The following is a 57,411-nucleotide window of genomic DNA, read 5'->3' as shown; positions in this document are numbered from 1 at the left end:
AGCAAGCGGTTTTGCGCTCCTTTGTCCAAGAACAAAGGAGCCCGCCGTAAAGGCGGAAGGGGCCAGTAGCGCCGCTATACCTCTCGGACCAACCACCCGCCCCCAAGCCCAAAACCCCAACCCCACTAATTCGTGAAGAACCTTTTTTATGCCTGTCGCCAAAGGGCGCTGTGCGCACCCTCTGCCGCGGATCACAGCAGGAACAGCGTCGCCAGACCAAGGAAGATGAAGAAGCCGCCGCTGTCGGTCACCGCAGTGATCATCACGCTCGACCCCATCGCCGGATCACGCCCCAGCCGTGTCAAGGTCATTGGGATCAACACCCCCATCAACGCGGCCAGCAGCAGGTTCAAGGTCATCGCTGCGGTCATCACCAGGCCCAGCGACCAGCTGCCATACAACCAGAACGCCACGGCACCGATCACTCCCCCCCAGATCAGGCCATTGAGCAGCGAAACTGCCAGTTCCTTGCGCATCAAACGGCTGGTGTTGCCAGGCGAAACCTGGTCAAGCGCCATAGCGCGCACGATCATGGTGATGGTCTGGTTGCCGGAGTTCCCACCGATACCCGCCACGATCGGCATCAGTGCCGCCAGGGCCACCAGCTTCTCGATCGAGCCTTCGAACAAACCGATCACTCGCGAAGCGACGAAAGCCGTGATGAGGTTGATGGCCAGCCAGGCCCAGCGGTTGCGCAGCGATCGCCAGACGGAGGCGAAGATGTCTTCTTCCTCGCGCAGACCGGCCATGTTCAACACTTCGCTTTCGCTCTCCTCACGGATCAGGTCGACCATTTCATCGATGGTCAGACGACCGATCAGGCGGTCGCTCTTGTCCACCACCGGCGCGGATACCAGGTCGTAACGTTCGAAAGCCTGGGCGGCGTCGTAGGCGTCTTCATCCGGATGGAACGACACGGGGTCGGTGGCCATGACCTCTGCCACCTTCTTCTCCGGATCGTTCACCAAAAGTCGCTTGATCGGCAGGACGCCCTTCAGTATGCCCTCGTAGTCGACCACGAAAAGTTTGTCGGTGTGGTTCGGCAGCTCTTTCAAGCGGCGCAGGTAACGCAGTACCACTTCGAGACTGACATCCTCGCGGATGGTCACCATCTCGAAGTCCATCAGCGCACCGACCTGCTCCTCGTCATAGCTCAGCGCCGAGCGCACGCGCTCACGCTGCTGGGCATCGAGACTTTCCATCAGCTCATGGACGACATCGCGCGGCAATTCCGGCGCCAGGTCGGCCAGTTCGTCGGCGTCCATTTCCTTGGCCGCGGCGAGCAGTTCGTGATCGTCCATATCGGCGATCAGCGACTGGCGAACCGCATCGGACACTTCGAGGAGAATGTCGCCGTCGCGATCCGAGCGCACCAACTGCCAGACCGTCAGGCGGTCTTCCAGGGGCAAGGCTTCGAGGATATAAGCGATGTCGGCGGGGTGCAGGTCATCGAGCTTGCGCTGCAGCTCAACGAGGTTCTGGCGGTGGACGAGGTTCTCGACCAGGTCCTGATGCTGGCCTTCCTGGCGATGCGTGAGGTCTTCCACCACGCGCTGGCGCTGCAGCAACTCGACCACCTGAGCCAGGCGATCCTGCAGGCTGTCTTGGCCTTTCTTTACTTCTACTTCGGTCATAGGCGAACTCCACTCCCAGCAGCGGAGCACGCCGGGAGAATCAATCTGTCAGATCAAGCTGTATGAAACGTATTAGGGAATAACTACTGGGTAAGTCCATGGTGGTTTTCCACAAGCCCCGGCGGGGCTGACGGGCGCAATCATACACTGCCTAAGCTGTCAGATCGCTTAAAATTTTGGCCAGAACAATCGTTTGCGCGATAAAGATGTGACAACGCATTAAGCCAACAGTGCAACGATTGTCGATTACTGTAGGAGCTTAGTTGCAGATCGATGACAATTCAGCGAAACGGAAAAACAAAAAGCCCGCTCATATGAGCGGGCTTCTTGATGGTGTGGCGGACTCAGGAGGATTCGAACCTCCGACCGCTCGGTTCGTAGCCGAGTACTCTATCCAGCTGAGCTATGAGTCCGTGGTGGTAGTTTTAGACCAGATTACCACTGGTTGCTGAAGCGCCTTGCGAGCAAAGCCACTTCAAAAGTGGCGGACTCAGGAGGATTCGAACCTCCGACCGCTCGGTTCGTAGCCGAGTACTCTATCCAGCTGAGCTATGAGTCCGTGGTTGGTAGTTTTAGACCAGATTACCACTGGTTGAATGGGTTGCCTTGCTTCACAAAACCGCCCATTAAATGGCGGACTCAGGAGGATTCGAACCTCCGACCGCTCGGTTCGTAGCCGAGTACTCTATCCAGCTGAGCTATGAGTCCGTGTCTTGCCGCGCATTATAGTTCGCTGAATCGATTTGCCAAGCACTTTTTCGTTTAATTTCAACGACTTAGTCAACTTGACCGTTTACAGCGCCCTACACGAAAAATGGCGGTGAAGGGGGGATTCGAACCCCCGATACCCTTATGAGGTATACTCCCTTAGCAGGGGAGCGCCTTCGGCCACTCGGCCACCTCACCGCAACACGAGGCGAATATTAAACACAGCTCCCCTCGTTTGCAACCCTTTTTTTTAAAAAAACTTCAAAAAAATTAAAGGGTTGGCTCTTCGTCCTTCTCTTTCTTGATCCGCAGGTAGATTTCCTCGCGGTGAACGGCCACTTCCTTGGGCGCACTGACGCCGATACGCACCTGGTTGCCTTTGACGCCGAGCACCGTCACGGTGATCTCGCCGTCCCCAATGATCAGGCTCTCGGCGCACCGACGAGTCAGAATCAACATAGCTTTCTCCTCACGCAAAACATTCAGGGACCACAGTCTGTTGGTAACAGGGCCTGGTCGTGGACGACGACTCAGGCCCCAGGGCTATCACGCAGGCAGGACAGGGCCCACGCAGTAGCCAGAAACGCGAAGGGCGCGGCTAAGCCGCGCCCTCCTGGCGTCGACTCACTCGCTCTGTCGGGCAGGTGCGTCGAGTTCGAAAGCAGTGTGCAGGGCGCGCACGGCCAGCTCCAGGTACTTCTCTTCGATCACTACCGAGACCTTGATCTCGGAGGTGGAGATCATCTGAATATTGATGCTCTCCTTGGCCAGCGCTTCGAACATGCGGCTGGCAACACCCGCGTGGGAGCGCATGCCGACGCCGACGATCGAGACCTTGGCGATCTTGGTATCACCGCTCACCTCACGCGCACCGATCTCGCGGGCGGTATTTTCCAGCACGGCGTAGGCCTTCTCGTACTCGTTGCGGTGTACGGTGAAGGTGAAGTCGGTGGTGTTATCGTGCGAGACGTTCTGCACGATCATGTCCACTTCGATGTTCGACGCGCTGATCGGACCGAGGATCTTGAAAGCAACGCCCGGGGTATCCGGCACGCCACGAATGGTCAGCTTGGCCTCATCACGGTTGAAGGCGATACCGGAAATGATCGGCTGTTCCATGGATTCCTCTTCATCAATGGTAATGAGGGTACCCGGACCCTCCTTGAAGCTGTGCAGCACGCGCAGCGGAACGTTGTACTTGCCGGCGAACTCGACCGAACGGATCTGCAGCACCTTGGAGCCCAGGCTGGCCATTTCCAGCATTTCTTCGAAGGTGATCTTCTCCAGGCGGCGCGCCTGCGGCACGACGCGCGGATCGGTGGTGTAGACGCCATCGACGTCGGTGTAGATCTGGCACTCATCGGCCTTGAGCGCCGCCGCCAGGGCCACGCCGGTGGTGTCGGAGCCGCCACGGCCCAAGGTGGTGATGTTGCCGCGCTCGTCGACACCCTGGAATCCGGCCACCACGACCACGCGACCGGCCTTGAGATCGGCGCGGATCTTCTGGTCGTCGATCTGCAGGATACGCGCCTTGTTGTGGGCGCTGTCGGTGAGGATGCGCACCTGGTTACCGGTGTACGACACCGCAGGCACGCCACGCTTCATCAGGGCCATCGCCAGCAGGGCAATGGTGACCTGCTCACCGGTCGAGACGATCACGTCCAGCTCGCGAGGAACCGGCTGATCGGTAATCTGCTTGGCCAGGTCGATCAGGCGATTGGTTTCACCGCTCATGGCCGACAGCACAACCACCAGGTCGTCGCCCGCTTCACGGTGTTTCTTGACCTTTTCGGCTACCTGCTCGATCCGCTCGATGGAACCGACAGAGGTGCCGCCAAATTTCTGTACGATCAACGCCATTTCAATGGTGCCTCAGCCCATACAGGGCCCCAAAAAAACCATCCAACATGAAGGGGCCGGCGACTAGACCGCCGACCCCTTCATCTCAAAGTCCCTGCTCTGCGAATGGCACGGCCAGCGCCAGGGCATTGTCCAGCGCAGCGACGTCGACGCCACCACCCTGGGCCATGTCCGGACGGCCACCGCCCTTGCCACCCACCGCCGCAGCGGCTTGTTTCATCAGGTCGCCAGCCTTGAGTTGACTGGAGAGGTCCTTGGTCACGCCGGCCACCAGCACGACCTTGCCCTCATGCTCACTGCCCAGCAGGATCACTGCGTGGCCGAGCTTGTTCTTCAGCTGATCGACCAGGGCCAGCAGGGCCTTGCCATCCTGCCCATCCAGGCGAGCGGCAAGTACCTTGGCACCCTTGACCTCAACGGCCGCGTTGGAGAGATCGTCCCCGGCGGCGCTAGCGGCCTTGGCCTGCAGCTGTTCCAGCTGCTTTTCCAGCTGGCGGTTGCGCTCGAGCACAGCCGACAGCTTGTCGATCAGGTTGTCACGGTTGCCCTTGACCAGTTGCGCGGCTTCCTTGACCTGCTCTTCGGCAGCGTTCAGGTAGGCCAGCGCAGCCGCGCCAGTCACCGCTTCGATACGACGCACGCCCGAGGCCACGCCGCCTTCGCTGATGATCTTGAACAGGCTGATATCGCCGGTGCGCTTGGCGTGGATACCGCCGCACAGCTCGACGGAGAAGTCACCGCCCATGCTCAGTACACGTACGGTGTCGCCGTACTTCTCGCCGAACAGGGCCATGGCGCCCTTGGCCTTGGCGGTCTCGATATCGGTCAGCTCGGTTTCGACCGGCGTGTTCTTGCGCACTTCCCGGTTGACGATTTCTTCCAGCGCCTTGATCTGCGCGGGGGTCACTGCCTCGAAGTGGCTGAAGTCGAAACGCAGGCGCTGGCTGTCGACCAGCGAGCCCTTCTGTTGCACGTGCTCGCCCAGGACCTGGCGCAGCGCTTCATGCAGCAGGTGGGTGGCGGAGTGGTTCAGCGAGGTGGCGTGCTGGACGTCGGCATCGACCTTGGCCTCGACCGGCGCACCGATCAGCAGCGCGCCACTGGCGACCACACCGTGATGCAGGAAAGCACCGCCGGTCTTGGTCGTGTCGCGTACGTCGAAGCGTACGGCACCGGCCTGCAGGAAACCGCTGTCGCCGACCTGGCCGCCGGACTCGGCGTAGAATGGGGTGCGATCGAGGACCACGACGCCCTCCTCGCCTTCGCCCAACTGGTCGACCGCTTGGCCGTCTTTGTACAGGGCGATGACCTTGCCCTGCCCTTCGGTAGCTTCGTAGCCGAGGAACTCAGTGGCGGTATCGACCTTGACCAGGCTGTTGTAGTCCATGCCGAAGGCACTGGCGGAACGGGCGCGCTCGCGCTGGGCGTCCATTTCGCGCTCGAAGCCGGCTTCGTCGATGGTCAGCTCGCGCTCACGGGCGATGTCGGCGGTCAGGTCCATAGGGAAGCCGTAGGTGTCGTAGAGCTTGAACACCACATCGCCCGGCACCACGTTGCCCTTGAGCTGGGCCAGGTCCTGCTCGAGGATGCGCAGACCCTGCTCCAGGGTCTTGGCGAACTGCTCTTCTTCGGCCTTGAGCACGCGCTCGATATGCGCCTGCTGGCTCTTGAGCTCGGGGAAGGCTTCACCCATTTCAGCCACCAGTGCCGCGACGATCTGGTAGAAGAAGCTGCCCTTGGCGCCCAGCTTGTTGCCGTGACGGCACGCCCGGCGAATGATGCGGCGCAGCACGTAACCGCGGCCTTCGTTGGACGGCAGTACGCCGTCGGCGATCAGGAAGCCGCAGGAGCGGATGTGGTCGGCGACGACTTTCAGCGAGGCCTGCTCATCGTTGCTGCAACCGATGGCCTTGGCGGCGGCGGCCAGCAGGTTCTGGAACAGGTCGATCTCGTAGTTCGAGTGCACGTGCTGCATCACCGCACTGATGCGCTCCAGGCCCATGCCGGTATCCACCGACGGCGCCGGCAGCGGGTGCAGGACGCCATCGGCGGTGCGGTTGAACTGCATGAAGACGTTGTTCCAGATCTCGATGTAGCGATCGCCGTCTTCCTCCGGCGAGCCGGGCGGGCCACCCCAGATGTCCGGACCGTGGTCGTAGAAGATTTCGGTGCAGGGGCCGCACGGGCCGGTGTCGCCCATGGTCCAGAAGTTGTCGGAGGCGTATGGGGCGCCTTTGTTGTCGCCGATGCGCACCATGCGCTCGGCCGGGACACCGACTTCCTTGGTCCAGATGTCGTAGGCTTCGTCGTCGCTGGCGTAGACCGTGACCCACAGCTTGTCCTTGGGCAGGTTCAGCCATTTTTCGGAGGTCAGGAACGTCCAGGCGAAGGTGATCGCATCGCGCTTGAAATAGTCGCCGAAGCTGAAGTTGCCCAGCATCTCGAAGAAGGTATGGTGGCGCGCCGTGTAGCCGACGTTTTCCAGGTCGTTATGCTTGCCGCCGGCGCGGACGCACTTCTGGCTGCTGACCGCACGGGTGTAGGCGCGCTTTTCCTGACCGAGGAAGCAGTCCTTGAACTGGTTCATGCCGGCGTTGGTAAACAGCAGGGTCGGGTCATTGCCCGGAATCAGGGAGCTGGAGGCGACTCGGGTGTGTCCCTGCTCTTCGAAGAAGCGAAGGAAGGCTTCACGGATTTCTGCGCTTTTCATAGGTTCTTCCACGGAAACGGCGGCCCAGAGGGCAAACGCGTCGACGAAACGACGGCAAAGGGCCGCATTATATCGGTCCTGCAGTCTCGGTGCAGTGTGTTTATGCGATAGAAAGCGTCGATTGCACGGTTTTTCGGGGCGTTGCAATCGAAAACGACATGACCGGATGCTATCGCCTGCGTTTCGCCACTGGCAAGCCAATTACCGCCCAAGGAAAGGGAAAATGGAACAGGCGGTGAATTAAAAGGTTTTCACCTGGGATCGGATCCGAAATTACCCCGCCTTGCTTGCGCGACACCACCCTCACCCCAGGCGCTGCCCCGAATCCGGCACGATCAGGATGCCCGCACGCAAGCCATTCTTGACCTTGGGGTTGGGAAAGATGATCCGTGCCCCCTCCTCCTCGACCACCCAGCGCATTTCCGCCAGATCCTCGGCCAACAGATAGCCTTTGCTCAACTCGGAAAAGTTCTCGATATCCGCCGGCAGGTGCAGGTGGAAGCTGTCGCTGTGCTTGATGATCTCCCGAGCGACGCTGAACAGCTTCAGGCCATCCAGGGAGTCGGCAGTCTCGGGCTCGGTGCCCTCGATGATATGGATCAGCCGCTCTTCGAGCCTGTCCAGGTTGACCTGTTCGTTCTGCCCGAACGGACGTGCCTTGCCCAGCTCCAGCGTGAAGGCTTCGGCGTCGAGTTGCTCGTAGGTGAAGGCACTGAAGGTGATGGACGACTTGCTTTGCAGCAGCACCGCCTCCATGCCTGCAGCGGCCAGGCGGGCCAGCTCGCGGCGGGAATGCTTGCGACCTTCCTTATAGGGATACAAGGCGAATTGCTCGATCTTCGACCCGCGAATGGCCGTGTGCAGGTCATAGTGCAGCCGGGTGCGCTCAGGTTTACTGAAGAACACCCGGGCGAACTGCTCCAACTCGGCGGCGCGCAAGGCCTCGAAGCCACTGGACAGCTCGTGCCGACCATTGAACAGGCGGTTGATGTCCTGTTCGATGAAACGCTCTCCCTTGCGAATCGCTGCCGGGTTGCCGAACAGGAACAACACCCGCGCACGCGGTTTGATCTTGCCATTGGCAACGCCATGCAACAGCCGCTCGAGCAACTCGATCGGCGCGGTTTCGTTGCCGTGGATGCCGGCAGACAGCAGCAGGTCCAGGCCGCAATCCTCGGCTTCGGCCGGGCGAACTTCGAGCGCGCCCTCGCCTAGCCAGCGCAAACGCACGCCCTTGGGTGTCACTTGGGTCTTCTCGGCCGGTTCGTGATCGGTGAGGGTCAGCTCAAGCAGTTTGCCAAGGGCGAGCATAGGCGCTTCCTTAGTGGTGGTGGCCGCAATCCGGACCGTGGACGTGATCGTCGTCTTCGCCGACTTCGGCCGGTTCCATCTCCAGCTGCAGGCTGACCAGGTTGGTGGCCATCGGACGCAGCAAAAGGTTGGCGTATTCGCTGTCGCCTTCCTCGACATCCACACCGATCAGCAGCTGGCCGCGACCATCCTGCTGGATCCACACTTCCTTGCCTTGCCACACCACGGCGAACCGGGTGCAGGAGGTTTCCAGCTGGGTACCATCGTGGTCTTCGAGGATCAGGCGCAGGGCATCGGACATTACATTCACTCTCTTCAAGGTTGGCGTTGGAACGGATAGACCGAACCCAACTGCAGAATCTGGGTCAGCTCATCCAGTGCCGTGCGGCACTCGATCAGCAATTGCGGGTCGGCAAGGTCCGCTTCGCCGAGGCGGTCGCGGTAGTGCTTGTCGACCCACTGCACGAGCGTCTCGTACAGTGGAGCGGTCATGATAACGCCTGGATTGACCGCCGCCAGCTCGCTTTCCTTCAAGGCTACCCGTAACCGCAGGCAGGCAGGGCCACCGCCGTTCTGCATGCTCTGCTTGAGATCGAAGACTTTGACCTCGCCCACCGGACCACCCTGGCGGGTCAACTGCTCGAGGTAGGTCCAGACCCGTTCGTTGTGCCGACACTCCTCCGGGACCACCAGCAACATCGAGCCATCGTCGCGGCTGAGCAACTGGCTGTTGAACAGGTAGGAGCGCACCGCATCCTCCACCGCTACAGACGCACGAGGCACCTGGATGGCCTGGAAACGACCACCCTTGCTGGCCAGTTTAGCCTGCAGTTGGCCAAGCATCGCCTCGCTGTCGAGGAACGCGTCCTCGTGATAGAACAACACTTCGCGATTACCCACCGCGATCACGTCATTGTGAAACACGCCCTGGTCGATCACGGCCGGGTTCTGTTGAGCGTAGACCACCCCGTCTTCGCTCAGGCCGTGCAGTCTGGCCACGGCCTGAGAGGCCTCGAGGGTCTGGCGCGCCGGGTATTTCTGCGGAGCCGGATAGCGGCTGTCGAAGGCGCTGCGCCCATAGACGAAGAACTCGACGCCCGCTTCACCGTAGTCGCGACAGAAACGCGTGTGGTTGGCCGCACCCTCGTCGCCGAATTGCGCCACCGCTGGCAATGCCGGATGGTGAGCGAAGTGCTGTTCATCGGCGAACATCGCCGCCAGCACACGGCTGGTAGTGGGGTGCTCGATGCTGCGATGGAACTTGCAGTTGAGATTGGCAGCGGTGAAATGCACGCGCCCGTCCGCCGTGTCGGCACTGGGACTGACGGTCGCGGCGTTGGCCACCCACATGCTCGACGCCGAACAGCTCGCGACCAGCAGGGGCATGGCCTCACGGGCGGCACGCTGAATCACTTCGCCGTCACTGCCGGAAAAGCCAAGGCGGCGCAGCGCGGCCACGTCGGGGCGTTCCTGCGGCGCTATCACCCCCTGCTTGAAGCCCAGGTCGACCAGGGCCTTCATCTTCGCCAAACCCTGACGCGCGGCCTCTCGGGGGTTGGACGCCTGCTGGCTGTTGCTCTGCGAAGCCACGTTGCCGTAGGACAAGCCGCCGTAATTGTGGGTAGGCCCCACCAGGCCATCAAAATTCACTTCGTAGGATTTCATCGACTAGGCTCCGCAGCCTGTTGTTATAGGGTGATACCCGGCGTCAGGGTCGCCGGCAGGGCAAGGCTGGCCGTCTCCAGCGAAGCCACAGGGTAGGCGCAGTAGTCCGCAGCGTAATAGGCGCTGGCGCGGTGGTTGCCACTGGCGCCCACACCGCCGAACGGTGCGGTGCTGGCGGCACCGGTCAGCTGCTTGTTCCAATTGACGATGCCGGCGCGGCTGCGCAACCAGAAGTACTGGTAACGAGCACGCGAATCGGATAACAGCCCGGCGGCCAGTCCGTATTGGGTGTTGTTGGCCTCATCGATGGCAGCGTCGAAGTCGCTGTAGCGAATCACCTGCAGCAAGGGCCCGAAAAATTCCTCGTCAGGCCGCTCGGCGACGCCACTGACGTCGACGATGCCTGGTGTCAGCAAGGCGGCATCGGCATATGGCTGGGTCATTTCCAGCAGCCCCACTGCGCCCTTGCCCAACAGCTCGGCCTGAGCGGCGAGCAATGCCCGGGCGGCGTCCAGAGAGATCACCGACCCCATGAACGGCGCCGGCTGCTGATCGAAGGCGCCCACGGTAATGCTGCGGCTTACTTCGACCAACCGGGCCAGCAGCGCATCGCCCCAGTCACCCTGCGGCACCAACAGGCGGCGCGCGCAGGTGCAGCGCTGGCCAGCAGAAATGAAGGCCGACTGAATGATGGTGTATACCGCCGCGTCCACGTCCTTGACCTGATCGACCAGCAATGGATTGTTACCGCCCATTTCCAGCGCCAGGATCTTGTCCGGGCGCCCCCCGAACTGCTGGTGCAGCAGGTTACCGGTACGGCTGGAACCGGTGAAGAACAGACCATCGATACCCGGATTGGCAGCCAGGGCCATGCCAGTCTCACGGGCGCCTTGCACCAGGTTGAGCACGCCGGCCGGCAACCCGGCGGCGACCCAGCAGTTGACGGTCAGTTCAGCGACCTTGGGCGTCAGCTCGCTGGGCTTGAACACTACGCAGTTGCCGGCCAACAATGCCGGAACGATGTGCCCGTTGGGCAGGTGCCCTGGGAAGTTGTAGGGGCCGAACACTGCCACCACACCGTGCGGCTTGTGCCGCAACACGGCGCTGGCATCGCCCAGCGGACCGCTCTTCTCACCCGTACGCTCACGGTAGCTCTGCACCGAGATCGCCACCTTGTTGGCCATGCTGGTGACTTCGGTCGCAGCCTCCCACAGGGGCTTGCCGGTCTCCTCGCCAATGCAGTGGGCCAACGCTTCGGCATGCACCTTGAGTTGTTCGGCGAAGGCCTCAAGTACGGCGATACGTGCCTCCAGGTTCAGTTGCGCCCAGCCCGGAAATGCCTGGCGCGCAGCCTTCACGGCAGACTCGACCTGGGCTGCGTCAGCGCCCTGCCCCTGCCAGACCAGTGCCTGGCTGACCGGGTTGAATGACTGCAAGGGGGCGCCCTGCCCGACCTGCCATTGACCTGCGATGTAATGGGTAGACATTTACTGACCCTCCCGGCTCGCCGAAAGCGGCACGGCTCGCACGTTGTCGCCAGCGCCCATGCGCAGGCGCTTGGCGGTCGCCGGATCGACCACCAGGGTGCCGGCAGCCAGGCGTGCCGGGGCTGCGGTAATGCGACAGTCGTCGCGCTTGCGGTTGTGGATGATGTAAGGCGTGGCATCGTCGCCCGGTGTACCCACGGCCAACACCAGCGTCTGGCTGTCACGCACCGCGCGAACCTTGGCGGTCTCGCACTCGATGGCGGGGCCGGCATCGAAGATGTCGACATAGCCCTGGTAGCTGAAGCCCTCCTGCTTGAGCATCGCCAGCGCCGGCTCGGTGTCGCTGTGCACGCGGCCGATCACGCTGCGCGCGGCGTCGGACAGGAAGCAGGTGTACAGCGGGAACTTGGGCATCAGCTCGGCGATGAACGATTTGTTGCCCACCCCGGTCAGGTAGTCGGCCTGGCTGAACTCCATCTTGAAGAAGTGCCTGCCCAGGCTCTCCCAGAACGGCGAGCGCCCATGCTCATCGGACATGCCACGCATCTCGGCGATGATCTTGTTACCGAACAACTCCGGAAACTCGGCGATGAACAGCATGCGTGCACGGGACAGCAAGCGACCATTGAGACCACTGCGGTGGTCACTGCGCAGGAACAACGAGCACAGCTCCGAGTTGCCGGTCAGGTCGTTGGCCAGGAACAGCGTGGGGATTTCACGATAGATGTTCAGCTCCTGGGAAGCGCTGACGGTGAGGCCGACCCGGTAGTTGTACCAAGGCTCGCGCAGACCCACGGCGCCGGCGATGGCACTGATGCCGACCACCAGGCCCTCGTCGTTCTCCAGCACGAACAGGTAGTCGGTATCGCCGCGCTCGGCTTCGCCGCGAAAGCTCTTCTCCGCCCAGCCGACCCGATGCCCGAGGCGCTCTTCGTTGGCTGGCAAGGTGGTAAGCCCGGTGGTACCGGTGCTGCGGGCCAATTCGATCAGCGCGGGTAAATCGCTGCTGCGTACAGGACGAACGATCATGCTATCTCCTTGTGCGCGGGCTTGGGCCTGCGCAAAAACTCTCTATCGCAGAATGCCGACTGGCCTCAGACCGCAACCAGGCGCACGCTGGCGCCTTCGCCCACACCCAGAGCCTCAGCCGCTGCGCTGTCGAGGCTGACCGGCTTGCCCGGCACCCAGTCGAGCTCCACCAACACTGCGCGGTAGTCCTGCAGCAAACCGTTGCACACCAGGTACGGTCGTCCGCCCTTGACCGGCACGTCTTCGATCTTGACCGGCGCGAGGCGGCTCTGGGCGATCGAACGAATGCCCGAGGTCCGCGCATGCAGGGTCGGCCCGCCGTCGAAGATGTCGATGTAGTGTTCGGTCTCGAAGCCATCGCGCATGAGGATGTCGAAGGTGATCTGCGCACGAGGATGGACCTGCCCCATGGCCTCCTGGGCTGCATCCGGCAGCAGAGGCACATAGATCGGGTAATGCGGCATCAGCTCGGCGAGGAAGGTGCGGCTTTTCACCCCACACAAGCGTTCGGCATCGGCGTAGTTGAGGTCGAAGAAGTTGCGGCCGATGGCGTCCCAGAACGGCGATTCGCCCTGCTCGTCGCTGTAGCCGACGATCTCGGTGACCACCGAATCTGCGAAACGCTCCGGGTGCGAAGCCATGAACAACAGCCGTCCACGGGAGTTGAGCTCGGCCCAGCCGCTGCTCACCAGCTCCGGCAACACATAGAAGCTGGTCAGCAGGCTGTTGCCGGTGAGGTCGTGGCACAACGAGAGCACATGGATCTTGTTGTGGATCTTCAGTTCACGCGAGGCATGCACGAACGTCTCGTTGCGAAAACTGTAGAACGGCTCGGAGTAGCCGGCCGAGGCGACGATGGCCGAGCAGCCGGCCAGCTTGCCGGTCACACTGTCCTCGAGCACGAAGAAGTAGGTCTCCTCGCCGTTGAAACTGACCTCGGCGGCGAAGGATGTCTCGGATGCGGCAATCTTGTCGCCCAGACGGGCGGCATCGTCCGGCAGCGAGGTGACACCAATGGGGCTGTCGGCAGCCATGCGCTGCACGTCGTTCAGATCAGCCATTTGCGCGGGGCGCATCACCAGCATGGTGTCACTCCTTTCGGGTCGGCGTGCCGAAAGCCTCGGCACGGAAAAACGGCGGATGCGGCAGCAACCTGCCAACTCGCACCCGCATTGAAAATCGGTAGCGCCGGCACCCTGGGTGCCGGCGAACGGGCATCAGCCCTTGACCAGCTTGGCCACGGCGCGCTCGAAGCGCTCCAGGCCATCATCGATATCACTGTCCTCGACCACCAGGCTCGGCGCGAAGCGCACCACGTCCGGGCCGGCTTGCAGCACCATCACACCTTCCTGCTCGGCAGCGTTGAGCACGTCTTTGGCCTTGCCCTGCCAGGCGTCCGCCAGCACGCAGCCGATCAACAGTCCAACCCCACGCACCTGGCTGAACAGGCCGTACTGTTGGCCGATGTGCTCCAGGCGAACTTTGAAACGCTCGTGCTTGGCTTTGATACCGGCCAGGGTCTCAGGGGTGTTGATCACGTCCAGCACCGCACAGGCCACGGCGCACCCCAGTGGGTTGCCGCCATAGGTGGTGCCGTGGGTACCGGGGGCGAAATGCTTGGCCAGATCGTTGGTGGTGAGCATGGCACCGATCGGGAAACCGCCACCCAAGCTCTTGGCGCTGGTGAGGATGTCGGGGGTCACACCGTAGTGCTGATAGGCATACAGCGAACCGGTACGGCCGACACCGGTCTGGACTTCATCGAAGATCAGCAGGGCATTGTGCTCGTCGCACAGCTTGCGAGCGCCTTCCAGATAGGCCTTGTCGGCCGGGACCACGCCGCTCTCGCCCTGGATCGGCTCGATCACCACTGCACAGGTCTTGTCGGAAATCTGCGCCTTCAACGCTTCCAGATCGTTGTATGGCACATGGCTGATGCCCGTGATCTTGGGGCCAAAGCCATCGGAATACTTGGGCTGGCCGCCAACGCTGACGGTGAACAAGGTACGACCGTGGAAGCTGTTCACGGTGGCGATGATTTCATGCTTGTCCGGACCGAAGCGGTCGTGGGCAACGCGACGGGCCAGCTTGAAGGCGGCCTCGTTGGACTCGGCGCCGGAGTTGCAGAAGAAGGCACGGTCGGCAAAGGTCGCGTCCACCAGCTTGTGCGCCAGGCGCAGGGCCGGCTCGTTGGTGAAGACGTTGGACACGTGCCAGAGGGTGTTGGCCTGCTCGGTCAGGGCCTTGACCAGCGCCGGGTGGCAATGGCCCAAGGCATTCACCGCGATGCCGCCGGCGAAGTCGATCAACTCGCGGCCCGACTGGTCCCAGACTCGCGAACCCTCGCCTCGCACAGGAATGAAGGCCGCCGGAGAATAGTTGGGAACCATGACCTGGTCGAAATCGGCACGTTGCACCGGGGCTTGCTCAACGGACATCTGAGTCTCCTGAAGAGGAACGCTGGCCTGGAAGTGGCGAGCGATGGGGGGATTGTAAGGACTGATCCGCGCCTGTCCTTGCGGCCAAGCGACAACTTGTTACAGCGCAAAACCCCAGTTTCACCGGGGCTTTCGGCAATGCGACAAACTTTGTCGCAATCGCGCAGTGTACGGGAGAGAGGGGGCTGGGTGAACGGGTGTTCACATGGAAAATGGAGGGGGATGTAGAGGGTATAGGATGTAGGGTGTAGGGCGCTGGTTTTGTGGTGTTGCAGATATCGAGCGCCGCCCAATCAAAGCGCCCCCCGCACTCAACCCTTTTCAGCAGGCGCCGAACTCAACTCGAACGGGCTGTTGCTACGCCGTTGATTGCGATCTTCACGCGGCGTGGCGCCGAAGAAATTGCGATAGGCACTGGAAAAATGCGGCCCCGAGGAAAACCCGCACGACAACCCGATCTGAATGATCGACTTGCTGGTCTGCATCAGCATCTGCCGCGCTTTGTTCAAGCGCAGTTCCAGGTAATACTGGCTTGGCACCCGATTGAGGTACTGCTTGAAGATCCGCTCGAGCTGGCGCCGCGAGACACACACATGCTGAGCAATCTCGTCGGTGGTCAAGGGCTCCTCGATGTTGGCCTCCATCAACAGCACGGCCTGAGTCAGCTTGGGATGGCTTGAGCCAAGGCGGTTCTGCAACGGAATCCGCTGACGCTCGCCGCCTTCGCGGATCCGCTCCACCACCATCTCCTCCGACACCGCCCCGGCCAGTTCGGCACCATGATCACGGGCCAGCACCGCCAGCAACAGGTCGCTCACCGCCATGCCACCGCAAGCTGTCAATCGGTCGCGATCCCAGTCGAACAAATGACTGGTGGCGATCACCCTGGGGAAGCGCTCGGCGAAATCATCCTGCCAGCGCCAATGCACTGCGGCGCGATAGCCATCGAGCAGACCGAGCAAGGCCAGCGGATACACCCCGGCCGACAGACCGCCGATCATGCAGCCACTGCGCGCCACCTGCTTGAGCGCAGAGGACAGCGCCGAGCCCACGGACAGGATCGGCTCGTCCGCCAGCAGGAACAGCTTGTGGCATCCCTCCAGGCGGCCATTCCAAGGCTCGCCCGGCAGCCGCCAGGCGCCCTGTTCGACTGGCTCGGCCTGCAGGAACACCCGTTCGTAGATCACGTCCGGATGCACCTGCTGGGCCACCTGCAGGGTTTCGTCGGCCAACGCCAAGGTCAGAGGCTTGGTGCCAGGCCAGATGAGAAAACCGATTCGCTGGGTGGTCATAGGTAAGGTCCGGAACCTGAGGTCGTTCGAGTCTGTGCCGCCGGGAGCGCGCCGCGCGCAGTGCGCAGCATGCCCTATTATGGTGCAAAGCGTCAGCCTTTACTTCAGGCTGCCCGAAAGGAACTGCCGCAGGCGCTCCGATTGCGGGTTGACCAGCACCTCGCGCGGACAGCCGCGCTCTTCCACCAGCCCTTGGTGCAGAAACACCAATTGATTGGAGACTTCGCGGGCGAAGCCCATTTCATGGGTCACCACCACCATGGTACGGCCTTCCTGGGCCAGCGCCTGCATGACCTTGAGCACATCACCCACCAGCTCAGGATCGAGCGCCGAGGTCGGCTCGTCGAACAGCATCACCTCCGGCTCCATGGCCAGGGCGCGGGCGATCGCCACCCGCTGCTGCTCGCCGCCGGACATGTGGCCTGGGAAGGCGTCCTTGCGATGGGCCACGCCGACCTTGGCCAGGTAGTGCTCGGCCTTTTCCAGCGCCTCCTTCTTGTTCACGCCCAGCACGTGCACAGGCGCCTCGATCACGTTCTCCAGCGCCGTCATGTGCGACCACAGGTTGAAATGCTGGAACACCATCGACAGACGCGAACGCATACGCTGCAGCTGTCGAGGGTCGGCCGCCTTGAGCGCGCCATCCTTGCCGGGCACCAGCTTGAGCGTTTCGTTATTGAGCAGGATCTTGCCGGCGTGCGGCTGCTCGAGCAGGTTGATGCAACGCAGGAACGTCGATTTGCCCGAACCACTGGAGCCGATGATGCTGATCACATCGCCTGCCTTGGCTGCCAGGGACACACCCTTGAGCACCTCATGGCTACCATAGCGCTTGTGCAGGTCTTGGACTTCGAGTTTGTACATGCTGTCGGTTCTCACAGAGCGTTCAGTGCTTGCGCGGCGCCAGGTAGCCGAGCCAGCGGCGTTCGGCCATCTTGAAAAGGCGCACGAGGATGAAGGTCAGGCACAGGTAGAATACGCCCGCCGTGATGTAGGCCTCGAAAGGCAGGTAGTACTGGGCATTGACCGTGCGCGCCGCACCGGTGATGTCGATCAGCGTGACGATCGATGCCAGGCTGGTGGTCTGCAGCATCATGATCACTTCGTTGCTGTACTGCGGCAGCGCCCGGCGCAGGGCCGAGGGCAGCAGGATGCGCCGGTACATCTTCATGCGCGACATGCCCATGGCCTTGGCCGCTTCGATCTCGCCATGGGGCGTGGCCTTGAGGCTGCCGGCGATGATTTCCGCGGTGTAGGCGCTGGTGTTGACAGCGAAGGCCAGGCAAGCGCAGAACGTGGCACTCGACAGCAGCGGCCAGAACACGCTGCTGCGCACCGCCTCGAACTGGGCCAGACCGTAGTAGATCAGGAACAGCTGCACCAGCATCGGCGTGCCGCGGATCACGTAGGTGTAGAGCCATGCGCCGAGGTTCACCAGCGGCTGCTTGGACACCCGCATCAGGCCCAGCGGAATGGCCGCCAAGAGGCCGAAGAACAGCGACAGCGCCAGCAGCTTGAGGGTGGTCAGCAACCCGCCGAGATACAGCGGCATGGCCTCCCAGACCACGTTGTAGTCGAAGATCATAGCTCAGCCACCTTGACGCCTACCGAATAGCGACGTTCGAGATACTTCAGCGCCAGCAACGAAACACTGGTGATCACCAGGTACAGTGCAGCCACCGCCAGGAAGAACGTGAAGGGTTCGCGGGTGGCATCGGCCGCCTGCTTGGCCTTGAACATCATGTCCTGCAGGCCCACCACCGAAATCAGTGCCGTGGCCTTGGTCAGTACCAGCCAGTTGTTGGTGAAGCCCGGAATGGCCAGGCGGATCATTTGTGGCACCTGGATACGGAAAAACACCTGGCGCGCACTCATGCCGTAGGCCACGCCGGCCTCGGCCTGCCCTTTGGGGATACCAAGGAACGCACCGCGGAAGGTTTCCGACAGGTAGGCGCCGAAGATGAACCCCAGGGTACCGATACCCGCCGCCAATGGGTTGAGGTCGATGTAGTCCTCATAACCGAGCAGCGGTGCCAGTCTATTGATGATGTCCTGCCCGCCGTAGAAGATCAGCAGAATCAGGACCAAGTCCGGGATACCACGGATCACCGTGGCGTACAGATCGCCCAGCCAAGCCAGCCAGCGCACCGGCGACAAGCGCAGCGCCACGCCGATGAGGCCGAGCACGATGGCCAGGGCCATCGACGACAGGGCGAGCTGTAGCGTCAGCCACGCCCCGTCGAGGATGACTGCCCCGTAGCCTTTCAACATGTTGAGGTCCTCGACCTAGACAATGAAAAATGGTGCAAACCTCAGCCTCCCTGCTGTTTGCACCATTGCACAGGTGGAGCCAGACGTATTACTTGGAGTCTGGACCGTAGATGTCGAAGTTGAAGTACTTCTGCTCGATTTCTTTGTACTTGCCGTTGGCACGGATCGCGTCGATGGCGGCATTGATACGATCGGCGTTGGCCTTGTCGCCCTTGCGCACGGCAATGCCGACGCCATCACCGAAGTACTTGACGTCGGTGAACGATGGCCCGACGAAGGCGAAGCCTTTGCCGGCGTCGGTTTTCAGGAAACCGTCCTCGAGCAGGGTGGCATCGGCCACGGTGCCGTCCAGACGACCGGCGGCCACGTCCAGGTAGATCTCGTTCTGAGTGCCGTACGGCACTACGGTGGCGCCCTTGGCGGCCAGGACTTCCTTGGCGAAACGGTCGTGGATCGAGCCCCGCTGCACGCCGATCTTCTTGCCGTTCAGCTCATCGAGGCTGTCGCTGACCACGGTGCCTTCCTTCATCACCAGGCGTGCCGGGGTCAGGTAGTAGCGCTTGGTGAAGTCGACCGACTTCTTGCGGTCCTCGGTGATCGACATGGACGACAGGATGGCGTCGATCTTGCGGACCTTCAATGCCGGGATCAGGCCGTCGAACTCCTGCTCGACCCAGGTGCACTTGGCCTTCATCTCTTCGCACAAAGCGTTGCCGATGTCGTAGTCGAAGCCGGCGATGCTGCCATCGGGCTGTTTGAAGGCGAATGGTGGATAAGCGGCTTCGATACCGATTTTCAGAGGTTTTTCATCGGCCTGCGACACCAGGGAGAACACGGACAGCGCCAGAGCGCCAAGCAGTGCGAGTTTCTTCATCAGGTAACTCCATCGTTACGGGGCAATACAAGGCAGGGGTAACAGCTGCCCGACATGCGAAGGGGTACAACGCGAGCCGCGGGGTATCGACCAAGGTCGCAGACCACGAGCGAGTGAATGGCATTTTAACGACAGCCCGTTAGTCGATATTTCTTGAAAGCGACAACTACTTATAGAAGCGCTAGAAATCGCTGCGAGCGCGGTTGACAGCCTATGCAAAATATGCAAGAGCCAAGGGAATAGAACCTATAGAACTAGCAATTAACGGGCCTATTATTCGCAAAGCCTTGTATTACGGCAAGTGAAGCGTGCGACCTTGCAAAAAATCCCTACAAACCCGCACCGAAATGGAACGCTGATGTTTCCTAGCGCCCCGTTAGCGTGCGAAAACGGTGACAGAATAGTTACCGATGTCTGTCGGTAACAGCGAAGCAAAAACCCCGCCGGTACAGCCGACGGGGTTTTATGGTTTTGACACTCGACCAGTAACTGCCTCAGGCAGCCTCGCGGCCGATCAGGCTGACGCCAGACTCATCGCCTTGTGAGTGTCGATCAGGTGCTGCACCACGCCTGGGTCGGCCAGGGTCGAAATATCGCCCAGCGCATCGTATTCAGCCGTGGCGATCTTACGCAGGATGCGCCGCATGATCTTGCCCGAGCGGGTCTTCGGCAAACCCGGCGCCCACTGGATCACATCCGGCGAGGCGATCGGACCGATCTCCTTGCGCACCCAGTTCTTCAGCTCCAGGCGCAGTTGCTCGTTCGGCTCTTCGCCGGCATTGAGAGTGACGTAGACGTAGATGCCCTGGCCTTTGATGTCGTGCGGCACCCCCACCACTGCCGCCTCGGCCACCTTGCTGTGGGCGACCATGGCGCTTTCGATCTCGGCGGTGCCCATGCGGTGCCCGGAGACGTTGAGCACGTCATCGACCCGCCCGGTGATCCAGTAGTAGCCATCCTCGTCACGGCGGGCACCGTCACCGGTGAAGTACATGCCACGGAAGGTCTTGAAGTAGGTGTCGACGAAACGGTCGTGGTCACCGTACAGCGAACGCGACTGGCCCGGCCATGAGTCGAGGATCACCAGGTTGCCCTCGGCGGCGCCTTCGATCAGGTTGCCCAGGTTGTCCACCAGCGCCGGCACCACACCAAAGAACGGTCGGGTCGCCGAGCCAGGCTTCAGCCCCGTAGCCCCCGGCAGTGGGCTGATCAAGATGCCACCGGTCTCGGTCTGCCACCAGGTATCGACGATCGGGCAACGCTCCTTGCCCACGGTCTTGTAGTACCAGTTCCAGGCTTCGGGGTTGATCGGCTCACCGACCGAGCCCAGCAGGCGCAGGCTCGAGCCATCGGCGCCAGCCACGGCTGCCTCGCCTTCGGCCATCATGGCGCGGATGGCGGTCGGTGCGGTGTAGAGGATGTTGACCTTGTGCTTGTCGACGATCTTCGACACGCGGGTGATGTCCGGGTAGTTCGGCACGCCTTCGAACAGCAGCGTGGTCGCCCCATTGGCCAGCGGGCCGTAGACGATGTAGCTGTGGCCGGTGACCCAACCGACGTCGGCGGTGCACCAGTAGACCTCGCCTGGGCGATAGTCGAAAACCCGCTCGTGGGTCAGCGCGGCATACACCAGGTAGCCGCCGGTGGTGTGCAACACACCCTTGGGCTTACCGGTGGAGCCGGAAGTGTAAAGGATGAACAGCGGCTCCTCGGCCCCCATCTCCTTTGGCGCGCAGTGGCTGGACGCGACCTTCATCAGGTCTTCGTACCAGATGTCGCGGTGCTGGTGCCAGGCGATCTCGCCACCGGTGCGCTTACACACGATGATCTTCTGCACGCTGTTGGTTTCAGGGTTGGTCAGGGCCAGGTCGACATTGGCCTTGAGCGGAGTACGACGACCGCCGCGCACACCCTCGTCAGCGGTGATCACCACCTTGGACCTGCAATCGATGATCCGCCCGGCCAGGGCTTCGGGAGAGAAACCGCCGAACACCACCGAGTGGATCGCACCGATACGGGCGCAAGCCAGCATGGCCACCACCGCCTCGGGAATCATCGGCATATAGATGGTCACCACGTCGCCGCGGTGCACATCCTGCCCGCGCAGCGCGTTGGCGAACTTGCAGACCTGTTCGTGGAGTTCCCGGTAGGTGATGTTGCGGTGCTCGGAAGGGTCATCGCCCTCCCAGATGATCGCCAGCTGGTCGCCACGCTCTTCGAGATGGCGGTCCAGGCAGTTGGAGGAAACGTTCAGAGTGCCGTCGGCGAACCACTTGATGTCCACGTGATGGTCGTCGAAGGAGGTCTGCTTGACCTTGCTGAAGGGCTTGATCCAGTCGAGACGCTGGGCCTGCTCGCGCCAGAATCCGTCCGGGTTGATCACCGATTGCTGGTACATGGCCTTGTAGCTGGCCTCGTCGGTCAGGGTGGTGGCCGCAACCTCGGGACGAACGGGATACAGTGGAGCCGCACTCATCTGTGTTACCTCGGTGTAATAGTTGTTTTTGTATGAAACCGTATGAATCGTTTGTAACTGTACCAGAGCCGGAAAATCCATTCGACGATGGTAGTAGCGCGGCGTGGCGAGTCGGCCCAGCTCTGGCGCGGGGCCTCTAGCCCGCGGGCGACGGCCAGGCGAGGAAAAAGCCAGGAGGGGTCCGCCAGGGCGATTGTTACCGATTCTGTCAAAAGGCCGAAAAACTTTATCAAAACAGACCCTGTTTCCCGCAACTAACGAGGCATAAACTTCATCTCGCCAACAAGGCAAAGACGATTAACAACTGGTAACAGCCCCCACGAAGGCAAACGTTAATCCTCCTCTAATCCCGATAGTTGAAACTTGGCTGTACTCGCGGCGCCACAAGTGCCGCGCACCTCATCACGACCTTAGACAGGTAAAATGAAAATGAAAGCTTTACTGGTATTGGTACTTGGCGGTTTTTGCGGCGCGGCACTGGCCGATGAAGCAAAAGATGTCGAGCAGATCCCGGTCGAACACTACAGCTACTCGCAGCACCTGGACATCGCCCGGGTCATTTCCATGAGCGAGGTGCCCAACGTCTGCGAAGTCGTGCCAGCCCGCATGACCTATGAAGACTCCAAGGGCCAGCGGCACATTCTGGAGTACCGCGTGATGGGTAACGGCTGCTCCAACGGCTGATCGATGAAGCGGGGCCCTGCTGCGAGGGCCCCTTCACCGGCAATGCACCGACGCGCCAAGATTAAACTTCGATTAAATAACCGAACATTAATCCGCAGACTTACCCAGACTGTATTCGCGCAATTTATTGGCCACTGTGGTGTGCGAAACACCTAATCGCTTGCCTAAAGCCCGGCTACTGGGAAATTCTGCCAATAAACTTTCCAATACCGCTTTTTCGAACCGCCCGACGATCTGCGAAAGATCCCCGTCCAGGGAAAAGTCGCCCAACGGTTGGCGTGCGCCATAATCTGGCAAGCGGATATGTTCGCTTTTCACCACACCGCCCTCACACAGCGAAACGGCCTGGAACAATACGTTTTCCAGTTGCCTTACGTTGCCTGGCCAGTGGTACTGTCCCAACTTGTCCATCGCCGTCGGCGCCAAGCGCGGCATGGCACAGCCGATCTGCCGGCTGGCCTGGTCGAGAAAGTGCTGCACCAACCCTTCCAGACCATCCATGCACTCTCGCAGCGGCGGAATGTGCAACGACAGCACGTTGAGCCGGTGATAAAGGTCCTGGCGGAACTCGCCGCGGGCGCACAATTCGGACAGATCGACCTGGGTAGCGCAGATAACCCGCACATCCAGGTAAACCTCCTCGTCGCTGCCCACCCGGCGGAAACAGCCATCCTGCAGGAAGCGCAGCAATTTGACCTGCAAGCGCGGGCTCATCTCGCCGACCCCGTCGAGGAACAACGTACCGCCCGCCGTCAGCTCCAGCAGCCCCAACTTGCCTTCGGCACGTGCTCCCTCGAAGGCGCCAGGACCATAACCGAACAGTTCGGTCTCGGCCATGGATTCCGGCAGCCCGGCACAGTTGAGCGCCATCAACGGTGACTGTCCGCGCGGGCTGGCCAGGTGGCAGGCCCGTGCCAGCAGCTCCTTGCCTGTACCGGTCTCGCCCTCGATCAGTAGCGGGGCATCCAGCGGCGCCATGCGCCGTGCTTCGCGCACCACTGCCGCCATCACTCGCGAGCTCTGGAAGATGCTGTCGAAGCCACGCAACTCCTGCTTACGCACGTTATAGATGCGCTCACCAATACGGTCGGCGCGGTGCAGGGTCAGCACCGCGCCGGCCAATGCCTCGCTGTCATCGTGCTCGGACTGCAACGGCGCGATATCGGCCAGGAACACATCGCCCTTGACCTTGATCCGCAAGCCATTGATCCGCGACTTGTTGGCCCGCACCAGTTCGGGCAGATCGAAATCCTCGACATAGCGCGCCAGTGGCAGCCCTGGCACCTCATCGACCCGCACGCCCAACAACTGCGCCGCCGCACGATTGCCGGCGACGATGCTGCCGCCCATGTCGATCGACAGCACCGGAAACTCCAACGCACCGAGCAGTGCATTGAGCTCCATGTGGCGCCGCTCACTGGGCATCAGGCCCACGCGCTTGACGCCGAATACGCCGACAATAGCCTCGAACCTCGGGCGCAGTGCCTGGAACTGCAGATTGATCAGGTTCGGACAGTGCAGGTAGATGGCGTTGCCGTGGTCGCCACCGACCTCGCCACGCAGCACATTGATGCCGTACTCCACCAGCAGGTTGAGGATGTCGCGAAGGATGCCAATGCGGTTCTGGCAATGCACTTTGATACGCATGGAAGCTCTCGGGCACGGGATTTTTTCAATCACGCGCAGAAAAATCGTAAAGATAAGCTGACAGATTTCCATCAGGCGCCAGCTGGATGCTACGGATTTTCCGCCACCTCGCATATTTTGTAAAATAATCGTTACGAAATTTCACTCCACGACCCCCCCTGGTAGCACTGCCCTGCCCCGTGCAAACCACCGCGCAGGAGGTAATGTCCAAGTCATAGCGTGGACATAACAAGAAAGCCCTCACCAGGAGAGCCACATGAAACAGACGCAATACGTGGCACGCGAGCCCGATGCGCACGGCTTCATCGACTACCCGCAAACCGAGCATGCGGTGTGGAACACCTTGATCACCCGCCAGCTCAAGGTCATCGAAGGCCGTGCCTGCCAGGAATACCTGGACGGCATCGACCAGCTCAAGCTGCCCCACGATCGCATCCCGCAGTTGGGCGAGATCAACAAGGTGCTGGCGGCCACCACCGGCTGGCAGGTTGCGCGTGTACCGGCGCTGATCCCCTTCCAGACCTTCTTCGAGCTGCTGGCCAGCAAGCGCTTCCCGGTAGCGACGTTCATCCGCACCCCGGAAGAGCTCGACTACCTGCAGGAGCCCGATATCTTCCACGAGATCTTCGGCCACTGCCCGCTGCTGACCAACCCCTGGTTCGCCGAATTCACCCATACCTATGGCAAGCTGGGCCTGGCGGCCAGCAAGGAACAGCGTGTGTACCTGGCGCGGTTGTACTGGATGACCATCGAGTTCGGTCTGATGGAAACCCCGCAAGGTCGCAAGATCTACGGCGGCGGCATCCTGTCCTCCCCCAAGGAAACCGTGTACTGCCTGTCCGGCGAGCCGGAACACCAGGCCTTCGACCCGATCGAAGCCATGCGCACGCCGTATCGCATCGACATCCTGCAACCACTGTACTTCGTGCTGCCGAGTTTGAAGCGCCTGTTCGACCTGGCCCACGAAGACATCATGGGCATGGTCCAGCAGGCCATGCAGCTTGGTCTGCACGCCCCGAAATTCCCTCCCAGGGCCGCCGCCTGAACCGCCCCCGACCACAACTCGAACGGAAGACAATCATGAATGCCTTGAACCAAGCCCACTGCGAAGCCTGCCGCGCCGACGCACCGAAAGTGACCGACGAAGAGCTGGCCGAGCTGATCCGCGAGATCCCGGACTGGAACATCGAAGTTCGTGACGGCCACATGGAGCTTGAGCGCGTGTTCCTGTTCAAGAACTTCAAGCATGCCCTCGCGTTCACCAACGCCATCGGCGAAATCGCCGAGGCCGAAGGGCATCATCCTGGCTTGCTCACCGAGTGGGGCAAAGTCACCGTCACTTGGTGGAGCCACTCGATCAAGGGCCTGCACCGCAATGACTTCATCATGTGTGCACGCACCGACAAGGTCGCCGAAACCGCCGAAGGGCGTAAGTGAACACTGCACCAGGGGGCCGCTGACAGGCCCCTTTTCGGGTAGGTTTTGTCCGGTATCCGCCCGCAAAACCGACCAGCGACCGGGAAAAAATACAAACTGTCATCCAGACTTGTGTATCCTGCCCCAGCTTGAACAAGCCTAGAAACGCGCCTGGCGCAGCCTTTTCACTCACACTTGCGAGGAACGACGAGATGCATGAAATCCCGAATCTTCCCTTCCCAAGCCTGAACCCCGAAGAGCAAACCGTTGCCGCCCACACCGAACCGACGCCTGCCGTCGAGGATGGCGACGATAAATCCAGCGCTGACCAGGAATAACCGCGCATCCCTGCGACTGTGTGAAAACGGCTGACCTGCGGGCCACCCCCGTCATCACGTTTTCACACCGTCCACACGACTTCGACGTCACCGAGATCTTCTCCTGCATCAACGCGCTCGATGCCGAGCACCACCGCCTGCATAGCCCGCTCTGCGCCCCCTGGACTACCCGCAGGTAGCTTTCAGCTTGACCTGGATACTCGCATACCCGGTCTGAAGGTCTGCTGAAAAGCTTCACCCACAAACGTCCCTGCCGTGGTTAAGATGTCGACACACCACACCCGTCCTACCGCAGCAATGGACCGCGCAATGCCACCCAGCCGTCTCTCTTCATTGGCCATCACCGCCCAAGTGGTGTCCATCGTCCTGTTCACTTTCATTGGCTACCTGAACATCGGCATCCCGCTGGCCGTGCTGCCCGGTTATGTGCACAACGAACTGGGTTTCAGTGCCGTGATCGCCGGACTGGTGATCAGCGTGCAGTACCTGGCCACCCTGCTCAGCCGCCCTACCGCCAGCCGCATCATCGATACCCGGGGCAGCAAGAAGGCGGTCATGTACGGCCTGGCCGGATGCGGCCTGAGCGGCGTATTCATGCTGGCCTGTGCGTTTCTCACCGAGCTGCCCTGGGTGAGCCTGACCTGCCTGTTCGTCGGCCGACTGGTACTGGGCAGCGCCGAAAGCCTGGTGGGATCGGGCTCGATTGGCTGGGGCATCGGCCGGGTCGGTGCCGAGAACACCGCCAAGGTCATTTCCTGGAACGGCATCGCCAGCTACGGCGCATTGGCGATCGGTGCGCCGCTGGGCGTGGTGATGGTCAAGCACCTGGGGCTGTGGAGCATGGGGGTGAGCATCATCCTGCTCGGCGTGATCGGCCTGCTGCTGGCCTGGCCCAAACGTGCCGCGCCCATCGTCAGCGGCGTGCGCCTGCCGTTCCTGCGCGTGCTGGGCAAAGTCCTCCCGCATGGGTCGGGGCTGGCCTTGGGGTCGATCGGCTTCGGCACCATCGCTACTTTCATCACCCTGTACTACAGCAGCCGCGGTTGGAGCGATGCAGCCCTGACCCTGAGCCTGTTCGGAGCCAGCTTCATCAGCGCGCGCCTGCTGTTCGGCAACCTGATCAACCGTATCGGCGGTTTCCGCGTCGCTATCGTGTGCCTGTCGGTGGAAACGCTGGGATTGTTGATGCTGTGGCTCGCGCCCAATGCCGAGCTGGCCCTGGCAGGTGCGGCACTGAGCGGGTTCGGGTTCTCCCTGGTGTTCCCGGCACTGGGAGTTGAGGCGGTAAATCAGGTCTCGGCCGCCAACCGCGGGTCGGCGGTGGGGGCCTACTCGTTGTTCATCGACCTGTCGCTGGGGATTACCGGACCGCTGGTGGGGGCGGTGGCGGCTGGGTTCGGCTTTGCTTCGATGTTCCTGTTCGCCGCCGGGGCGGCGGCGTGTGGGCTGGTGTTGAGTTTGTATCTGTACCGGCAGGCGCGGGTGGGGCGCAAGCAGGTGCATTGATCTGATTTTTCAGGTGCCGTTATGGGCCTTTTCGCGGGCAAGCCCGCTCCCACAGGTACAACGGCGCTCTTAGGGCCGGAATAACTCCTGTGGGAGCGGGCTTGCCCGCGAAGAGGCCCGAAACGGCCCCACCAGGCTTCAACGCTGCGCGTACTGCAGCACCACCTCCAACGGATGGCGCATCTGCCGCTCGGTCATGCGCTTGACCTGGCTACGGCACGAATAGCCCGTGGCCAAGGCCTCCCCCTGCTTGTCCAGCTTGGTCGCCCAGGACTGCTCGAAGATGGTCCGCGAAGTCTCCTGGTTACGCGCCTCGTGCCCATAGGTACCGGACATGCCGCAGCAACCGGTAGCCTCGGTCACCAGCTTCAGCCCCAGGCGAGCGAACACCTGCTCCCATTGCTTGGTACTGGCCGGCACGTTGGTCTTCTCGGTGCAGTGCGCCATCAGGCGGAAAGGCACCGGCGCTGCTGGCGCGCCCTGTTCTGGCAGCACCTTGACCAGCCACTCCTGGGGCAGCAAGACCGTCGGGCAGCCCTCCAGGCCCGGCACCTTCTGGTACTCCTGGCGATAGACAAGGGTCATTGCCGGGTCCAGGCCCACCAGCGGCACGCCGCAATCGGCCAGGGCCTTGAGCTGGGTGGCATTGCGGATCGCCGCCTTGGCGAAGGCACCGAGAAAGCCCTGCACGTGCAGCGGCTTGCCGTTGGCGCTGTAAGGCGCGAGGAACACACGATGGCCTAGGCGATGGGCCAGCTCGATGAAATTGGCCAGCACCGACGTCTCGAAGTAACGGGTGAAGGCATCCTGCACCAGCACGATGCTGCGCTCGCGCTGCGCCGGGGTCAGTTCCATCAAGGCCGGAACACTGGCCACCCCGACCTTGCAGCGGGTCAGGGTCGATTGGAAATTGAAACGGCTGATCAGCGGGCTGTCGACCATCCCGACCCTGTCGGCCAGCAGCTTGCTCACCCACTTCGAGCCCATCACCGCGTTGTACAGCCCCGGCGCATGGGCCAGGTACGGAATGGTGAATTCGAGCGAGCCGATCAGGTAGTCCCGCAGCGGACGCTGGTAGCGGCCATGATAGAGCTCGAGGAAGCGCGATCGGAAGTCCGGCACATTGACCTTGATCGGGCATTGCCCGGCGCATGACTTGCACGCCAGGCAGCCAGCCATGGCGTCGTAGACCTCATGGGAGAAGTCCTCCTGACCCTGGTCGCGCGCTCGATTGTTGCGCAGCCGCGCCGGCAGGCCCTTGAGCCAAGAGACCTTGTTGCGCGCCGCCGCCAGCACATCGATGTTGGACTCGCCCTGCAGACGTAGCCATTCACGCATCAGCGAAGCACGGCCCTTGGGCGAATGCTGGCGTTCACGGGTGGCCTTCCACGACGGGCACATGGCGTCGTTGGGGTCGTAGTTGTAGCAGGCGCCGTTGCCATTGCAGTGCACGGCACTGGCGAAGTCCTGCCAGACGCGCTCGTCGATGGTTCGGTCGAGGTCGCCGCGCAGGGTCACGCCATCGACCTTGGTCAGGCCTTCGGCACTGTCCGGCGGGGTGCAGATCTTGCCGGGGTTGAGCTGGTTGTGCGGATCGAACGCGCCTTTCAGGCGTTGCAGCGCAGGGTACAACTCGCCGAAGTACTCCGGCACGTACTCCGAGCGCAGCCCCTTGCCGTGCTCGCCCCAGAGCAGGCCACCGTAGCTCTTGGTCAGCGCCGCCACGGCATCTGAAATTGGCTTGACCAAGGCCGCCTGGGCCGGATCTTTCATGTCCAGCGCCGGGCGCACATGCAGGACCCCGGCGTCGACGTGGCCGAACATCCCGTAGGACAGGCCATAGCCGTCGAGCAGCGCACGGAAGTCGGCGATGTAGTCGGCCAGCCGCTCCGGCGGCACCGCGGTATCCTCGACGAATGGCTGCGGGCGGACTTCACCTTCGACGTTGCCGAGCAAACCCACCGAACGCTTGCGCATGGTGTACACGCGGGTCACCGCCTCGGCGCCTTCGGCCAGGGTATGACCCAGGCGCTCGACACTGGTGTCGCTGCGCAGGTGCTCGATGAACGCGTCGACCCGGGCATTGACCTCGGCCGGCTCGTCGCCGCAGAACTCCACCAGGTTGATGCCCAGGGTCGGACGCTCGGGGTCGGCCGGGAAGTATTCGGCAACGCTGTGCCAGACGATGTCCTTCATCGCCAGCATCAACACCTTGGAGTCCACCGTCTCGATCGACAGCGGCTTGAGCGCCATCAGCGCGTTGGCGTCGCGCAGAGCGTCCATGAAGCTGGTGTAGCGCACGTTGACCAGCACCGCATATTTCGGAATCGGCAGTACGTTGAGCTTGGCCTCCACCACATAGCCCAGCGAACCCTCGGCGCCGCACAACACGCTATTGAGGTTGAAACGGCCCTGCTCGTCACGCAGGTGCGCCAGGTCGTACCCGGTCAGGCAGCGGTTGAGCTTGGGAAAGGTGGTCTGGATCAGCTCGGCCTGGGTTTCCTGAATCTCGCGCGCCATGCGGTACACCTCACCGACCCGGCCGGACGCGGCGCAGGCCTGCTCCAGCGCGGCATCGTCGATCGGCAGGCTGTGCAGCCGCTCGCCACCGAGCAATACACTGTGCAGTTCGAGCACGTGGTCGCGGGTCTTGCCATAGGTGCAACTGCCCTGGCCACTGGCATCGGTGTTGATCATGCCGCCGACCGTGGCACGGTTGGAGGTAGACAGCTCAGGGGCGAAGAACAGCCCGTGAGGCTTGAGCGCAGCGTTGAGCTGGTCCTTGACCGTACCGGCCTGGACCCGTACCCAGCGCTCTTCGACGTTGATCTCGAGGATCTTGTTCATGTGCCGTGACAGGTCGACGACGATGCCGTCGGTCAGCGATTGGCCATTGGTCCCGGTGCCGCCACCGCGTGGGGTAAGCTTGACCTGTTGGAAGCGTGGCTCGCCCATCAGCGTAGCGACCCGAGCCACATCGTCGACGTCCAGCGGGAACACCGCCGCCTGCGGCAGGCGCTGGTAGATCGAGTTGTCGGTGGCCAGCACCGTACGGGTACCGTAGTCGGCGCTGATCTGGCCACGGAAGCCGCTGTTGCGCAGGGCTTCGAGGAATTCGGAGTAGTTGACGCTAGGCGTGGCAGTCTGCAGCTGGGCGATCATCGAAGGATGGCCTCTTGTATAGGGGCTAATTCACGGAAAACCTGTCACCCTGGCATGGATCGTAAGAGACGGGGATGACGTATAGACCAATGATCCTGTAGTTTCGCTGCAGGGGCAAACGGATAATCCTGCCGCTATCGATGACTTTTATGAATGAATTACCGACACCTGACACCCTCCATGTCATTGCTGCTGGCATTCGAGGCCGCTGCCCGGCATGAGAGCTATACCCGCGCCGCTGCCGAGTTGTCGCTGACCCAGAGCGCGGTGAGCCGCCAGGTACAGGCATTGGAACAGCAACTGGGGCTGACGCTGTTTCGTCGCGAAGGCCGCCAGGTGCAACTGACCGATGTCGGCCGCCTTTACCAGCGCGAGCTGAGCGAGGCACTTGGGCGAATCCGCAGTGCCACCTTACAAGCGCTGGCCTATCAGTCCGGGGTTGGTACCTTGCGCCTGGCGACGCTGCCGACCTTCGGTTCCAAGTGGCTACTGCCGCGCCTGCACGCGTTCTACACGGCGCACCCCGGCATGCTGGTGCACATTCATTCACGCATCGAAGCCATCAATTTCGAGACCAGCGAAATCGATGCGGCCATTGGCGTAGCCAGCCACGATCTGCCAGGCTTGATCTGCCATCGCTTGCACGCCGAAGAATTGGTGGTGATCCTGCCGCCCCAGGCCGCGGCTGACGGCCAGGTTTGGAGCCCGGCGCGCATCAGCGACGAAGTGCTGCTGAACGTGGCGAACAACCCCCATGCCTGGGGCGAGTGGTTTTCCCACCACGGGCTGGCGCACCGGGCGATGCGTCTGGGGCCGAGCTTCGAGCTGACTTCGCACTTGATCCAGGCGGTACGGGCAGGGATCGGCATCGGCCTGGTGCCTAGGATTCTGGTGGAGGAAGAGCTGGCCAAAGGCGAGTTGTTCAGCCCTGGACAAGCGTTTGCCAGCCAGCGCAGCTATTACCTGATCTACCCGCCGAGGAACGAAGCGTTGCCTTCGCTGCGGGCGTTTCGCGGCTGGCTGTTGCAGCAGATCTGAAGTTTCTGCCGCCTGCGAAAGGGCCGGCACAGACAACAAAAAACCCGATGCCAGTCACCTGGCATCGGGTTTGTCCGCAAACACTGACGCTTACTTGGCAGCCGCTTGCGCCGCAAACCTGCGCTTGCTCTTGACCAGGTAGGCCACGAACATCACCAACAACCATACCGGAATCGCATATACCGACACCTGGATGCCAGGAATCATCAGCATGATGCCGAGGATCAGCACCACGAACGCCAGCACCAGGTAGTTGCCATACGGGTAGAACAGCGCCTTGAACAAAGGCTTCTGCCCGGTACTGTCGAGGTGCTGGCGGAACTTCAGGTGCGAGTAACTGATCATCGCCCAGTTGATCACCAGGGTCGCGACCACCAGCGACATCAACAGCTCCAGGGCATTCTGCGGCATCAGGTAGTTGAGCAGCACGGCGATCAGGGTCACAGCCGCCGAGACCAGGATCGAGCGCACCGGCACGCCGCGCTTGTCGACCTTGGCCAGGGCTGCCGGAGCATCGCCCTGCTCAGCCATGCCCAGCAGCATACGGGCATTGCAGTAGGTACCGCTGTTGTACACCGACAGTGCCGCGGTCAGTACCACGAAGTTCAACAGATGGGCCGCCACGTCACTGCCCAGCATCGAGAACACCTGAACGAACGGGCTGCTGCCGTAGCTGCCACCGGACGCGTCGATGCTGGCGACCAGGCTGTCCCACGGGGTCAGCGACAGCAGCACGACCAGGGCACCGACATAGAAGATCAGGATGCGGTAGATGACCTGATTGATCGCCTTGGGGATCACGGTCTTGGGCTTGTCGGCCTCAGCTGCGGTGAAACCGAGCATCTCCAGACCACCGAAGGAGAACATGATGAACGCCAGGGCCATCACCAGGCCGCTGACCCCATGGGGGAAGAAGCCGCCGTGCGACCACAGGTTGCTCACCGATGCGTCGGGACCGCCGCTGCCGCTGGTCAGCAGGTAGGCCCCGAGGCCGATCATGCCGACAATCGCCGCGACCTTGATGATCGCGAACCAGAACTCGGCCTCGCCGAACACCTTGACGTTCATCAGGTTGATGGCGTTGATCAGCAGGAAGAACGCAGCCGCTGTGACCCAGGTCGGGATCTCCGGCCACCAGTAGTGGATGTACTTGCCGACTGCAGACAATTCCGACATGCCGACCAGGATGTACAGCACCCAGCAGTTCCAGCCGGAAAGGAAGCCGGCAAAGCCGCCCCAATAGGTGTGGGCGAAGTGGCTGAAGGAGCCGGCCACCGGCTCCTCGACGATCATCTCGCCCAATTGGCGCATGATCATGAAGGCGATGAAGCCGCAGATGGCGTAGCCCAGGATCATGGAAGGACCGGCGGATTTCATCACCCCGGCCGAGCCGAGGAACAGGCCGGTGCCGATGGCGCCGCCAAGGGCGATCAACTGGATATGGCGGTTCTTCAGGCCCCGTTTGAGCTCGCCTGAATGCATGTTTTGTCCACTCATGAACGAAGTCACCTGCATTGTTTTTATCTGTGACGGAATCGGACCCACCGCGCTCGTGGCGCAGCGGAATGGGCAAGGTGGTTACCTTGGGTTTCTTGGCCACCGCCTGAGCAGCCGGAGGTGAACAAGAGTGCGCGGGTACGCAGGAGGGTCACAGGTAAAACGCGGCGCACTGTATACCCCTGCAAGCGCGCAGGCGTCAACGCGTTGCGTCGATTCCCAAAGGAAAAACGCAGCGTGCCTGGGGTGAAAGCCTTCAAAGGCAAAGTGATCGGCGTACATGGCGCCTCCATTTCTTGTTCTGTAAGCCCGGCTCTGTGGTCGGGCTGCTTGCGCACGGCAATGCCCGCTATCTCAGCGTTGTAGAGCGGTTGCGGCAAGGGGGTGGAAGAGCACGAGGTGCTATCAGGCAAGGCGTTTGCGGAAAGCCTTGTTTACAGCAGAGGGAAAAATCCGAAACCGTGGCTGCTTTCGCCTGATTCTGTACAAATTTATTTACAAGGCGGTTCGAGAACTTGCCAGTCGTCCGAAATAATCTTTCCGTTCAACAGCTTGGCGAAGCTGAAGTACCTATCGCAGGCACAAAAAAGCCAGCCCGGAGGCTGGCTTTGGGTCACCGCTGCGAATCAACCACGCGGCTTGCCGCGACCACGGCCTGCCGGCGTGTCACCGTCGGGCTTGCTGGGACGCTTGCGCATGTCGCTCGGGCGCTCGGCCACAGCACTGCCGCGGCTACCTTTGCGCGGCGCCTCTTCACGCGGCTGGCGCGCAGGACGCTCGGCGGCATTGCCTTCGTGGGCCGGACGCAGATTGCGCACGCGCTCATTGCGACCCATCGGCCGGGTGGACTTGCGCTGCATGCGCTCCATACGGTCCTTGGTCTTGAGGTTCATCGCCGGCAGCGCCACAGGCTGCAGACCCACCTCGGCGGCGAGGATATCGATCTCGCCCTGGGTCATTTCACGCCAGCGCCCCATCGGCAGGTCGGAGTTGAGGAACACCGGGCCGAAGCGCACGCGCTTCAGGCGGCTGACGACCATGCCCTGGGACTCCCACAGACGGCGCACTTCGCGGTTGCGACCTTCCATCACCACGCAGTGGTACCAGTGGTTGAAGCCTTCGCCTCCCGGTGCCTTCTGGATGTCGGTGAACTTGGCCGGGCCGTCCTCGAGCATCACGCCGGCTTTCAGGCGCTCGATCATCTCGTCGTCGACTTCACCACGCACACGCACTGCGTATTCACGGTCCATCTCGTAGGACGGGTGCATCAGGCGGTTGGCCAGTTCTCCGTCGGTGGTGAACAGCAGCAAGCCAGTGGTATTGATGTCCAGGCGACCGATATTGATCCAGCGGCCTTCTTTGGGCCGTGGCAGGCGGTCGAACACGGTCGGGCGGCCTTCCGGGTCGTCACGGGTGCAGATCTCGCCGTCAGGCTTGTTGTACATGATCACCCGGCGGGTAGCCTCGGCGGCCTCCTCGCGCTTGATCAGCTTGCCGTCGACTGCGATGGCGTCATGCAGGTCGACGCGCTGACCAAGGGTGGCCTCGACGCCATTGACCTTGATGCGGCCTTGGCTGATCCAGGCCTCGACGTCACGACGCGAGCCCACGCCGATACGCGCCAGCACTTTCTGCAGCTTTTCGCCGGATGGAGGGGTGGTTTCGGTATGTTGCAGGTCTTGCTCACTCATCTGGGCACCTCCCGGTGTAGGAATGAAAATCAGGGTTCTGACGACGAACGCGCCAAAAGGCCGCGCATCATACGCGGTTCGGGTTGGGAACGCACTGGAGCGTAGAGGGTTTCGTGGGCTTTGTTCGCTGTTTCTGCCTAATGGTAGTGGGCAGTGCCGGCCTCTTCGCGGGACAAGCCCGCTCCCACAAGTGCGGCATCGTCCCTGTAGGAGCGGGCTTGTCCCGCGAAGAGGCCGGCACGGACAGCACACCCATCAGGGCTGCAACTTGCCCTCGTCCTCGACCGAAACCTCAGGCTCTTCTTCGCGCAGATCTTCGAAATCGGTCTTCAACCCCTCTTCCATCTGATCCAGCTCCACCAGCAGGCTGCGGAAACTGGTTTCTTCCTTTGGCTCGCCCACGACCTCTTCCTCTCCCAGGCTGGCATCGGCCAGCGCCTGCAGATGCGCCGGCACCGGAGCGTCATCCGGGTCCAGAACCGGCCCAGGCTCCGGCTCCATCTCACGCAGTTCGGCCAGCGCAGGCAGCTCGTCCAGACTCTTGAGGTTGAAATGATCGAGAAACGCCTTGGTGGTCGCGAACATGGCCGGCCGACCTGGGACCTCGCGATAACCGACCACGCGGATCCACTCGCGCTCCATCAGGGTCTTGATGATGTTGCTGTTGACCGCCACCCCCCGCACATCCTCGATTTCGCCGCGGGTGATCGGCTGGCGGTAGGCGATCAACGCCATGGTTTCGAGCAGTGCACGGGAATATCGCTGCGGGCGCTCCTCCCATAACCGGCCAACCCAGGGCGCATAATCCTCACGGATCTGTAGCCGATAACCGCTGGCCACCTCCTTGAGTTCGAACGCACGCCCGGCGCAGGACTTGCCGAGCACTTCCAAGGCCTTCTTGAATACCTTGGGCTCGGGGCGCTCGGCCTCCTCGAACAGCTCGTAGAGGCGTTCGAGCGATTGTGGTTTGCCCGAAGCGAGCAAGAAGGCTTCGATCAGCGACGCCAGGTCGCGGGGTTCATTCAGATTCATCGGGTTCTTCGACAGACTCGGCGCGCAACCGCACATGGATGGGCGCGAAAGGCGCATTCTGCACCAGTTCGACCAGCGATTCCTTCACCAGCTCAAGAATCGCCATGAAGGTCACCACCACACCCAGCTTGCCCTCTTCGCTGGCGAACAATTCGATGAACGGCACGAAAGCCCCGCCCTTGAGGCGCTCCAGCACCTCGCTCATGCGTTCGCGAGTGGACAAGGTCTCGCGGGTGATCTGGTGGCTTTCGAACAGGTCGTTGCGACGCATGACCTCGGCCATGGACACCAACAACTCTTCCAGGCTGACCTGCGGCAACAGCTTGCGCACCTTGGCCTGAGGCGCCTCCAGGCGCGGCACGACGACATCGCGCCCGACCCGCGGCAACTCGTCGATGCCCTCGGCCGCGGCCTTGAAGCGCTCGTACTCCTGTAGCCGACGAATCAGCTCGGCGCGCGGGTCACCCTCTTCTTCTTCGACCTCGGCCGAGCGCGGCAGCAACATGCGCGACTTGATCTCGGCGAGCATCGCCGCCATCACTAGGTACTCGGCGGCCAGTTCCAGGCGCACGCTCTTCATCAACTCGACGTAGCCCATGTACTGGCGAGTGATCTCTGCCACCGGGATGTCGAGGATGTCGATGTTCTGTTTACGGATCAGGTACAGCAACAGGTCCAGCGGCCCCTCGAAGGCCTCGAGAATGACTTCCAGGGCGTCCGGCGGGATGTACAGGTCCACCGGCATTTCGGTCAGGGCCTCGCCGTAGACCAGCGCCAACTGCAACTGCTGCGGCGACTCGGACTCTGCGACCGGCGCCTCGGGCGTTTCCAGCTGGCTCACGCGTCGACCATGAACGGCGTGGGGTCACCGCATCCTTCACGGATCAAGGCAGGTTCATCACCGGTAAGGTCGATGATGGTCGAGGCCTTGAGATCGCCGTAACCGCCATCGATGATCAGGTCGACGTTGCGTTCCAGGCGTTGACGGATCTCGTACGGATCGGTCATCGGCTCTTCATCGGGCGGCAGGATCAGGCTCACGCTCATCAGCGGCTCGCCCATTTCCTCAAGCAGCGCCAGAACGATGGGATTGGATGGCACGCGCAGGCCGATCGTCCGGCGCTTTTCGTGCATCAGCAGCCTCGGGACTTCCCGGGTGGCATTGAGGATGAACGTGTAGGGCCCAGGGACATGCGCCTTGAGCAGGCGGAAGGTGGAGGTGTCGATCTTGGCGAACAGCCCCATCTGCGACAGGTCGCAGCACAGCAAGGTGAAGTTGTGTTGCTTGTCCAGCTGACGCAAGCGGCGAACCCGCTCGATAGCGCTTTTATCGCCGATCTGGCAGCCCAGGGCGTAGGCCGAGTCGGTTGGATAGACCACCACGCCGCCCTTGCGAATGATCTCGACAGCCTGTTTTATCAGGCGCGCCTGCGGGTTTTCCGCATGAATCTGGAAAAATTGGCTCACGTAGTCATCCTGTTCATACCGCCAAAGGCTGTTCATGGCTGAATCGGCGCCACAGGGGTGGCAGGTCCTCGGGCAATGGCCGATAGGCACCGATCTCGCCCCAGGTGCCGGGGCCGTGGAAGTCACTGCCAGCGCTTGCCAGCAGCCCGAACTCACGGGTAAGGATGGACATCGTGCCCACTTGCTCGGCCGGCATCATCCCATTGACCACTTCAAGTGCCTGTCCACCTGCCTGAATATAGTCGGCAATCAGGCGTCTGCGCTTGCTGCGGGTCAGGTCGTAATGCATCGGATGGGCCAGGCTCACCCATGCGTTGGACCGGCGCAGCGTGGCAACGGTTTCCTCGAGGGTTGGCCAATGCAGCTTGACGTCGCCCAGCTTGCCGGCGCCCAGCCACTTGCGAAACGCCTCGCCGCGATCTTTGACGTGGCCGGCGCGCACCAGAAACTCGGCAAAATGCGGCCGCGCCGGAGCATTGCCGCTGTCGCCCAGCTCCTGCTGCACGGCCCGTGCGCCCTCAAGGGCTCCGGGCATGCCCTTGCCAGCCAGCCGCTTGTCGATTTCCTCGGCGCGTAACCAGCGGCCGCGGTGCAAGGCTTCGATGGCTTCGAGCAAGGGCGGTGCATCCAACGGGAAGTCGTAACCCAATATGTGGATGGTCGCCCCGCCCCAGGTGCACGACAGCTCCACCCCACTGACCCAGCGCATGCCCTGCTCGTGACAGGCCTGGCGTGCCTCGGCCAGGCCTTCGAGGGTGTCGTGATCGGTCAGCGCCAACGTTTGCACCCCATGCTCGAAGGCCCGGGCGACCAAGGCCGAAGGCGACAGGGCGCCGTCGGAGGCCGTGCTGTGACAGTGCAGATCAACATTCATTTAGGAGCACTTTCGCTGGATGGGATGTTTGTTATTATGCCGTCACATCCTGATTCTGGCTGCCATTGTGAAACAATTCATCGATTTCATCCCGCTGCTGCTGTTCTTCATCGTCTACAAGCTCGACCCGCGCCCCCTGGAGGTCGCCGGCCACAGCTTCGAGTTCGGCGGCATCTACAGCGCCACGGCGATGCTGATCATCAGCTCGCTGGTGGTCTATGGCGCACTGTTCCTGCGCCAGCGCAAGCTGGAGAAGGGCCAGTGGCTGACCCTGGTAGCCTGCCTGGTGTTCGGCGGTCTGACCCTGACCTTCCACAGCGAAACTTTCCTCAAATGGAAGGCGCCGGTGGTCAACTGGCTGTTCGCGCTGGGCTTTGCCGGCAGCCACTTCATCGGCGACCGGGTGCTGATCAAACGCATCATGGGCCACGCCTTGACCCTGCCCGATGCCATCTGGACCCGTCTGAACCTGGCCTGGATCGGCTTCTTCCTGTTCTGCGGCGCAGCCAACCTGTTCGTCGCCTTCACCTTCCAGGACTTCTGGGTCGACTTCAAGGTCTTCGGCAGCCTCGGCATGACCGTGCTCTTCCTGGTGGCGCAAGGTGTTTACCTGTCGCGTCACCTGCATGACACCCCCACCACTTCCAAAACCAAGGACTGACATGCTCTACGCCATCATTGCCAGCGACGTCGCCAATTCCCTGGAAAAGCGCCTGGCGGCCCGCCCGGCGCACATCGAGCGCCTGCAGCAACTCAAGGCCGAAGGCCGCGTGGTGCTGGCCGGCCCACACCCGGCGATCGACAGCAACGACCCGGGTGAAGCCGGGTTCAGCGGCAGCCTGATCGTCGCCGAGTTCGACTCCCTGGCCGCCGCCCAGAGCTGGGCCGATGCCGATCCGTACATTGCCGCTGGCGTGTACGACAACGTCATCGTCAAGCCATTCAAGCAAGTGCTGCCCTGAGTCGACACCGCCCGTTACCTTTGGGAGCGGGCTTGTTGGGGCGCCGAACCGCCGCGAACAGAGCGATACGACCTCATCGACTCATAAAATCCGGCCCGCAGCCGACAACCTCCTGAAATCCATACCGCCTCAGGAGGGCCCATGCGCCAAGGTCAGATGTTCCTGCTGTTTTGCCTCATGTTGCTGTCGCCATTCGCCCATGCCGAACAACCCCTGTCGCTGGAAGCCGGTGCGCGCCTGACCGAGCTGCAACAGCGCCTGGATGACAGTGAAAAGCAACGCGAGGCGCTGACCCGGCAGTTGGAAGACAACAACAGCCAGCGCGAAAGCGCCCAGCTCACCCGCCTGCGCCAGGACAACCAGAGGCTCAAGCTGGCGATCCAGCAATTGCAGGCCGCAGCTCCACAACAACTGCTCACCGACAAGCAACAATGGTTTCTGATTGGTTCAGGCGTTGCACTCTTGTCGGCAGTCTGCGGTATCTTTGCCAGTGGCGGACACAGAAGACGCCGTCAATGGTTGAATTGAGTGAGTCATGAGCGAGTTGCTACTAATTGATGATGACCAGGAACTCTGCGAGCTGCTCGGCAGCTGGCTGAGCCAGGAAGGTTTTGTCGTCCGCGCCTGCCACGATGGCCAGAGCGCGCGTCAGGCGCTGGCCGAGCAGGCGCCGGCGGCGGTGGTGCTGGATGTGATGCTGCCCGACGGTAGTGGCCTGGAGTTGCTCAAGCAACTGCGCAGCGAACACGCCGAACTGCCGGTGCTGATGCTATCTGCCCGTGGCGAACCGCTGGACCGGATTCTCGGCCTGGAACTGGGTGCCGACGATTACCTGGCCAAACCCTGCGACCCTCGCGAGCTCACCGCCCGCTTGCGTGCCGTGTTGCGCCGCAGCCATCCCACAGCCACCACCACCCAACTGGAGATCGGCGACCTGGCCTTCAGTCCGGTCCGCGGGGTGGTCAGCATCGATGAGCGGGAAATGAGCCTGACCCTGTCCGAGAGCCGCATCCTCGAGGCGCTGCTACGCCAGCCAGGCGAGCCGCTGGACAAACAGGAACTGGCGCAGATCGCCTTGGGACGTAAGCTCACCCTCTACGACCGCAGCCTCGACATGCACGTGAGCAACCTGCGCAAGAAGATCGGCCCACATGCCGATGGCCGACCGCGCATTGTCGCGCTGCGCAGCCGCGGTTATTACTACAGCCTTTGAGTACGGGCCTTTACCAACCCTTTACCCTGAACTGACTGCGCTTGACCTTGATCTCCCTAGACTGGGCTCATCCGGTAATCACCGGCCCATGAAAGGAGAGACACCATGCGCAAGACCCTTATCGCCCTGATGTTCGCCGCCGCCCTGCCAACCGTTGCCATGGCCATGCCTGATGGCGGCCCACGCCACGACGGCCCGCATCACCGCGGTGACGCGCCTTTCGCCCAGCTGGACCTGACCCGCGACCAGCGCCAGCAGGTCGGCAAGCTGATGGGTGAACAGATGAAGGCCCAGCGCGACATCACCAAGCGCTACCTGGACAAGCTGCCGGCCGCCGACCAGAAGGCCATGAAGGACGAAATCAAGGCCAGCCGCGAGAAAACCGACAGCCAGGTACGCGCCCTGCTCAAGCCTGACCAGCAGAAGAAGTTCGACGAACTGCAAAAGGAACGCGCCGCTCGCCAGGCGGAGTGGAAGGAGTTCCAGGCCTGGAAAGCTGAAAAAGGCGGCAAGGCCCAGTAAGCTGTCCCCATCCATGCCCGGCCCGCGCCAAGCGAGCCGGGCTTTTCACGTTCACAGGAGGTGCTCTTGCGTTCTCTGTTCTGGCGCATTCTGGCCAGCTTCTGGCTGGCCATTGCCCTGGTCGCCGGCCTGTCCATCCTGTTGGGCCACATGCTCAACCAAGACGCCTGGATCCTCAGCCGCCACCCAGGCATCAACACCCTGGCCGCTCGCTGGACCCAGCATTACGAGCAGGAGGGCTTGGCCTCGGCCCAGCAGTTTCTCGAACGGCGCAAGCAGCGCTACAAGATCGACGTTCAGGTACTCGACGACAGTGGCCAGGCCGTAGTGCCAGGCACCTTCCCACGTCGCGCAGCAGCGTTCGAGGCGCGCCAGCACAATGATGAGCGTCACCTGCCCTGGCGCCGCCTGACAGAGGAATACACCAGCCCCACCAGCGGCGAGACCTATCTGCTGATCTACCGCATTCCCCACCCCGAGCTGGATGCCTGGCATCGCGAGAGCCTGCTCTGGCCGTTGAGCGCCTTGGGCATTGCCTTGGTGGTGCTGACGTTGTTCAGCCTGCTGGTGACGCTGTCGATCACCCGCCCGCTGAGCCGCCTGCGTGGTGCCGTGCATGACCTGGGCCAGACCAGCTACCAACAGAACAGCCTGGCGCAACTGGCCGGGCGGCGGGACGAATTCGGCGTATTGGCCAACGACTTCAACAAGATGGGCGCACGCTTGCAGAGTTTGATCGGCAGTCAGCGCCAACTGTTGCGCGACGTTTCCCACGAACTGCGCTCGCCCTTGGCCCGCCTGCGCATCGCCCTGGCCTTGGCCGAGCGCGCCGAACCCGAGCAGCGTCAGGCTCTCTGGCCACGCCTGACCCGCGAATGCGATCGCCTGGAAGACCTGATCAGCGAGATTCTCGCCTTGGCCCGGGTCGACGCCGAGCAGTCCCACGCCGAGCCTGTCGACCTCAACGCCTTGCTCGGCAGCGTGCGCAAGGACGCCCAGCTCAGCGCGCCCGAGCAAGAGGTCCGGCTGGAAGCCCAGCCTGGGCTGACCCTGCAAGGCTGGCCAACCCTGATCGAACGGGCCGTCGACAACCTGGTGCGCAACGCCTTGCGCTTCAACCCCCAGGGGCAACCGATCGAAATCCACGCCAGGCGCGATCAGGAGCGCATCGTCATCAGCGTGCGCGACCATGGACCGGGCGCAGCGCCGGAGCATCTGGAGCAATTGGGAGAGCCGTTCTTCCGTGCGCCGGGGCAGGAAGCGGCGGGACATGGGCTGGGCTTGGCGATCGCGCGCAAGGCCGCGGAGCGCCATGGTGGCAGCCTGGTGCTGGAGAATCATCCGCAAGGAGGGTTCGTGGGCCGCCTGGTGCTGCCGTTGGTGGTGGCGACCGGCAGTTGAGAATCGGCCGGGACTACCGGCCTATTCCCGGGCAAGCCCGCTCCTACAGGGACCGCACCTTCCTGTGGGAACGGGCTTGCCCGCGAAGGGGACTCTGCGCTACTCGCCCCAGGCGCTGACGAATTCAGCCGTCTCCAGCACCGGCGCCGTACGCGGCTCGGTCAGTGGCGTGCCGACGTACAGATAGCCAACCAACTCCTCATTCTCGGCCATCCCCAGCCCCTTGTGCACATGGGCATCGAAGGCCATGTCGCCGGTGCGCCACACCGCGCCGATGCCCTGGGCATGCGCCGCGATCAGGATCCCATGGGCTGCGCAGCCTGCCGCCAGGCGCTGCTCGCTCTTGGGCACCTTGAAGTGGTCTTGCAGCTTGGCGATCACCACGATCAGCAAGGGTGCGCGCAGCGGCATGGCGCGCGCTTTGTCCAGCGCTGCCTGACTGGCATCGCCCTTGGCCTGCAACGCCTCGGCGAACAGCTCGCCGAGTTTGTCCCGAGCCTGGCCTTCGATGGTCAGAAAGCGCCATGGGCGCAGTTGGCCATGGTCCGGTGCACGCAAGGCGGCCTGGAACAGCGCCTCACGCTGGGCAGCGTTGGGGGCGGGATCGGTCAGGCGTGGCACGGAAACACGGTTGAGCAATGCGTCGAGAGCCTCCATCGGCTACCCTCCTGGCAGGTAAATGTGCGGCCATTCTCAAGCTGCAAGCTGCAAGCTGCAAGCTGCAGGTAGGAGCAGGAGCAGGAGCAGAGCTACACATAGCGCTTTTTCTTGTAGCTTGCTGCTCGTGGCTTGCAGCTAACCGACCCATAGGTAGAATGGCGCCCTTCCGTTTCGAGTCAGAGCAGATCACATGGCGTTGCCGACCTTAAGGATCATTGGTTTCATCATCGGCATCTTCCTCATCACCCTGGCCGTGAGCATGGCCGTCCCCATGGCGACGCTGGTGGTCTTCGACCGTACCGCCGACATGCACTCGTTCCTTTGGTCCAGCCTGATCACCTTCGTCGCCGGCCTGGCCATGGTCATCCAGGGCCGTCCCGAACACGTGCACCTGCGCCCTCGCGACATGTACCTGCTCACGGTCAGCAGTTGGGTGGTGGTCTGCATTTTCGCCGCCCTGCCCTTCCTGCTCACCCAGCACATCAGCTACACCGACGCGTTCTTCGAGAGCATGTCCGGCATCACCGCCACAGGGGCCACGGTGCTCAGTGGGCTTGACCGCATGTCCCCGGGCATTCTCATGTGGCGTTCGATGCTGCATTGGCTCGGCGGTATCGGCTTCATCGCCATGGCCGTGGCGATCTTGCCCCTGCTGCGCATCGGTGGCATGCGCCTGTTCCAGACCGAGTCTTCGGACCGTTCGGAAAAGGTCATGCCGCGCTCGCACATGGTGGCCAAGTCGATCGTCGGGGTGTATGTCGGGTTCTCGGTGCTGGGCGCGCTGGGCTTCTGGTGGGCAGGCATGAACCCGTTCGATGCCATCAACCATGCGATGTCGGCGATCTCCACCGGCGGTTTCTCGACCTCCGACCAATCCTTGGCCAAGTGGGACATCCCGGCGGTGCACTGGGTCGCGGTGGTGGTGATGATCCTTGGCAGCCTGCCGTTCACCTTGTACGTGGCGACCCTGCGGGGCAACCGCAAGGCGCTGATCCGCGACCAGCAGGTTCAGGGTCTGCTGGGCATGCTGGTGGTGACCTGGCTGGTGCTGGGCACCTGGTATTGGTACACCACCAACCTGCACTGGCTCGATGCGCTGCGCCACGTCGCGCTGAACGTAACCTCGATCGTGACCACCACTGGCTTCGCCCTGGGCGACTACAGCCTGTGGGGCAATTTCTCGCTGATGTTGTTCTTCTACCTGGGTTTCGTCGGTGGCTGCTCCGGATCGACCGCCGGCGGCATCAAGATCTTCCGCTTCCAGGTGGCCTATATCCTGCTCAAGGCCAACCTCAATCAACTGATCCATCCGCGTGCGGTGATCAAGCAGAAGTACAACGGTCACCGTCTCGACGAAGAGATCGTGCGCTCGATCCTGACCTTCTCGTTCTTCTTCGCCATCACCATCTGCGTAATGGCCTTGCTGTTGTCACTGCTGGGCGTGGACTGGATGACGGCGCTGACCGGCGCCGCTGGTACAGTGTCGGGTGTGGGCCCAGGCTTGGGCGAGGTGATCGGACCCTCGGGCAACTACGCCAGCCTGCCGGATGCCGCCAAGTGGATTCTCGCCGGCGGCATGCTGCTTGGCCGCCTGGAGATCATCACGGTGCTGGTGTTGTGTATGCCTGCATTCTGGCGTCATTGACGGAGGGGGCGTCCGCTCCCAGCCGCGCCCGATACTCACTGGGCGTGACATCGAACCAACGACGGAACGCCCGGTAGAAATTACTGGGGTCGGCGAAGCCCAACAGGTATGCGGTTTCCAGCAGAGTCATGCCCGGCTGGGCGAGATACTGCTCCGCCAGTTCGCGTCGCGTATCGTCCAGCAGAGCCTGAAAGCTGGTGCCCTCTTCCTGCAGTCGGCGCTGCAGGGTGCGTTGCGACAGGTGCAGGGCCTGGGCCAACGTTTCGCGCTTGGGCTCGCCCTGGGGCAGGATGCGGCATAGCACCTGGCGCACCCGATGGGTCACGCGGCTTTCCGAGAAGCGTGCGAGGTATTCACCGGCAAAACGGTCGTGAAGGATCGCCATCGCCTCATTGGCGGTGGGCAGCGGCGCCTCCATGTCGGCACGCTCGAACACCAGCGCATCGCGCGGCGCACCGAACACCAGCGGACAGTGGAACGCAACCTTGTAGGGTTCGACATTCTTCGGCTGCGGCCCCTGCACCATCACCCGCACCGGCTGGATAGGCCGCCCACTGAGCCAGGTGCACAAGGCCAGCGCACAGGCCAGCGATGCCTCGGCACTGTGACGGGTAGGCGGGAGGTGATCGCCATGCACGGTCAGTATCAGCGAGTAGCCCTCAGGGCCCAGCAGGAAACTCAGATCAGAGCTTTCGGCAATGATGCGCTGGTAACGCACCAGGCGCTCGAAGCCCTCCGCCAGCGTACGACTGGACATCAGCGCGTAACCCACCACATGGAACGAGGCTGGACGTACCACTCGCGCCATGTTCAGGCCTATGGCGTCGTTGCCCGACAGCTCTACCGCCAATTGCCAGAGGCGGGTCATGTCATCCTGGGGAAAGCGCGCATCGGGATCGTCGAGGGCGGCAAAATCCAGCCCGAGCTGCTTGAACATGGCCGGGCAGTCGAGCCCTTCGAGCTCGAGTGCCTTGACGATCCCTGATGCCCAGCTGGCTGACGTGGTTCTTTCGCTCATGACAGGCTTCTTTCGCTGACCGCTCCATGCGGTAACCCAAGGATACTCAATTGGCGCCCATTGTCACTGGCCGGCTCCGCCAATGACTCTAGACTCGAATCAGGCTCCACGCCGTGTATCCTGTCAAAAAGCGTTAATACTGGAGCGATGCCATGAACAGCTCAGCGCAGTTTCGCAGTTTTGCCGAGTTCTACCCCTACTACCTCGGCGAACACAGCAATCCCACGTGCCGACGCCTGCACTTCGTCGGTACCAGCCTGGTGATCGCCCTGCTGGCCTACACCATCGGCAGCGGCAAGTGGCTGTTGTTGCTGGCAGTGCCGGTCTTCGGCTATGGCTTCGCCTGGGTCGGACATTTCTTCTTCGAGAAAAACCGCCCGGCCACGTTCACCCACCCGTTCTACAGCCTGATCGGCGATTTCGTCATGTTTCGCGACATCTTGCTGGGGCGCATCAGCCTGTAGCTGCGCGACAGAGGTGGTCCGCCGGGGAAGGCAGGTTAAACTGCGCCGGCAAGACTTGCAGCCACAAGGACCACCATGAACCACCGCACTGCCCTCGGCGCCCTGCATGTCGGCGCGCTGTTCTTCGGCCTGACCGGCGTCTTCGGCAAACTGGCCGCCAGTGCCAACCCCACGCAGATCGTCTTCGGCCGCGCGGCTTTCGCCGTGCTCGCCTTGGGCCTGTTCGCCAGCCTCGCAGGCCCAGGCTGGCGTCGTCTGAACCGTCAGGACCTGCGCCGCCTTTTACTTGGCGGGATGCTGCTGGCCGGACATTGGGTGAGTTTCTTCATCGCGGTCAAGGTCGCTGGCGTGGCCATCGCCACTCTGGGTTTCGCCAGCTTCCCCGCCTTCACGGTCATCCTCGAAGGGCTGCTGTTCCGTGAGCGCATCCGCCGCAACGAGGTGCTCTTGGTACTGCTGGTGAGTATTGGTCTGGTACTGGTCACGCCGCAGTTCGACCTGGCCAGCGAAGCCACTGGCGGTTTGCTCTGGGCCCTGCTGTCAGGCCTGCTGTTCTCGCTGTTGTCGCTGACCAACCGCGCCGGTTCCGGTCGTTTGCCTGCCGTGCAGGCCGCCTTGTGGCAGAACCTGGTGGTGGGCCTGTGCCTGCTGCCTTTCGCTGCGCCGGGCCTGACCGAGATCACCTCCATTGACTGGCTGTGGATCGCCCTGCTGGGCATCTTCTGTACCGGCGTGGCGCACAGCCTGTTCGTGGCCAGCCTGGCCGTGATCAAGGCCCGCACAGCCGCCGTGGTATTCGGCATGGAACCGGTCTATGGCATCGCCGTCGCCTGGCTGGTGTTCAACGAGACGCCCACCCTACGCATGCTGGCCGGGGGTGCGCTGATTATTTTCGCCATCGTCCTCTCCAGCCGCCTGGCCGCCGAACAACCGCCACGCCCGCACGAAGCAGCGCAGGGTGCCTGATCAGCGATCGTTGTGGCCCAGGTCGCGCTGCGGGTCGATCTGGTCGCGCACCCGCTGCTTGAGCTGCTTGGCTTCTGGGAAGCCACCATCGGCCTTGCGCTCCCAGATCTGCACGCCGTTGCAGGTAATCCTGAATATACCCCCGGTGCCGGGTTCGAGGGCGACTCGACCAAGGTCGTCGCTGAAGGTGCTGAGCAGCTCCTGGGCCAACCAGGCAGCGCGCAGCAGCCACTGGCACTGGGTGCAATAGGTAATGACAATTTCCGGCTTGGCATCGGCCATGGTCGCGGGTCTCCGGGTGAGTGGTTGCTTATACTAGCGGTCTTTACCTCCCGGTTTGAGACTCACGATGCGCCGTTTGCTGTTCTGCCTGTTGTTGACGCTGACCACCTGCACGGTTGTCGCCGCCGAGCCGGTCCGGCCGAAGGTCGGCCTGGTGCTTTCCGGCGGCGCCGCCCGAGGGCTCGCCCACATCGGCGTGCTCAAAGCACTTGAACAACAGGGGGTACACATCGATGCCATCGCAGGTACCAGCATGGGCGCGGTGGTCGGCGGCCTGTATGCCTCCGGTTACAGCGTCGAGGAACTGGAAAAACTGGCTACCACATTGGACTGGCAGCAAGCGCTGTCGGACGCCCCGCCGCGCAAGGATGTACCCTTCCGACGCAAGCAGGACGACCGCGACTTCCTGGTAAAGCAGAAGCTCAGCTTCCGTGATGACGGCAGCCTTGGCCTGCCGCTGGGAGTAATCCAGGGTCAGAACCTGGCCCTGCTACTGGAAAGCAAGCTGGCGCATACCGCCGATATCCGCGACTTCGACAAACTGCCCATTCCCTTTCGCGCGGTGGCCACCGATATCGCCAGCGGAGACAAAGTGGTGTTCAAGCGTGGGCACCTGGCCCAGGTGATCCGCGCCAGCATGTCGATCCCAGCGGTATTCGCCCCGGTCGAGGTCGATGGCCGGTTGCTGGTCGATGGCGGCATGGTCGACAACATCCCGCTGGACGTGGCGCGGGACATGGGTGTGGACGTGGCGATCGTGGTCGACATCGGCTCGCCCCTGCGTGACCGCAAACAGCTGGCGACGGTGGTGGACGTGCTCAACCAGTCGATCACCCTGATGACCCGGCGCAACTCCGAAGAGCAACTGGCCAGCCTGCATCGCGACGACATACTCATCCAGCCGCCACTGGCGGCGTTCGGCGTCACCGATTTCGGCCGTGCCCGCGACATGATCGACGCCGGCTACCGTGCCACCGAGCTACTGGCCCCGCGCCTTGCGGCGCTGCGCCGGCCTGAGGGCGACGCCAGCCTGGTGGCCGCTCGTTCCGCCGGCCAACGTACGCCGTTGATCACCGCAATCAAGGTGGAGAACGACTCCAAGGTCAGCGACGACGTGATTCGCTACTACATCCGCCAACCCGTTGGCCAACCTCTGGAACTGGATCGGCTGCAGACCGACATGGGCACGCTTTACGGCCTGGACTATTTCGACAGGGTTCATTACCGGGTCGTGCACAAAGGCGACGACAACACCCTGGTGATCACCGCACGGGGCAAGCGCGGCGGCACCGATTACCTACGCCTGGGCCTGAACCTGTCTGACGATCTGCGTGGCGATAGCGCCTTCAACCTCGGCGCCAGCTACCGCGTCAACGGCATCAACGAGCTGGGCGCCGAGTGGCTGACCCGCGCGCAGATCGGCGACCAGCAGGAGCTCTACAGCGAGTTCTACCAGCCGCTGGACGTGGGCTCACGCTATTTCATCGCGCCTTACCTGGACTTCGGCTCGCAAAACATCGAAGCCACCCTGGACAACGACCCGATCGCCGAATACCGCCTGGAGCGCTACGGTTTCGGTCTGAACCTCGGTCGCCAGATCGGCACCTATGGCGAAGTGCGCCTGGGCGCGGGCAAGGCCTGGGGCGAGGCCGACGTGCGCATCGGCGATCAGGACTTGCCGAAAGTCAGCTTCAACGAGGGCTTCTACGAGCTCAAATACTCGTTCGATACCATGGACAACGTGTACTTCCCGCACAGCGGCGAGGACATCGGGCTGACCTTGCGCAAGTACGACAAGTCGCTGGACTCCGACGAGGACTACCGCCAATGGTTGTTCAACCTGGACAAGGCGATCAGCAGTGGGCCGAACACGTTCGTGCTCGGCGGGCGCTACGGGCGCACCCTGGACGATACCGAGGTGGTCACCTCGAGCTTCGTGATCGGCGGTGCCCGCGAACTTTCAGGCTTCCGCCAGGACTCGGTATCGGGACAGAACATCAGCCTGCTGCGCCTGGTCTACTACCGACGCCTGACGCCAAGGGCTTATGTGCCGCTGGACTTCCCGTTGTACATAGGTGGCTCGCTCGAGCGCGGCCGGGCCTGGAACAACGACAACGCCTTTGACAGCGGCTATATCAATGCGGCGAGCATCTTCCTGGGCATGGAGACACCGCTGGGGCCACTGAACCTGAGCTACGGCGCCAACAGTGCCCACGAACAGGCGGTGTACTTGAACTTGGGGCATACCTTCTGAGCTGCAAGCTGCAGCGGTAGCCCCTCAAGCCTTGTCGAGGTTGGCCAGGATCTTGGCATGCACGCGCATGCACACTTCCAGGTCGGCCGGTTCGATGCCCGTGAACAGCTCCAGACGCAGCGCATTGGCGATGGTCTCGATCTGCTCGATCATAGGCCGGGCTGGCGGACACAGGGCAATCTTCTTCGCACGGCGGTCTTCCATCACGGCCAGGCGCCTGACCAGGCCCTGGTTTTCCAGGCTGTCGAGCAGGCGCGCGAGGGTCGGGCCCTCGACGCCCACACTCTGGGCCAGTTCACGCTGGGTCGGCGGCTCTTCGAACCGCGACAGGTGCAACAACACCAGCCAGCGCGCCTGGGACAGGTTGAGCCCGGCCAGGCGGCGATCCAGTTCAGCACGCCAGCCTCGGGACATCTGGGCCAGTTGCATACCGAAGCGGTGTTGGTTGTCGTTCAGGGGCATAGAACACTCATCGACTAGAACTAATTATTAGGCAGCTAACCATGACCGCACCGAACAGGCAAGGTTAGCCGCTTTGCTGAACGCTGAAAATCGTCAAAAAGCATGACAAAGGTCAGCACTTGACCGATATGCCCCTCGATCAGAGCTCGAACTCCGCCGCCAGTGCCGCCCGTACGCAATAGAGCACGCCCTCTGGGACCCGAGCACCGAACAGCGGAGCGATGGTGGTCACCGCCGGCAGCTCGCCTTCGCCATCGAGGAAGGCGTCCTGCACCTCCATCATCAAGTCTTCCGGCAGGTCCAGAGCCTGCTCCAGGCTCAGTTCCTGACGGCCAATGGCTTCGGCCAGGAGGCTGTAGACGTTCTTCTCGCTGCAGTTCAACTGCCCGGCAATCTGCGCCGGGGTCATGCCTGCACGGGCCAGGCTGACCAATTCGTGGCGCAGGTCGAGCACCACCTTAGGCGCCTCTTCGGTGCCGCCGGCGCCATTGAGCACTTCGAGGAAGGCCTGACCATAGCGCTCGAGCTTGCGTGCGCCGACGCCGCTGACCTGGGCCATATCGCTGAGGCTGGTGGGCTGGCTGCGCAACATTTCGAGCAGGGTCGAGTCGGGGAAGATGACGTAGGGCGGCACGCTGTGCTCCTCGGCCAGCTTGCGCCGCAAGGTGCGCAAGGCCTCCCAGAGTTCGCGCTCTTCGGCCCGAACCAGTTGGCTCGCCGGGCTGCCACCGCTGGAGGATGTCTTGGCCACGGTTTGCGGCTTGAGGTCGCGCCGCAGTTGCAAGGTCACCTCGCCCCGCAACAGTGGTCGGCAGCTGTCGGACAGACGCAGGCCACCGTAGCCCTCCAGGTCGATGTCGACCAGGCCACGGGCCACCAATTGGCGGAACAACGAGCGCCACTCGGCCTCGGCCATGGCCTTGCCCACACCGAACACCGAGAGTTTCTCGTGGCCGAAGTTGCGCACCTTTTCGGTGTCCTTGCCCAGCAGGACATCGACCAGGTGCCCCACGCCATAACGCTGACCGGTGCGGAACACCGCCGACAAGGCCTGACGCGCAGGTTCGGTGGCATCCCAGGTCTGCACCTGATCCACGCAGTTGTCGCAATGCCCACAGGGCTGTTCGAGCACCTCATCGAAGTAAGCCAACAGCGCTTGACGGCGGCAGCGGGTTTCTTCGCACAGGGCCAGCATCGCATCGAGCTTGTGCTGCTCCACCCGCTTATGCCGCTCATCACCCTCGGAGTTCTGCAGCATCTGCTTGAGCATCACCATATCCTGCAGGCCGTAGGCCATCCAGGCATCGGATGGCAAACCGTCACGACCGGCACGGCCGGTTTCCTGGTAATAGGCCTCGAGCGACTTGGGCAGGTCGAGGTGGGCAACGAAGCGCACATTGGGCTTGTCGATGCCCATGCCGAAGGCGATGGTGGCGACCATGATCAACCCCTCCTCGTTGAGGAAGCGGTGCTGATTGGCTGAACGGGTCTCGGCCGGCAGGCCTGCGTGGTACGGTAAAGCCGGGAAGCCCTGGTCGCAGAGGAACGCAGCGGTTTCGTCGACCTTCTTGCGCGACAGGCAATAGACGATGCCGGCGTTGCCCCGCCGTTCGCCGAGAAACGCCATCAACTGCTTGCGTGGCGCCTCCTTAGGCACGATGCGATAGAAGATGTTGGGCCGGTCGAAGCTCGACAGGAAGCGCTCGGCGCCCTGCAGGTGCAGGCGCTGGACGATTTCCTCGCGGGTCCGCATGTCGGCGGTGGCAGTCAGGGCGATGCGCGGCACATGGGGGAACAACTCGGCCAACTGGCCCAATTGCAGGTATTCGGGACGGAAGTCGTGACCCCATTGCGACACACAGTGGGCTTCGTCGATGGCGAACAGGGCGATGTCCAGGCCGCGCAGGAACTCCAGCATACGCGGCTGCACCAGGCGCTCCGGCGCCAGGTAGAGCATCTTCACCTCACCACGACGCAGGCGCCCGGCCAGGTCGCGCTGTTGCTCGACGCTCAGCGTGGAATTCAGGGCCGCAGCGGCCACGCCCAGCTCATCGAGGGTGGCGACCTGATCGTCCATCAGCGCGATCAGTGGCGACACCACGACAGTCAGGCCCTGACGCAGCAGACCCGGCACCTGGAAGCACAGCGACTTGCCGCCACCGGTAGGCATCAGCACCAGGGCGTCGCCGCCATTGGCCACGCATTCGATGATTGCAGCCTGGCGCCCACGGAAACTGTCGTAGCCGAAGATATCCTTGAGAACCCGCTGAGCCTGTTCGAGCATGTGCAACTCCAATATCGCCGTACCATCCTGGACCAACAGGCTGGACGAAAAACCCGCCCCGCACACGTCGAATGCGTAAGCAGCTTTTGCCAACAGGCGGCAAAATCCGCCCCTGGATGAAAAGCCGCGGAGTATACCGCAGAGAGGGGGCGCGCAGTGCGCGGCACTGACAGACGTTCCCTTTGCCCCGCCGTCGCTGCAAGGTGCTAGAATTCACTATCGTTTATTCCCCAAGGTAGCCCTGTAATGTCCTTCGCCGAGCAACTGACCCGCCTGCAAGCCTTCCTCGATGCCGATGAGCTGCACGAAGAAGCGCTGGACTACGTCGCCGCCCATGGCTACCTGACTGCCTTGTCGATCTCTGCCGTCGAGGTTCCCGAGCGTGAGTGGATCGACGCGCTGTTCGCCGAGGAGCCGCACTACGCCAGCGACGCCCAGCGTACCGAGATCGAGGCGACCCTGGTCGCGCTCAAGGCGCACATCGCCCGCCAACTGGCCAGCGACGAGGAATTCGACCTGCCCTGCGACCTGGACCTGACCGACGAGCCAGACGATTCCGACCTGCGCGGCTGGTGCATCGGCTTCATGGAAGGTGTTTTCCTGCGCGAGGAAGCCTGGTTCGAAGACGCCGAGGAAGAAGTCAGCGAGATGCTGCTGCCGATCATGGTCGGCTCGGGCCTGTTCGACGAGCAGCCTGAATTTGCCGACATCGCCAGCAACGCCAACCTGCAGGACGACATGATCGTGCAGATCCCCGAGGCGTTGTCTGCCTTGTTCCTGCTGCTGCACGCACCTGACGAAAAGCCGGCGCTGCTCAAGCCACGTCATCACTGAGCCGCGATGCGCTACCTGCTGCTGGCCATCGGCTGGCTCAGCGTTGCGTTGGGGGTCGTGGGTATCTTCCTGCCGGTGTTGCCCACCACCCCGTTTCTGCTCCTGGCGGCCGCCTGCTTCGCACGCAGCTCGCCGCGCTTTCACCATTGGCTGGTCAATCACCCCCAACTGGGTCCATGGATCCGCGATTACCTGAGCGGTGAAGGCATCCCCCTCAAAGGCAAGGTCTACGCCATCGGACTGATGTGGGCGAGCATCGGCCTTTCATGCTATCTGGTGCCGCTGTTCTGGGCCCGAGCGTTCATGCTGACCAGTGCGGTGCTGGTGAGTGTGTATATCCTCAGGCAGAAGACACTGCGTAGGCCGGGGTGAGGCTGTCGGGCCCTCATTGTCAGCATTATTCCTCCGCAATTCACGAAACTTTAAATCGAGCTTTCCTACACGCTTTTAGGAAGCCCAAAGGTCCTCTGAGAATCGGTTCCCCGCTAGTGTGAAACGCCCGCCTCCCATGACGCCACCGATGGTGTCATCGAGCGTTACGAGCGGTGATTCCCACACGAGGAGCTTTCATGATTGATGGTTGTGTCAGCAGCGCCACTTCTGGCCCTCCCTGCAGCGCTCGCGTACCCATCCTTCCCGTGCGCTATGCCATCGTGCCGCGCCCGACAGGTGGAGCGCACTGTCGCTACGCAGATTCTGGCTTCGACTTGGAGCAAGGTTTCGCCCCACTTCAACATTCCGCCTATACCTTGCGGGCGCTGCGCCCAGGCTACGTCTATGTCTTCATGAAAGGCACCTTGAGTGAAAAGCTGGTCATCCACGAATACGACGGCAAAGGCCAGTACAAGGAGCTCCGCTACCAAGGCCTCGATAATTACGACCAGCGCAACCGTTACCTGGCTGGCTACAGCACAGCTTGGGTATGGGCGGACACTCACCAAGATATCGCCAACGAGGTCTGGATCGCCTACAGCCCGCATCTGTGGACGAACGCCATGACCGCCCGTATCACTGGATCGCAGCTAATGCGCAAGCGACACATGCGCCAGCTCGACATGACCGAACTGGTGGCGGGCAATCAGCAGCCCTCTGCCCAACCCAATGTACTGCCGCTAAGCGCAGTGAAAACCTGGGTGGAAGACTTCAAGCCTCTCGACCAGCGGATGTCGCTGCATTGGAGCAGCCATCCAATAGACGAAATCTTACCGATTGGTAGGCTCACCGCAATGGCGCGGCATTACCCCAGTACCCAACCGAAGATCCCGGTTGTGGTGGCCTTGAGCGATGCCGAAGGCATGGCGATGGACCTGAGCCTTTCCGTCTCGGCGTATCAGCATCAGCTGCGTGACCTGATGCCCACCGAGCAACTGGAATACACCAAGCCGGCACAAGGCTCGGAACAGGCCGACGTGCCGGCCTGTTATCAATTGAATGCGGAGCACATCAGCCGGAACAGCCAAGACTTTCATCATCGTAACTTGATTGCCGCGCTGCTGAACAAATCCCTCGAAAGCCTCTATCCGAGTGAGTCCTCCCCACCCGAAAACGTTGCCCAACTTCTCCGAATTCGTGAGGAAGGCGCCCAATGGTCCGAAGCCGAAGCTCGCTTTCGGGCTCTGACCCACAAAGACTATTCCAAAAACGGCGCGCGCCTCGCGCAGCGAATGGATATTCCCAAATACCTGCAATTTCTCGCTGAACGCGACGAGCAGGAACAACGCATCGCCGCCCTGCGCGAGTATGCCTTGCAAGCCAGCAACGATCATGACATGTGGATGGCGACTGCCGAAGATTCGCATCTCGACGATCCCTATAGCCTGGCCGCAGCGCTGGCCTGCTACGACCGCGACAATACTATCTCCGCTCGAGGGTTGGAGATGTCTTTGGCGCTCTTGATCCACCCGATGAGCCAGCCCGCGACCGGCACCGAAGAGCGCGACCGGCGATTCAAGCGCCTGGAGCAGTGGCTGGATCAGCATGATAGCCCGCTTTATACCGCGCTGGCACCGTTCAACCCGTTCAAGGACAAGGCGGATGCTGTCGGTACCTTGCTGGGGGGAGCTGACAATGTCATCCAAGGTCTGGCTGGGCGTTTCCCCGCCACCGCCGGCATCACTGATCTCACCGCTCAGACGGTGATGACGGTGGTGCTGAAACGCATGCATGGTCAGACCCGATGGAGCGCCAGCAACTCCCTTAGCAAGCATGTAGCACTGGCAGCTCAGGAAGCCAACGCCGAGAAGGTCTTGGGCTTGCTAGCGGCTCGCTATAACGTGACTGATCAGTTCATTCGTGACAATCCGTTTAGCCAGGAAGTAGATCGTTATTTGAAAAGTGGAATGGCCCGGGTTGAGGAGATCAAGCAACTGCGCATCAGCGGAAGTCGGACAGTCACGCTCGAAATGATTACTACTTCTACCATGAAGCCAAAATTTCTTAGTCTACTGAGCTCTGGTGCGGGAGCCGGCCTTAACTCTGCGGCTCTCTGGTTCAACATCATTTCACTAAAAGCTGCCTATAATAACCTACAAACCAGCCAATCGCCTGAGTTCACCACTGGCTTTGCCTCATCAATCTTCGGACTAATCGGCGCAACCGCCGGAGCATTGGTGAGTGCCAGAACGGCGCAAAGAATAATCTTATTTCATCTAAGTTCATCCTTCCCCGGGATTGCGTTCAACCGCAATATCATGGGAATTCTTGCGAGCAGATTATTCACGACCATAACGGGGTATTCAACGATTCTCTTAGGGCTCGCATCAGACCTGCTGAAATCGTCAAGACAGAAGAGACTAGGAGACCCCATCGCTGCCCGGCATACAAAACTCGCAGGTATTTCAACAGCTATTGGGTCCGTAATGGTTCTTCAGGGCAGCCTGTCTTTATCATCGATAGCAACCGCCGTGTCCTTCGCAGGATTGGCGGCTGCAGGAGTAATATTGATCGGGGGACTATTCATAGCAGCAGGCTTTTACGCCTATTCAAAAGCAAACGAGCGCATTCATACGCCGCTGGAACTGTGGACATGCAGAAGCGAGTTTGGCAATCGCAACAACGATGGAGAAATGCATGAAGGTTTGACGTTGCGCCCGGATGCCAAGCTCCCTGGGTACCCCACGGTGCTTGAAGAGATCAGTTCTTGGAATAAAGAATATTATGCACCGATTTTGCTCACGGGCATTGAGGCCAAGTCAATTGGACTACAGAACGTTACTTCCGGATGGAAAGAAAGCGCGACATGGATCTCCCCCAACTGGCCTGCCATTACATATACCGAGATCGTTACCCCTACGCCTACTGTGGAATTCACCGTGCTGCTGCGAGAGTTTGCGATCGGGGAGAGTGAGTGGAATGCAGAATTAGCCGTTTCCGATAAAAACAACTCCTACAGCTTGCCAAGCTTAGAACCGACTTGCCACCTTACTGCATACGGTATAGTACTCCACTTCAAGCGAGTAATAGCGAGCAAGTCCCGCGTTACCTTAATCATAACTTACACGCCCAGCCAGGGGCTGTCGAAAACCATGCCCTTAAAGAAAAAATTCCTAATCGAAGGTTAATCATGCCCATCACATGGACTTACACGCAATCTACCAAGACCCAAACAGAACCAAAGATCTACGGAAAAGAAATTACGATAAATCAAAATTTTCTTGCCTTAGATAATCCCTGGGTAACCGACTCGGTAACCATGAGTCAAATTTATACAGCAATGATTTTAGGCGTCATGTTTGCTGTATACCCAAACACCTTGACCGATTTTATAGAACACCCCGAAACATGGGACGCAACATCGCTGGCAATCGATTTATTAGTGCCTTTTATCTTTGCACCCTTCCTCGCCTACAGAATCTATTTAATTAAAAAGCTTTCAAAAATCTATTTCAACAGAAAGACACAATCAATATATTGCCGAAGAGGCAAAAAACTTTTCACACTCGACTGGAGGACCATTCACGGAGGGATGCTCACAATGCGAGTATTTTATGGAAATTCATGGAGTGTCAGTTATGCCCTGGCTTTAGCTTCACCGCGACGTGATGGCAGCCTTCATCAAAGAGATTGCGTCTGGATAGACAGTAACCGACCGCATGATCCAGCCATACGACATGTGGAAGAAATGTGGGAGTATCTTCGGCATTTCATGGAGCATGGTCCGGATAAACTCCCACCTCCCGGCCCACCCAATTGGTGGCACCGCCCAATGCATGCCATCAGCCTGACTCCAGCAGAGGCCTGGCGTCACTACGTACCCTGGCGCACCGGCGAGCCAGGTGAGATGCAAGGCAAAAAAAACTGGCAACTGCCGTTCTGGGCAATCGTGTTTCCGCTCACTT

50 protein-coding genes and 4 tRNA genes (1 of these 54 cut by a window edge) are annotated in these 57,411 nt (G+C 61.8%); 20 read left to right on the top strand and 34 right to left on the bottom strand.

The features are described 5' to 3' along the window. Window positions 1-191: 191 nt before the first annotated feature. From mgtE to acs, 21 genes are all read right to left on the bottom strand, one after another. A complete protein-coding gene (gene mgtE, locus KY379_RS16680; RefSeq protein ID WP_133328258.1) occupies window positions 192-1,634 on the bottom strand; it encodes a magnesium transporter in 1,443 nt (480 codons plus the stop codon). A gap of 336 nt (window positions 1,635-1,970) precedes the next feature. Continuing rightward, a tRNA-Arg gene (locus tag KY379_RS16675) sits at window positions 1,971-2,047 on the bottom strand. Window positions 2,048-2,116: 69 nt separating this feature from the next. Continuing rightward, a tRNA-Arg gene (locus KY379_RS16670) sits at window positions 2,117-2,193 on the bottom strand. Window positions 2,194-2,265: 72 nt separating this feature from the next. Next, window positions 2,266-2,342 (bottom strand) — tRNA-Arg (locus tag KY379_RS16665). A gap of 107 nt (window positions 2,343-2,449) precedes the next feature. Then, window positions 2,450-2,540 (bottom strand) — tRNA-Ser (locus tag KY379_RS16660). A 72-nt stretch (window positions 2,541-2,612) separates the two neighbouring features. Beyond that, entirely contained in the window at window positions 2,613-2,801 is a 189-nt protein-coding gene (gene csrA / locus KY379_RS16655; protein ID WP_043209419.1) for a carbon storage regulator CsrA, read from the bottom strand. A gap of 165 nt (window positions 2,802-2,966) precedes the next feature. After that, entirely contained in the window at window positions 2,967-4,202 is a 1,236-nt protein-coding gene (locus KY379_RS16650) for an aspartate kinase (protein WP_261240847.1), read from the bottom strand. Between the two features lie 85 nt (window positions 4,203-4,287). Beyond that, a complete protein-coding gene (alaS, locus tag KY379_RS16645) occupies window positions 4,288-6,912 on the bottom strand; it encodes an alanine--tRNA ligase (RefSeq protein ID WP_133328254.1) in 2,625 nt (874 codons plus the stop codon). A 303-nt stretch (window positions 6,913-7,215) separates the two neighbouring features. Then, a complete protein-coding gene (astE, locus tag KY379_RS16640; RefSeq protein ID WP_133328252.1) occupies window positions 7,216-8,223 on the bottom strand; it encodes a succinylglutamate desuccinylase in 1,008 nt (335 codons plus the stop codon). 10 nt (window positions 8,224-8,233) lie between these two features. Further along, a complete protein-coding gene (locus KY379_RS16635) occupies window positions 8,234-8,524 on the bottom strand; it encodes a topoisomerase II (RefSeq protein ID WP_133328250.1) in 291 nt (96 codons plus the stop codon). A 14-nt stretch (window positions 8,525-8,538) separates the two neighbouring features. After that, window positions 8,539-9,888, bottom strand: coding sequence for an N-succinylarginine dihydrolase (gene astB, locus KY379_RS16630; RefSeq protein WP_133328248.1), 1,350 nt, complete (start codon window positions 9,886-9,888; stop codon window positions 8,539-8,541). A gap of 23 nt (window positions 9,889-9,911) precedes the next feature. Next, window positions 9,912-11,375, bottom strand: a complete 1,464-nt coding sequence (gene astD, locus KY379_RS16625; RefSeq protein ID WP_261240850.1) for a succinylglutamate-semialdehyde dehydrogenase — start codon at window positions 11,373-11,375, stop codon at window positions 9,912-9,914. Continuing rightward, complete coding sequence (gene astA, locus KY379_RS16620; RefSeq protein ID WP_133328244.1) at window positions 11,376-12,404, bottom strand: arginine N-succinyltransferase; 1,029 nt, start codon at window positions 12,402-12,404, stop codon at window positions 11,376-11,378. It lies immediately after the preceding gene. A gap of 65 nt (window positions 12,405-12,469) precedes the next feature. Then, window positions 12,470-13,489 (bottom strand): arginine/ornithine succinyltransferase subunit alpha, encoded by a 1,020-nt coding sequence (gene aruF, locus KY379_RS16615; protein ID WP_261240852.1) that lies wholly within the window; start codon window positions 13,487-13,489, stop codon window positions 12,470-12,472. A gap of 132 nt (window positions 13,490-13,621) precedes the next feature. Continuing rightward, entirely contained in the window at window positions 13,622-14,842 is a 1,221-nt protein-coding gene (locus KY379_RS16610) for an aspartate aminotransferase family protein (RefSeq protein WP_261240854.1), read from the bottom strand. 311 nt (window positions 14,843-15,153) lie between these two features. After that, a complete protein-coding gene (locus tag KY379_RS16605; RefSeq protein WP_261240856.1) occupies window positions 15,154-16,134 on the bottom strand; it encodes a GlxA family transcriptional regulator in 981 nt (326 codons plus the stop codon). A 99-nt stretch (window positions 16,135-16,233) separates the two neighbouring features. Beyond that, on the bottom strand, window positions 16,234-16,998 hold the full coding sequence (locus tag KY379_RS16600) for an ABC transporter ATP-binding protein (RefSeq protein WP_261240857.1): 765 nt from the start codon (window positions 16,996-16,998) through the stop codon (window positions 16,234-16,236). 22 nt (window positions 16,999-17,020) lie between these two features. Further along, window positions 17,021-17,719, bottom strand: coding sequence for an ABC transporter permease (locus KY379_RS16595; protein WP_133328232.1), 699 nt, complete (start codon window positions 17,717-17,719; stop codon window positions 17,021-17,023). Beyond that, window positions 17,716-18,405, bottom strand: coding sequence for an ABC transporter permease (locus KY379_RS16590; protein WP_133328230.1), 690 nt, complete (start codon window positions 18,403-18,405; stop codon window positions 17,716-17,718). The genes KY379_RS16595 and KY379_RS16590 overlap by 4 nt, the downstream gene beginning before the upstream one ends. 88 nt (window positions 18,406-18,493) lie before the next feature. Further along, window positions 18,494-19,279, bottom strand: coding sequence for an ABC transporter substrate-binding protein (locus tag KY379_RS16585; RefSeq protein WP_133328228.1), 786 nt, complete (start codon window positions 19,277-19,279; stop codon window positions 18,494-18,496). Window positions 19,280-19,793: 514 nt separating this feature from the next. Further along, window positions 19,794-21,755 (bottom strand): acetate--CoA ligase, encoded by a 1,962-nt coding sequence (acs, locus tag KY379_RS16580; RefSeq protein ID WP_261240859.1) that lies wholly within the window; start codon window positions 21,753-21,755, stop codon window positions 19,794-19,796. 429 nt (window positions 21,756-22,184) lie between these two features. Here acs and KY379_RS16575 point away from each other — a divergent pair, with 429 nt between their 5' ends. Beyond that, window positions 22,185-22,439: a DUF2790 domain-containing protein gene (locus tag KY379_RS16575; protein ID WP_133328224.1), complete on the top strand. Its 255-nt coding sequence runs from the start codon at window positions 22,185-22,187 to the stop codon at window positions 22,437-22,439. Window positions 22,440-22,526: 87 nt separating this feature from the next. On the opposite strand, the gene KY379_RS16570 is transcribed toward KY379_RS16575, so the two are convergent. Continuing rightward, window positions 22,527-24,086, bottom strand: coding sequence for a sigma-54-dependent transcriptional regulator (locus KY379_RS16570; protein WP_261240860.1), 1,560 nt, complete (start codon window positions 24,084-24,086; stop codon window positions 22,527-22,529). A gap of 256 nt (window positions 24,087-24,342) precedes the next feature. Between KY379_RS16570 and phhA the strand changes: the two genes are divergently transcribed. The 4 genes from phhA (at window position 24,343) to KY379_RS16550 (ending at window position 27,346) form a co-directional block, all read left to right on the top strand. Further along, window positions 24,343-25,131: a phenylalanine 4-monooxygenase gene (gene phhA / locus KY379_RS16565; RefSeq protein WP_261240861.1), complete on the top strand. Its 789-nt coding sequence runs from the start codon at window positions 24,343-24,345 to the stop codon at window positions 25,129-25,131. 35 nt (window positions 25,132-25,166) lie between these two features. Then, the gene (locus KY379_RS16560; protein ID WP_133328218.1) at window positions 25,167-25,523 is read left to right on the top strand and encodes a 4a-hydroxytetrahydrobiopterin dehydratase; all 357 of its coding nucleotides are present in this window, start codon (window positions 25,167-25,169) and stop codon (window positions 25,521-25,523) included. Window positions 25,524-25,714: 191 nt separating this feature from the next. After that, the gene (locus KY379_RS16555) at window positions 25,715-25,840 is read left to right on the top strand and encodes a hypothetical protein (protein ID WP_261240862.1); all 126 of its coding nucleotides are present in this window, start codon (window positions 25,715-25,717) and stop codon (window positions 25,838-25,840) included. 309 nt (window positions 25,841-26,149) lie between these two features. Continuing rightward, on the top strand, window positions 26,150-27,346 hold the full coding sequence (locus KY379_RS16550; protein WP_133328216.1) for an MFS transporter: 1,197 nt from the start codon (window positions 26,150-26,152) through the stop codon (window positions 27,344-27,346). A gap of 138 nt (window positions 27,347-27,484) precedes the next feature. On the opposite strand, the gene KY379_RS16545 is transcribed toward KY379_RS16550, so the two are convergent. Beyond that, window positions 27,485-30,508 carry an FAD-binding and (Fe-S)-binding domain-containing protein gene (locus KY379_RS16545; protein ID WP_261240863.1) on the bottom strand — a complete coding sequence of 1,008 codons (3,024 nt, stop codon included), beginning with the start codon at window positions 30,506-30,508 and terminating at the stop codon, window positions 27,485-27,487. A 153-nt stretch (window positions 30,509-30,661) separates the two neighbouring features. Between KY379_RS16545 and KY379_RS16540 the strand changes: the two genes are divergently transcribed. Further along, window positions 30,662-31,546: a LysR substrate-binding domain-containing protein gene (locus KY379_RS16540; protein WP_133328212.1), complete on the top strand. Its 885-nt coding sequence runs from the start codon at window positions 30,662-30,664 to the stop codon at window positions 31,544-31,546. Window positions 31,547-31,636: 90 nt separating this feature from the next. Here KY379_RS16540 and KY379_RS16535 read toward each other — a convergent pair whose 3' ends face one another. The 6 genes from KY379_RS16535 to KY379_RS16510 all read right to left on the bottom strand — a co-directional run bounded on the left by KY379_RS16535 (window position 31,637) and on the right by KY379_RS16510 (window position 38,107). After that, the gene (locus KY379_RS16535) at window positions 31,637-33,043 is read right to left on the bottom strand and encodes an amino acid permease (protein ID WP_165976061.1); all 1,407 of its coding nucleotides are present in this window, start codon (window positions 33,041-33,043) and stop codon (window positions 31,637-31,639) included. Between the two features lie 626 nt (window positions 33,044-33,669). Then, window positions 33,670-34,734: a 23S rRNA pseudouridine(2605) synthase RluB gene (rluB, locus tag KY379_RS16530; protein ID WP_261240864.1), complete on the bottom strand. Its 1,065-nt coding sequence runs from the start codon at window positions 34,732-34,734 to the stop codon at window positions 33,670-33,672. 255 nt (window positions 34,735-34,989) lie between these two features. Then, window positions 34,990-35,766, bottom strand: a complete 777-nt coding sequence (gene scpB, locus KY379_RS16525; RefSeq protein WP_196171824.1) for an SMC-Scp complex subunit ScpB — start codon at window positions 35,764-35,766, stop codon at window positions 34,990-34,992. After that, the gene (locus tag KY379_RS16520) at window positions 35,753-36,478 is read right to left on the bottom strand and encodes a segregation and condensation protein A (RefSeq protein ID WP_165976066.1); all 726 of its coding nucleotides are present in this window, start codon (window positions 36,476-36,478) and stop codon (window positions 35,753-35,755) included. Before KY379_RS16520 ends, scpB begins: the two co-directional genes overlap by 14 nt. A 125-nt stretch (window positions 36,479-36,603) precedes the next feature. Then, on the bottom strand, window positions 36,604-37,233 hold the full coding sequence (locus tag KY379_RS16515) for an L-threonylcarbamoyladenylate synthase (RefSeq protein ID WP_133328204.1): 630 nt from the start codon (window positions 37,231-37,233) through the stop codon (window positions 36,604-36,606). A 13-nt stretch (window positions 37,234-37,246) separates the two neighbouring features. Then, a complete protein-coding gene (locus tag KY379_RS16510; RefSeq protein WP_133328202.1) occupies window positions 37,247-38,107 on the bottom strand; it encodes a PHP domain-containing protein in 861 nt (286 codons plus the stop codon). Window positions 38,108-38,174: 67 nt separating this feature from the next. Between KY379_RS16510 and KY379_RS16505 the strand changes: the two genes are divergently transcribed. The 6 genes from KY379_RS16505 to KY379_RS16480 all read left to right on the top strand — a co-directional run bounded on the left by KY379_RS16505 (window position 38,175) and on the right by KY379_RS16480 (window position 42,205). Further along, window positions 38,175-38,768, top strand: a complete 594-nt coding sequence (locus tag KY379_RS16505; RefSeq protein ID WP_133328200.1) for a septation protein A — start codon at window positions 38,175-38,177, stop codon at window positions 38,766-38,768. A 1-nt stretch (window position 38,769) separates the two neighbouring features. After that, a complete protein-coding gene (locus KY379_RS16500; RefSeq protein ID WP_133328198.1) occupies window positions 38,770-39,069 on the top strand; it encodes a YciI family protein in 300 nt (99 codons plus the stop codon). Between the two features lie 141 nt (window positions 39,070-39,210). Then, window positions 39,211-39,597 (top strand): translation initiation factor 2, encoded by a 387-nt coding sequence (locus tag KY379_RS16495; RefSeq protein WP_133328196.1) that lies wholly within the window; start codon window positions 39,211-39,213, stop codon window positions 39,595-39,597. A gap of 7 nt (window positions 39,598-39,604) precedes the next feature. Then, window positions 39,605-40,282, top strand: coding sequence for a response regulator transcription factor (locus KY379_RS16490; RefSeq protein ID WP_133328194.1), 678 nt, complete (start codon window positions 39,605-39,607; stop codon window positions 40,280-40,282). A gap of 105 nt (window positions 40,283-40,387) precedes the next feature. Continuing rightward, window positions 40,388-40,804 carry a Spy/CpxP family protein refolding chaperone gene (locus KY379_RS16485; RefSeq protein ID WP_133328192.1) on the top strand — a complete coding sequence of 139 codons (417 nt, stop codon included), beginning with the start codon at window positions 40,388-40,390 and terminating at the stop codon, window positions 40,802-40,804. Between the two features lie 60 nt (window positions 40,805-40,864). After that, window positions 40,865-42,205 carry a sensor histidine kinase gene (locus tag KY379_RS16480; RefSeq protein ID WP_133328190.1) on the top strand — a complete coding sequence of 447 codons (1,341 nt, stop codon included), beginning with the start codon at window positions 40,865-40,867 and terminating at the stop codon, window positions 42,203-42,205. A gap of 99 nt (window positions 42,206-42,304) precedes the next feature. Here KY379_RS16480 and KY379_RS16475 read toward each other — a convergent pair whose 3' ends face one another. Further along, the gene (locus tag KY379_RS16475; RefSeq protein ID WP_261240866.1) at window positions 42,305-42,862 is read right to left on the bottom strand and encodes a nitroreductase family protein; all 558 of its coding nucleotides are present in this window, start codon (window positions 42,860-42,862) and stop codon (window positions 42,305-42,307) included. A gap of 193 nt (window positions 42,863-43,055) precedes the next feature. Here KY379_RS16475 and KY379_RS16470 point away from each other — a divergent pair, with 193 nt between their 5' ends. Further along, window positions 43,056-44,510 (top strand): TrkH family potassium uptake protein, encoded by a 1,455-nt coding sequence (locus tag KY379_RS16470; RefSeq protein WP_133328186.1) that lies wholly within the window; start codon window positions 43,056-43,058, stop codon window positions 44,508-44,510. Here the strand turns inward: KY379_RS16470 and KY379_RS16465 are convergent. After that, entirely contained in the window at window positions 44,467-45,528 is a 1,062-nt protein-coding gene (locus KY379_RS16465) for an AraC family transcriptional regulator (RefSeq protein ID WP_133328184.1), read from the bottom strand. The genes KY379_RS16470 and KY379_RS16465 overlap by 44 nt on opposite strands. Window positions 45,529-45,680: 152 nt before the next feature. Between KY379_RS16465 and KY379_RS16460 the strand changes: the two genes are divergently transcribed. After that, on the top strand, window positions 45,681-45,992 hold the full coding sequence (locus KY379_RS16460) for a DUF962 domain-containing protein (protein WP_133328182.1): 312 nt from the start codon (window positions 45,681-45,683) through the stop codon (window positions 45,990-45,992). A gap of 75 nt (window positions 45,993-46,067) precedes the next feature. Then, a complete protein-coding gene (locus tag KY379_RS16455) occupies window positions 46,068-46,958 on the top strand; it encodes a DMT family transporter (RefSeq protein WP_261240867.1) in 891 nt (296 codons plus the stop codon). Here the strand turns inward: KY379_RS16455 and KY379_RS16450 are convergent, their stop codons facing one another. Further along, entirely contained in the window at window positions 46,959-47,240 is a 282-nt protein-coding gene (locus KY379_RS16450) for a SelT/SelW/SelH family protein (protein WP_133328178.1), read from the bottom strand. A gap of 67 nt (window positions 47,241-47,307) precedes the next feature. On the opposite strand from KY379_RS16450, the gene KY379_RS16445 reads away from it, so the two are divergent. Then, on the top strand, window positions 47,308-49,494 hold the full coding sequence (locus KY379_RS16445) for a patatin-like phospholipase family protein (RefSeq protein WP_261240868.1): 2,187 nt from the start codon (window positions 47,308-47,310) through the stop codon (window positions 49,492-49,494). 24 nt (window positions 49,495-49,518) lie between these two features. Here KY379_RS16445 and KY379_RS16440 read toward each other — a convergent pair whose 3' ends face one another. Together KY379_RS16440 and recQ are read right to left on the bottom strand one after the other, a co-directional pair. Further along, complete coding sequence (locus KY379_RS16440; RefSeq protein WP_133328174.1) at window positions 49,519-49,956, bottom strand: MarR family transcriptional regulator; 438 nt, start codon at window positions 49,954-49,956, stop codon at window positions 49,519-49,521. A 139-nt stretch (window positions 49,957-50,095) separates the two neighbouring features. Further along, complete coding sequence (gene recQ / locus KY379_RS16435) at window positions 50,096-52,240, bottom strand: DNA helicase RecQ (protein WP_261240869.1); 2,145 nt, start codon at window positions 52,238-52,240, stop codon at window positions 50,096-50,098. A 246-nt stretch (window positions 52,241-52,486) separates the two neighbouring features. Here recQ and KY379_RS16430 point away from each other — a divergent pair, with 246 nt between their 5' ends. The 4 genes from KY379_RS16430 to KY379_RS16415 form a co-directional block, all read left to right on the top strand. Beyond that, entirely contained in the window at window positions 52,487-53,074 is a 588-nt protein-coding gene (locus KY379_RS16430; RefSeq protein WP_133328170.1) for a YecA family protein, read from the top strand. Window positions 53,075-53,080: 6 nt separating this feature from the next. Then, a complete protein-coding gene (locus KY379_RS16425) occupies window positions 53,081-53,446 on the top strand; it encodes a YbaN family protein (protein ID WP_196171829.1) in 366 nt (121 codons plus the stop codon). A 197-nt stretch (window positions 53,447-53,643) separates the two neighbouring features. After that, window positions 53,644-56,634 (top strand): T6SS effector BTH_I2691 family protein, encoded by a 2,991-nt coding sequence (locus tag KY379_RS16420; protein WP_261240870.1) that lies wholly within the window; start codon window positions 53,644-53,646, stop codon window positions 56,632-56,634. A gap of 2 nt (window positions 56,635-56,636) precedes the next feature. After that, window positions 56,637-57,411, top strand: the 5' portion of a protein-coding gene (locus KY379_RS16415) for a DUF6708 domain-containing protein (RefSeq protein ID WP_261240871.1). It continues 89 nt past the right edge of the window; only the first 775 of its 864 coding nucleotides appear in the window; its start codon is at window positions 56,637-56,639; the stop codon falls past the right edge of the window.

Source organism: Pseudomonas sp. HD6422 (genome assembly GCF_025377065.1).
Taxonomy (GTDB): Bacteria; Pseudomonadota; Gammaproteobacteria; order Pseudomonadales; family Pseudomonadaceae; genus Aquipseudomonas; species Aquipseudomonas putida_U.
This window is presented reverse-complemented; position numbering and strand designations above follow the sequence as displayed.

Bases quoted from the DNA above. Each gene is read 5' to 3' on its own strand.
- mgtE (WP_133328258.1), bottom strand. From the start codon at position 1,634: ATGACCGAAGTAGAAGTAAAGAAAGGCCAAGACAGCCTGCAGGATCGC.
- csrA (WP_043209419.1), bottom strand. From the start codon at position 2,801: ATGTTGATTCTGACTCGTCGGTGCGCCGAGAGCCTGATCATTGGGGAC.
- KY379_RS16650 (WP_261240847.1), bottom strand. From the start codon at position 4,202: ATGGCGTTGATCGTACAGAAATTTGGCGGCACCTCTGTCGGTTCCATC.
- alaS (WP_133328254.1), bottom strand. From the start codon at position 6,912: ATGAAAAGCGCAGAAATCCGTGAAGCCTTCCTTCGCTTCTTCGAAGAG.
- astE (WP_133328252.1), bottom strand. From the start codon at position 8,223: ATGCTCGCCCTTGGCAAACTGCTTGAGCTGACCCTCACCGATCACGAA.
- KY379_RS16635 (WP_133328250.1), bottom strand. From the start codon at position 8,524: ATGTCCGATGCCCTGCGCCTGATCCTCGAAGACCACGATGGTACCCAG.
- astB (WP_133328248.1), bottom strand. From the start codon at position 9,888: ATGAAATCCTACGAAGTGAATTTTGATGGCCTGGTGGGGCCTACCCAC.
- astD (WP_261240850.1), bottom strand. From the start codon at position 11,375: ATGTCTACCCATTACATCGCAGGTCAATGGCAGGTCGGGCAGGGCGCC.
- astA (WP_133328244.1), bottom strand. From the start codon at position 12,404: ATGATCGTTCGTCCTGTACGCAGCAGCGATTTACCCGCGCTGATCGAA.
- aruF (WP_261240852.1), bottom strand. From the start codon at position 13,489: ATGCTGGTGATGCGCCCCGCGCAAATGGCTGATCTGAACGACGTGCAG.
- KY379_RS16610 (WP_261240854.1), bottom strand. From the start codon at position 14,842: ATGTCCGTTGAGCAAGCCCCGGTGCAACGTGCCGATTTCGACCAGGTC.
- KY379_RS16605 (WP_261240856.1), bottom strand. From the start codon at position 16,134: ATGACCACCCAGCGAATCGGTTTTCTCATCTGGCCTGGCACCAAGCCT.
- KY379_RS16600 (WP_261240857.1), bottom strand. From the start codon at position 16,998: ATGTACAAACTCGAAGTCCAAGACCTGCACAAGCGCTATGGTAGCCAT.
- KY379_RS16595 (WP_133328232.1), bottom strand. From the start codon at position 17,719: ATGATCTTCGACTACAACGTGGTCTGGGAGGCCATGCCGCTGTATCTC.
- KY379_RS16590 (WP_133328230.1), bottom strand. From the start codon at position 18,405: ATGTTGAAAGGCTACGGGGCAGTCATCCTCGACGGGGCGTGGCTGACG.
- KY379_RS16585 (WP_133328228.1), bottom strand. From the start codon at position 19,279: ATGAAGAAACTCGCACTGCTTGGCGCTCTGGCGCTGTCCGTGTTCTCC.
- acs (WP_261240859.1), bottom strand. From the start codon at position 21,755: ATGAGTGCGGCTCCACTGTATCCCGTTCGTCCCGAGGTTGCGGCCACC.
- KY379_RS16575 (WP_133328224.1), top strand. From the start codon at position 22,185: ATGAAAGCTTTACTGGTATTGGTACTTGGCGGTTTTTGCGGCGCGGCA.
- KY379_RS16570 (WP_261240860.1), bottom strand. From the start codon at position 24,086: ATGCGTATCAAAGTGCATTGCCAGAACCGCATTGGCATCCTTCGCGAC.
- phhA (WP_261240861.1), top strand. From the start codon at position 24,343: ATGAAACAGACGCAATACGTGGCACGCGAGCCCGATGCGCACGGCTTC.
- KY379_RS16560 (WP_133328218.1), top strand. From the start codon at position 25,167: ATGAATGCCTTGAACCAAGCCCACTGCGAAGCCTGCCGCGCCGACGCA.
- KY379_RS16555 (WP_261240862.1), top strand. From the start codon at position 25,715: ATGCATGAAATCCCGAATCTTCCCTTCCCAAGCCTGAACCCCGAAGAG.
- KY379_RS16550 (WP_133328216.1), top strand. From the start codon at position 26,150: ATGCCACCCAGCCGTCTCTCTTCATTGGCCATCACCGCCCAAGTGGTG.
- KY379_RS16545 (WP_261240863.1), bottom strand. From the start codon at position 30,508: ATGATCGCCCAGCTGCAGACTGCCACGCCTAGCGTCAACTACTCCGAA.
- KY379_RS16540 (WP_133328212.1), top strand. From the start codon at position 30,662: ATGAATTACCGACACCTGACACCCTCCATGTCATTGCTGCTGGCATTC.
- KY379_RS16535 (WP_165976061.1), bottom strand. From the start codon at position 33,043: ATGAGTGGACAAAACATGCATTCAGGCGAGCTCAAACGGGGCCTGAAG.
- rluB (WP_261240864.1), bottom strand. From the start codon at position 34,734: ATGAGTGAGCAAGACCTGCAACATACCGAAACCACCCCTCCATCCGGC.
- scpB (WP_196171824.1), bottom strand. From the start codon at position 35,766: ATGAATCTGAATGAACCCCGCGACCTGGCGTCGCTGATCGAAGCCTTC.
- KY379_RS16510 (WP_133328202.1), bottom strand. From the start codon at position 38,107: ATGAATGTTGATCTGCACTGTCACAGCACGGCCTCCGACGGCGCCCTG.
- KY379_RS16500 (WP_133328198.1), top strand. From the start codon at position 38,770: ATGCTCTACGCCATCATTGCCAGCGACGTCGCCAATTCCCTGGAAAAG.
- KY379_RS16495 (WP_133328196.1), top strand. From the start codon at position 39,211: ATGCGCCAAGGTCAGATGTTCCTGCTGTTTTGCCTCATGTTGCTGTCG.
- KY379_RS16490 (WP_133328194.1), top strand. From the start codon at position 39,605: ATGAGCGAGTTGCTACTAATTGATGATGACCAGGAACTCTGCGAGCTG.
- KY379_RS16485 (WP_133328192.1), top strand. From the start codon at position 40,388: ATGCGCAAGACCCTTATCGCCCTGATGTTCGCCGCCGCCCTGCCAACC.
- KY379_RS16475 (WP_261240866.1), bottom strand. From the start codon at position 42,862: ATGGAGGCTCTCGACGCATTGCTCAACCGTGTTTCCGTGCCACGCCTG.
- KY379_RS16470 (WP_133328186.1), top strand. From the start codon at position 43,056: ATGGCGTTGCCGACCTTAAGGATCATTGGTTTCATCATCGGCATCTTC.
- KY379_RS16465 (WP_133328184.1), bottom strand. From the start codon at position 45,528: ATGAGCGAAAGAACCACGTCAGCCAGCTGGGCATCAGGGATCGTCAAG.
- KY379_RS16460 (WP_133328182.1), top strand. From the start codon at position 45,681: ATGAACAGCTCAGCGCAGTTTCGCAGTTTTGCCGAGTTCTACCCCTAC.
- KY379_RS16455 (WP_261240867.1), top strand. From the start codon at position 46,068: ATGAACCACCGCACTGCCCTCGGCGCCCTGCATGTCGGCGCGCTGTTC.
- KY379_RS16450 (WP_133328178.1), bottom strand. From the start codon at position 47,240: ATGGCCGATGCCAAGCCGGAAATTGTCATTACCTATTGCACCCAGTGC.
- KY379_RS16445 (WP_261240868.1), top strand. From the start codon at position 47,308: ATGCGCCGTTTGCTGTTCTGCCTGTTGTTGACGCTGACCACCTGCACG.
- KY379_RS16440 (WP_133328174.1), bottom strand. From the start codon at position 49,956: ATGCCCCTGAACGACAACCAACACCGCTTCGGTATGCAACTGGCCCAG.
- recQ (WP_261240869.1), bottom strand. From the start codon at position 52,240: ATGCTCGAACAGGCTCAGCGGGTTCTCAAGGATATCTTCGGCTACGAC.
- KY379_RS16430 (WP_133328170.1), top strand. From the start codon at position 52,487: ATGTCCTTCGCCGAGCAACTGACCCGCCTGCAAGCCTTCCTCGATGCC.
- KY379_RS16425 (WP_196171829.1), top strand. From the start codon at position 53,081: ATGCGCTACCTGCTGCTGGCCATCGGCTGGCTCAGCGTTGCGTTGGGG.
- KY379_RS16420 (WP_261240870.1), top strand. From the start codon at position 53,644: ATGATTGATGGTTGTGTCAGCAGCGCCACTTCTGGCCCTCCCTGCAGC.